This is a genomic window from Mesorhizobium sp. ESP7-2 (genome assembly GCF_020164715.1).
Taxonomy (GTDB): domain Bacteria; phylum Pseudomonadota; class Alphaproteobacteria; order Rhizobiales; family Rhizobiaceae; genus Mesorhizobium.
Genome location: NZ_JAIUGQ010000041.1, coordinates 1 through 55,305, shown reverse-complemented (window position 1 = coordinate 55,305; position 55,305 = coordinate 1). Strand labels below are relative to the sequence as shown.

Here is a 55,305-nt window from a genome sequence, read left to right as displayed (position 1 = left end):
CGAGCGCTTCTCAAGCTCGCTGAATCTGGACATGCAAAACCCCCGAAGGTTGCGTCCAACTTTCGGGGGTCAGTTCATCGGCTCCGGGCCTTTTACAATCACTCCAACGGATCTTGCTTCCTCGAAGATGCCGCGTGTCGGCATCGTGTCTTATCTTGGCCATGATAGCGGCCTGTGAGACAATTGGCGTGATGAGGGCCAACAATTCGTCTACGGCCTCGATATAGTGTCGCGGTCCAGGAATCGATGATATGAACCCTGTCGGGTAGCGCAGATCATAATCTTGATTGATATGGGCTATCTGGTTCGCCAGCGGTTTGATGAGTTGGTGGGCGACAACAAGCCCTTGCTTTTCACACTCGGCAAAGACCAATCCCACATCGTGCCGCAACTGACCTCTGCCTAAGGCAGGCTTCTGCGTCCCTTTCGCCACCAGATACGATTTCAAAATCACCTCGATGGCGTGAGCCAGTAGGAAGTAGGCCGGATAGCTGAGCCCAGGCTCGTTGCACTCGGCAACGATCTGGAACGCCCGATAATAAGATTGACCCCGCTGCAGCAAATCCCCGGCGAAGAAGCCCGAGCGGCTGGGGCATCTCCCAGAGACTTGCCGATACCTGGTTAAGACCGACTGCCGCCACGGTTCTCTTTCTAGTCCGCTATTCCCCATCCTATCGCGATTCCTACACCGATCACGATTCCCATCATCAAATTGCCAGCGAGGCGAAACGCCAAGGCGGTCGCAGCGGCGCGCAACTCCGGCCTCTGCTGCTGCAAGCCGATCAGCTCGTCAAAAACTCGTTCCATGTGCTTTCTCTCCTTCGGGCGATTCCCGTGTAGATCGGCGCCTAGCGAAGTCGAGTTGTGTAGATATGCTCTAGATCAGCCGATTTGCGGCCGTCTGTGAAGACCCTGAACACCCTGAAAATGTTTGGCTCCCCGGGATCGACGAAGCTGAGAAATTCGAATTCGCGATTCCCCTACGCCAGAATGCGCCCTCGGTGACGAAGATGCGCAAACGTGATCGTGACCGCGCAGAAGCCCTACGCCTTGCTGGCGGGCCAAAGCCGACGCTGAGAGACCGAGCTGCGGCCCTCGCTCGCGAGCGTGGCGAGGTGCGAACGGCTGAACTGACAGCAATCGGCATTCCCCGCTGCTACCTAGCCCGGATGTGCGATGAGGGCTTGCTCATCAAAGTCGGTTATGGAGTATATCGCGCCGCCAAACGTGATGCTGCTTGATGCGTATCCCGTCGCCGTCTTGTGCGGTGATCTCGCGACGGTCAAAGCCAGCGGCGAACCTCGGCCTTGTAGCGGCGGTAGTCGTCGCCGAACTTCGCTTCGAGATAGCGCTCCTCGCGGGCGATCACCTGCGTCTGGATCGCGATCAGCACCAACGGGAGCAAGGCGAAGGCGATCGGCCCGTCGAGGCCGATGGCAAGGCCGCTATAGATAAGCGCCATGCCGAGATACATGGGATTGCGGGTCCACCGATAGGGACCGGTCGTTGCTATGAGGGTCGTTGGCTGCGACGGGGGAACGTTGGTGCCCAGCCGCCGGAACAGCCCCGCCGCTGCAAGCATCATCGTCGCGCCGGCAGCGAACAGCAGAGCGCCCGTCGCCGCCAGCAACCGCCAGTCGATGCCGAAAGAGCGCAGGGTGACGAACCGCTCCACCGCCAGCCCTAACAGCAGCGCTCCCAGATAGACGAAGGGCGGAGGGAAGCGCACACCCGCGCTGTCCGGTTCGACGGCCATGCTCATCCTCCTTTCCGTCTTCTCAAACCAGCATCGACTGCTGGGCGGAGATACCCGCCGTCGCGCCCTGCGATATTGCCGTGGTGACCGAGGCCATGGCTGGATTTGCAAGATCGCCGGCGGCGTAGATGCCGGGCATGCTGGTTTCGCGTCGCTCGTCGACCTTGAGGGCGGTGCCGAGCGGCGTATTGACCGTGGCGAGGCCCAGTGATTCATGCAGGCTTGCGGAAGGCTTGTTGCGCGGATGAGCGAACAGGATGTCGACCGCGGCATTGAGGCCGCTATCGAGATTAACGGTGGTGATATGGCCCCGGTGATGGGCGATTTCGGCGATCTGGCCATCAACGACGGGTATGTTGCGGCGCGCCAGATCGGCCCGGATATCGGGTGAAATGTCGTGACTATCGGCGAAGACCGTCAACGTTTCGGTCCAGTCGTGGTAAAGCCTGACATAATTATGCGACGACGAACCGGACCAGACGAGGCCCCAATGCTGGTCGGCGACTTCAAAGCCATCGCAGTAGGGGCAGGGCACGATGGATGTGCCCCAGCTTTCGGTAAAGCCCGGAACATCAGGCATCTGGTCGGCAACGCCATAACTCAGGATCAGGCGGCGCGCCCCAAGGCTTTCGTCATCGCCAGTGAGGACGGAGAAATTGTCGATGGTGCCGGAGATGCTGTCGGCCCGGGCATCGACCAGCTTGACTGTGGGATAACGCGCCAGTTGCCGCCGCGCCTCGGCCAGGATGTCCAGCGGTGGCTTGTGATCGTGGCCGAGCACACCATGCGAGTGGCCGGCGAAGCGATTGCGCGGCAGGCCGGTATCGAGAACGGTGACCTTGCGGCGGGCACGGCCGAGCTGCAGGGCGCCGGCGAGACCGGCAAAGCTGCCGCCGATGATGATGACGTCATCCATGGTGATGGGCTCCGTGTTGTGGATGGAGGGGGGTTCGGCTGAGCCTTGCGCGATGGCGGCGCAGAGAAACTCGAGTTGAAGGACAGGGTAAAATCCAATCTTTGGCTTGCATATTTCCGATACTACGTGGTATCGTAATTCGATAATTAGGATACTGTCAAGGACTGGAATTGTCGTGACTGAAAATAGCCAGGGCCGGCGCGGCCGGCCCGCCAACGAGGCGCTTGGCCAAACCATAGTCGACGCCGCGGGCGAACTCTTTGCGGAACTGGGTTTTCAAGCGACGACATTGGACATGGTCGCTCAGCGGGCGAAGATATCCAAGCTCAGCATCTACAGGCACTTCGAGAACAAGGAGGCCCTGTTCAGCGAGGCCTTTGCGGCCCGCTGCCATCAGTTAATACCACAGGCCCTTTTTGAAGACGTCGACGGTTCGGCCGAAGATCAGCTCATGGCGGTGGGATCATCCCTGCTTCGCACGCTGTTGCGCCCGGGCGTCCGCAGCGTCGAAGCCATGGTCATGACCGACAGCACGAATCAACAAGCGTTGAGCAAGCTCCATTACGAAGCCGGACCCGCCCACATCATCGCTCAAGTCGAGGCCCTGTTGCGCCAGTTGCACGCGAAGGCGGTTCTGGACGTGCCCAATCCTCTTCGGTCCGCCCGCTTGTTTGCCGCGCTTTTCAAAGGATGCGATCTCCTGATTATCGCACGCTTCGACGAGGCGAGAGCAGAGAACGACAACGAAATCGAATCCTATTGCCGGTCGGCCGTCGCCATGTTCGTCGCCGCGCACGGTGGCAACGACCACGCGGGCGGACAGCCTAGACGAGGATCCTCGATGTTCTGACACTCTGGAAGCAGGACTATCGAGATCAAAGAGTATGGGAGAAATTGCACGCTGGCGCGCAGCATCGCGCCATGGCGTAGAAGAGGCCGTGGCTCCGGTATATCGTTCGCGGCGCAGCGCCGAAACCCACCGCCAAGCACCTGTCTTTCCACGCCAGGGCCGCCGTTTATGCGACGAAAGTTTCGGAGGGCTGGGCGGCCATAGTCGCTACTGCTATCCTATGCCCGTCGTCATCGATTTCGTGGCCCGACACTGACAACGCCAGCAGGAGAGAAGCGTGGCGTAGGGAGCTATCGTACGCTGGCGCGCGGTATCGCGCCCTAGCGTAGGAAAAGGCGTGGCTCCCCGGGCCGGATTCGAACCAGCGACCAACCGGTTAACAGAGGCTTTCCACCGCTATTTCGTGCAACGTGGCGCGACGCCTTGCGAGCCTGAAACCCTTACACAGCAAGGCATTTGTTGTGGCGTTATGTTCCGGCATGTCGCGTGGTGTATCGACAAAGCGCATGTTTGGGCGTACCTATTTCCGTACCTAAGGAAACCGGTTGCCCGAGGGACATCATGCCGACCGTCGAATTGACCGATCGCTTTTGCCAGTCCGCCAAGCCGATCGATGGACGCCAGACCGACTATTTCGACACCGTGGTCAAGGGGCTTTGCCTTCGCGTCTCGCCCGCCGGCACCAAGGCTTGGAACCTGGTCTACAGCAAGGCCGATGGGAAGCGCGCGCGATTGAAGATCGGCCGCTATTCGGAAATACCCCTTGGCGGCGACGAGGGCGCCCGGCAGCGAGCAAAGAACATGCGGGCGAGTATCGGCGACGGCGGCGACCCGATCGCCGAGAAAAAGGCGCTGGCGTCTTCACTGACCGTTGCTGACATGGTGGACAACTACATCGTCCGCCACGCCAAGACGAAGCGTAGCGGCGACGAGATTGCACGGCGGCTACGCAAGAACGTTTCCGACGTCATCGGCGATACTAAGCTGTCAGACCTTCACCGCCGCGACCTCACCCGCTGTATTGATGCAGTGAAGGACAGGGGCGCTCATGTAGAGGCTAACCGCATTTTCGAGGATATGCGGGCGATGGTGAGATGGGCGCGCGGGCGCGGCGACCTCGATGAAAATCTCGTAGAGGGAATGAAGCGACCAACCGAGACGGCAGAGCGCGACCGGGTGCTCGCGGCCGACCAGATCAAGACCATGTGGGCAGCGCTACCTGATGCCGATATGCGGGAGAGCACCCGCCGCATCCTGCGCCTTTGCCTGATCACCGGGCAGCGCGTCGGAGAGATTTCCGGGATGGTCCGCGACGAGATCGACCTCGATCGGCGCGTCTGGACGATCCCGCCGGCCCGGGCGAAGAACAAGCGCGAGCATGTCGTGCCCCTCTCGGGCATGGCCGTGGCCATCATCCGCGACCAGATTGAGGCGATCGAGGCGCTATCCGAGCGCAAGGACCGCGCCGTGCCTCACTGGGTTTTCCCCGGGCCCGGTGGTCGCGCCGCTGTCACAGGCGCGTCGATCCCGAAGGCAGTGAAGCGCGAGGAAGTGATTAAGCGCGGCGTCTCGACCGTCATGGGGATAGCGCCTTGGACGCCGCATGACCTTCGCAGATCGGCCGCAACCCACATGGAGGAAATCGGCATTTCGCCTTTCATCATCGGGCATGTGCTGAATCATGTGTCCGCGACGAAGGCGAGCATTACCAGTCGCGTCTACGCTCGATACGACTATGCCAAGGAAAAGCGCGAGGCGCTGGAACTATGGGCCGATCGGCTCACCGGGATCATTGCGGGCAAGGGCGATGTTGTTCCCCTTCGGAAGGCGGTGGCGTGAATGCTGACCCCTGAAGAGGAAGAACGGAAGGCGGCCCTTTTAGACGAATTGAAAAGGCTCGAAGATGGCGCGCGGGCGCGGTGGATCGAAGAGGCCCAGTCCAAAACCTATAGCTTCGCCAACATTCCCAACAGCGCCGATCTCGCCATAGCGAAAGAGTTTCAGAAGGTGTTCGGCCGGCACATCGAAGACGTCCGCTATAGTGAGCATATGGCTATCGTCCTGCACTCGAAAATGATGAGCGGGATTTTCGGCAATCCTACAGAGACAATCCGACGCTCGACATTCGACGCGGATTTGAAGCGCCTTCGTAAGGCCGTTCAGCTTTTTGCAGAACATCCGACCGCCTATTGGCAGCATGTAGCCTCCGCCAGTTTCGAGGCAGGGCAAGGCGACCGTATTGCAGAAGGAGCGCATGACGTGTTCGACTTTGTGCTCCGGGTGCAGGGGTACGCGGACGAGGGAATTCTGCCCGAAGTGCTGAACAAGTACGAAGCTTGGGCTCGCCAGGCAGTCGGACAGCTTCCGGATCGTCGGAATATCAATTGGGAAGCCGTCCACGCGGTGATGATGCTCCGAGCTTATTGGGAGTCCTGGGCGGAGATCCCAGCACCACGCCGTGCCCTCAACCCAGAGTCACCATTCGCGGATTACCTCCGCGATGCTTTTGCGTTCTTCCAAATCAACGGTGACCCGATATCGGCGTTCAAGCGGTGGGCGGCGCTCGCCGATGAGGATCAAAACCTAGTCGTGTAAAGTAGTACAGAAGTCGGGAAAATAGCCGGCTTCTATACGATTACCACGCCGCGCAACGTCGCGATGTTCCCTGCGTCAACATACGCAAGGAACAGACGCTATGCACCAGAATGCATTTCCCGACTTAGCCGACGAGGCTACCGCCTGCCAGATTATCGGCGGCGAAAATACGCCAATCCATCGCTCTACTTTGTGGCGCGGTATTAATGCCGGCCGCTATCCCAAGCCGCTCAAGATCGGTCCCAGCACTAATCGCTGGCGCGTCATCGAGTTGCTGGCCGTGCTCGATAGGGCGGCCGCCGAGCGGGGCGAGGTGGCGGCATGACCGACGCCATCTTGAAACTGCGCAGCATCCGCTCCGGCTTGGCCGGCATAGCCGAACTCCTTGTCGCCGTTCTCGATGACCTCGACGGCGATCCCAACCTCGAAGACGGCGCCGACGTCGAGGGCGTGAACGAAGACGGCGGTGACATTCTCGACGAGCCGCACGACGGCCGCGACGGCGACGACGAGCCATCGTTGGGGTGGACGGAAAAAGCCTCGCTCGGGGGAAACCTGGGCTGCTTCGGAAGCAATGTGGATTTGGAGCATGACCCAGCCGAGCTTGGCGAGCCGGAGGATGGCCTATGAGGACCTCCGCCGATTCCCCTGCCGTCCGCTGGTTGCTCGCCAATCCGCCCGAGAAAAGGGCCAGCGCCGCAATCCCGGCCCTCAAGGAAAACTTCGGGCTGGATCTGAAAGAAGCCGTCCGCGCCATCAAGACCGCAAACGACATCCGCGCGAAAAGGCGGGCACCTAAGCGGCTCGAAGCCCCGCAACCCACCCTGGCAAAAAAAATCGCCAAGGCCGTTCGAGCTAAGGCCGTTCGAAAGGCTCGGTCATGAGCGGCCCGCGTGATCTTCGCCGCGGCTCGAAGCCATTCGAGCGCGCCAATCCTACCGAGGCCATCGGAAGCAAAAGCCACTTCCTCATCGAGCGCTGGGGCGTCGGCTGGGCGATTAACGTGCATCGGCGTGGCCAGGCGGTCCAGACCATCATGTGCAAGACCGAGGGCGAGTTGAACCGGGAGCGGCGCCGGCTGTCCGACGAAGGGCTCATCGGCATTAACGGAGGCGCCCGATGACGCACCTGCCCTTCATCCAGCAATCTTGTGGAGACGTGCTGGCGGAAACGGCGCATCTCTCTACCGAGGAGTTTGGAGCCTATCAGCTTCTGGTCTTTGCCTTCTGGCAGCATGGTGCGCTGCCGGAGGATGACACCCGGCTGGCGCGGATCGTCCGCGCCACGCCAGAGCGATGGGCCGTGATGCGCGACACACTCTCGGAGTTATTCGGCGTCGATTGGATGCCGGAACGGTTGGCGGAACGTCGCGATGAAGTCGAGGCCACGCACCTCAAGAACAAGGCCAACGGCAGGAAGGGCGCACAGGCCAGATGGAACCGGAATGGCGAGGCCAATGGCGGGGCTAATGGCGAGGCTATTAGCCGGGCCAATGGCGAGGCCAATGGCGAGGCCAATGGCAACCATAACCATAATTATAATTCTCCCGGCCATGAAGGAAAAGCACTGCCCTATACGCACGCACGCGCGAGAGAAGATGTCGTTGCGAAAATGGCGCCGCCGACGACATATCCAAGACGGGCCGCGGCTGGAGATCCCGGCGACAAGGTTGACCAGCGGTTCGACACGAGGGAAGCCGCTGGCAAATGGCTTGCCGATGCGGGCGCGTTTCCAGGCGATACCGCCTTCGCTCAATGCGTCGACAAGCTGATGCAGGGCAATGCCACCTGGGGCGACGTGGAGGCGGCGGCATGACCGTGCTCGCCCTCATCCTCGCAGCCTTCGTCATCGGCTTCCTGTTCGGCGACCGGCGCGCGGTGAAGCAATTCAACAACCTGGTCACCGAGCATAACGACCGGCTAGAGCGCTTCGTGCTGGACCGCGAGTTGATGCTGTCAGAACCCGATGACGAACCAACGTCGCCGACGCGCCACTAGGACTGTATTCCCATAAGCCATTGCTTATCGGCTGACGTTCGGCTATAGGATTGTAATCCTACATCGGCGCGGCGGTGTGAATGGTTCCCCTTCAAAGCAAACTGGCGCAGCCGACCGCGCATCTGGTCCCAATGCCCGCGAAAGGCATGGGGGCCAAGACCGCTCCGGGCTGTTCCTCTCTCTCTCCCAAGATTTCCGGCGAAAAGACGGCGGCCGGCACCGCTGTCGCCTTCCTCGAAACCCTGAAAATCCCTGAAGGACCGAAAGCCGGGCAAAAGCTCAGGCTGGCGGAATTCCAGAAAAAGTTTGTCCGGGGCGCTCTCGATCCCGAAAACATGGTCGCGGTGCTCTCCATCGGGCGCGGCAATGCCAAGACGGCGCTTGCGGCCGGCCTGGCGCTCGGCGCCGTGATAGGCGAGTGGGACGACCAGCCGAAACGCGAGATCCTTCTGGCCGCGCGCAACCGCGACCAAGCCAAGACGGCTTTTGGTTTCATCGTCGGCTTTGTCGAGCGGCTTCCGAAGGCGAAGCGCGAGCAATTTATCATCCGGCGCGGCTCCAGGCTCGAGGTTGAGTTCACCGGCAAAGGCGGCGGGCTCGCCCGATGCATCGCAGCCGATGGCCGTTCGATCCTGGGAGGCGCTCCTACGCTCGCCATCCTCGATGAACGGGCGGCATGGGAACGCGAGAAAGGCGACGCGCTCGAAAACGCCATCCTATCCGGCCTGGGCAAGCGCAACGGCAAGGCGCTGATCATCTCGACGTCGGCGCCCGACGACGCGAACACCTTCTCCCGGTGGATGGATGAACCCCCTCCCGGAACCTATGTGCAGGAGCATCGCCCGTCCTTCGGTCTACCCGCCGACGACGCGGAGTCGCTGCTGATCGCCAATCCCGGCGCGGCCGAAGGCATCGGCGCTTCGCTCGAATGGCTCCAGGCGCAAGCCCGGCGCGCCATCGCCCGCGGCGGCTCGGCTCTCTCCAGCTTTCGCAATCTCAATCGCAATGAACGTGTCAGCACCGCAGACCGCTCCGTCCTGGTGACGGTCGACGAGTGGCTATCGGCCGAAGTCTCGCCCGACGCTCTCCCGGCGCGCGAAGGCGAGTGCATTCTCGGGATTGACCTGGGCGGCTCCCGTTCCATGTCGGCCGCCGCGTTCTACTGGCCCGCAACCGGCCGCCTGGAGGCAGTCGGCACATTCCCGGCCAAGCCCGGCCTTGCCGATCGGGGCGCCTCCGATGGCGTATCCGGCCGGTATCTGGAGATGAAAGAGCGGGGCGAGCTTTCCGTGCTGGGCGAGAACACGGTTCCGCCCGGCCCATGGCTTGCGAGTGTCGTCAAGCTGGTGGACGGCGCGACCATTTCATGTGTCGTGGGCGACCGCTTCCGCCATGCCGAATTCATGGAAGCCATGCAGGGCGCCGGGCTGAAAGTCCCGTTCATTTGGCGCGGTTTTGGCTGGAAAGACGGCTCGGAAGACATCGAACGCTTCCGCCGCGCGTTGTTCGACGGGCTTGTGAAAACCCGTCCCTCCCTGCTTCTGCGCTCCGCCTTTGCCGATGCGATCACGCTGATTGACCCGGCCGGCAATCACAAGCTGGCGAAATCGCGCTCGCTCGGCAGGATCGATGCCGCCGCCGCGGCCGTTCTGGCGATTTCGGAAGGCTCCCGGCGCAATGCCCGACCGGCCCGACAGGCGAGGGTCGCCGAATGGGTATGAACGGGCGGGCCGGCTATCACGTCTACCGCTCCGCGCGCTGGCAAGCCCTGCGGCTCCAGGCGAAGCGGCGTGACGACTTCAAATGCACCTCCTGCGGTTCCCGCGGGCGGCTGGAAGTGCATCACGCGAAGTCTGTACGCGACCGGCCGGACCTCGCCTACGACCTCGCCAACCTGACCTGCCTTTGCCCGACCTGCCACGTGCAGATCGAACGGGGCCTGACCAAACCGACCGCCGCGTCAATCGCGTGGCGAAATCTGCTCAACGAAAGGAACTACCAATGCTTGAATCCGTGAAAATCCAGCGGCGCCAGAGTGAAATCCGGCAGTCGCTCGCCGAACTGGTCGGCAAGGAAAAGCCGTCCGACGACGAAACCCGCAAGATGGGCGAATTCGATGTCGAATATCGCTCGAACGAAACCCGCTACCGGGCGGCCCTCATTTCCGAGGATACCGAACGTCGGGACGCCAAGGGCGAGCTCGAAACGCGCTCCGACAAGGACTATGCCGACCTGATCGGCAAGTTCGAAATGCGCCAGATTGCGCTTGCCCTGGACGAGGGCCGCCAGCTTGACGGTCCGACCGCTGAAATCGTGCAGGAACTGCGATCGCACGGCGGTTATCGCGGAATGCCTATCCCGTGGCAGGCGCTCGAAAAGCGCGCCGGCGAGACCATCGCGAGCGGCGTTCCCGACCCCAAGGTGACGGCGCCGATCATTGACCGCATTTTCGCCGACTCGGCTGCGGTGCGCATGGGCGCCAGCATGATCAACATTGATCACGGCTTGCTCGAATATCCGGTCACCACCTCTGCCGTTGCCGCCGCGTGGCAGACGTCGGAAACCGGCAGCGTCGGCGGGCCGACCGCATACGCCACGACCGACAAGCCGCTTGCGCCAAACAACACGCTCGGCATCACCATGAAGGTCACGCGCAAGGCGTTGAAGCAGACTGGCGATGCGCTCGAGCAGGCAGTGCGGCGAGACATGAACGGCGCCATGGCCGTCGCAATGGATAAGGCGGTCTTCCTGGGTGCAGGCGCTTCGGGCGAGCCGGCCGGCGTGTTTGTCGGCTCCTATGGCATCACGTCGACCGCCGTCAATGCGGCGGCATCCTGGGCCGCCTTCCGTGCCGCGGTGACCCGCTTCATCGTCGCCAATGCCGCCGCCGGTCCCGGCTCCGTCAATCTGCTGATCCGTCCCGAGATTTACGACTTCATGGACGATACGCTGATCGACATGACGGCCGTTTCGGAGTGGGACCGGCTCACCAAGAACATCCCGCTTTCCAACGTCGTCATGTCGTCCAACGCGCTCGCCGCGCCTACCGGCGGCCCGCCCACTGCAAGCAAGGCGCTGCTCACGACCACCGTTGGCGGCGTCCCGCCGATCTTCGTCGGCACCTGGGGAGCTATCGACCTGATCCGCGATCCCTACAGCGACGCGGCATCGGGCGGCCTGCGGCTCACCGCGCTCGCCACCATGGACGTGACCGTTTCCCGGCCGGCGCAGCTCGAAATTCTGACGGGCGTCGCCAACGCCGAAGCGGGTAGCTGATATGCTCTATGGCGTCCCGATAGCCTTCGAAGTCCGCGCCGAGGGCGGAGCGACCCGGCTTTCGGGGCGCTTTCCCTATATGGCGGAAACGACCCTTGGCGATGGCAGGCGAGAAACCTTCGCGGCCAAGGCCTTCCGCTCCCGCATCGATGCCGGCGAGAACATCTTTCTCCTCGCCGGCCACGATCAAGAAAAGCCGCTCGCCTCTACGGAGGCGGGCTCCCTCACGCTTCGCGACGATGCCGACGCGCTCCACATCGAGGCGCGCGTCGTGCCGTCGACCACGTGGGCAAACGATGCGCTCGCGGCCCTCGCTTCCGGGCTCACCAAGGGCCTTTCGCCGGGCTTTCGCGTCCCTTCGGGCGGCGACATGGTGACCCGCTCCGATGGCAGTCTGCTGCGCACCGTCAACCGGGCTGACCTGTTCGAAATCAGCATGGTGACGCGGGGGGCATACGGCCAAGCCCAGATCGCGGCGCGCAATTGGCAACCCGTCCCGATTCGCGAGCCTGCCGATGCGGGCCTTCGCCGCGCGCTTAGCCGCTGGAGGGCCTGACATGACGGCGACCACCATCAAACAGACCGAAAGCGTGCCCGAGGCGTATCCTGTGCGCCCGGACGGTCTTTCCGCCGCCGCCGCTGCGATTGATCCCGACGTCATCTGGCAGCGCATCGAGGCCTATGTCGCGTACCGCTGGAGTGAGCGGGACGTGGAATGGATCGTTGAGGGCTGCGGCGATTGGAGCCCGCCCCTGGCGCCGGCCACCATCGCAACGGTCGAGATATGGCAGGGCGACGCCTGGGAAACCGTCACGCTCTCGCCTTCAGCCGTGGGCGGTTACTGCCTCCGAGGCGGCACCTACCGCTTCGCCGGCACCGTGGGCGGCGATGTGCCCGCCGCCGTTCTGGAGGCATTCCGACGGCTCGCCGAATACATGGCCGCCGATACCGGCAATCCCGGCGCCACTTCCGAGCGGATCGAAATCCCAGGCGTCCAGACGACCGAAATCAGCCGCTCGGCACCATGGATGGCGCGAGCAATGCAGAATAGCGGCGCGGGCGACCTCCTGCGCGCATATCGGAGGGCGTGACCATGTGGCCGTTCAAAAAACAAACGGCAAATTTGCCGGTTGAAGCACGCTCCAGCGCCTCCGGCTTCACGTCCGAGATAATCGCCGCGCGCGAATCCTACATTTCCGGGCGGCGCGGGCTGGCCGAGCTTACCGCCACGTCGCAATCCTGCATCAGCTTGTGGGAGAACGGCTTCAGCCTGGCGGCCGTGAAGGGTACAGGCGTGCTCGACCGGCGCACCATGGCCATGCTTGGCCGCTCGCTGGCCCTGCGCGGCGAGGCGCTGTTCCTGATCCGCGACACTCTCGTCCCTTGCTCCGATTGGGATTTGGCGACGCGGGGCGGCGTTCCTCGGGCCTATCGCGTCAGCGTTTCGGAGGCGGGCGGCGGCACGACCCAGACCGTCCTGGCCGGCGAAGTCCTTCATCTGCGCATCGGCTCCGATCCGGCGGCGCCTTGGCTCGGCTCGGCTCCCTTGAAGCGGGCAAGCCTCACCGCTGCCATGCTCCAGGCCGTCGAAAGCGCCTTGGCCGAGGTGTTCGAAAATGCCCCGATCGGTTCCCAGATCGTTCCCTATCCCGAAAGCGCTGACACGAACATGACGACGCTCGGGCGATCGTTCCGAGGCCAGCGCGGACGTGTCCTCTTGCGCGAATCGGTCAACGTCTCGGCTGCCGGCGGTCCGGCGCCAGCGGTGGACTGGAAACCGGCCGACGTGACGCCGGACCTTGAACGCAGCATGTCGCTGGAAACCCTCTCTGCCGCCCGCGAGGCCATCGCAGGCGCGTTCGGCGTACTGCCGGCCCTCTTTGCCTCGAATGCGCAGGGACCGCTTGTCCGTGAAGCGCAGCGCCACCTTGCACAATGGACATTGCAGCCGATCGCCGAAGCCTTGGCCGAAGAGGCCACCGACAAGCTCGGCTCTACCGTGTCGATTGACGTGATGACGCCATTGCAGGCCTTCGATGCCGGCGGCTCGGCCCGCGCCTTCACCACACTCATTCAAGGGCTGGTGGCGGCCAAGGAAGCCGGGCTCGATCCGGGCGCGATAGCCGGGGCCCTCGCCAAACTCGATTGGGACGACAAAGCAGCTTGAACAGCGAGGGCCGGCAATGCTCGCGAAAACACCTTACACCGAGATTTACCTCCGCAAGATCCAGGCGCAAAGCGACGAGAAGATGCTCCGGCAGCGCATCTCCGCCGCGAAGCCAAAGCCGCGGCAGCTGAATCGCGATCGCCACCGCCATCTCGTAGGGACGGTGGCCGACATCTTGCGGGAAGGCCAGCCGACGAATTTTGCATTCGAAGGCCCGGTCACGCATGGGCTCCGCGTCTCCCTCATCTTGCAGGGCTGGCCCTGGCTCGATGCCGACCTCGCCGCCGCCGATGTCGTTGGCGCCGCTCTTCGCCAGATTGGCGCCGTGAGGCCGACCTGGCAGCAAGGGCAGATCGGTTACACCGAGGACGTGACCGCCGAGCACGAACGATGCGCCAATTCCGACTGTGGCAAGCCAGTAGTGATCGGGCTGAACGGCAAGCCGCGAAAATATTGCTCCGATCTGTGCCTTACACGCCACCATGCGAAAATGGCGTCTCGGCACGGCTTCCAGCGGACGCGCGCGGAGTATCTGGCTTTTCACGCCGCCAATCGCGCGAAGAAAGGCGAGGGCGAGCGTGATTGCGACCGTTGCGGGGCTCGCTTCAGGCAGGGCAAGAACGTCGCGCGAACCTATTGCGACGCTTGCAGAGGAGCGGTGCGAAGAGCTCGCCGCCTGAAAGAAAAGCCATGCGCGCACTGCGGCACGATGTTCCAGCCGCGATATGCCGATGCGAAGTTTTGCGCACGGGCGTGCCTCGCCCTAGCTTTTTCCCGTCCGGAAAAGCAGTGCGAATGCTGCCAGAAGGTGTTCCGGCCGAAATCCAATAGCTACCAGCGCTTTTGCGGCGATGCGTGCAAATTCCGATCGTACAAGCGCAAGCCGAGTGCGATGCGATGTGAGGCGGCCGAATAAAAAAGGCCCCGCTCGCGCGAGGCCTTTCATCAGCTACCCTCTGGCATTGGCACTATGACTTTCCCTTGGGTTAGCAAAAGCTCTTCCTCCGGAAGCCCAGCGCACGAGCGCGGACAAGGATCTAAAACCCTATTCCCCGGGCGGCTGACAGAATCATACGTGCCTCATCGGCGGCGCCCGAGCAAGCTCTTCCGGCAAGCAAACCGCGTTTGCGTACCTATACCGTACCTATCAGGTTTTTGTGCAGTTTTCGACTTCAGCTAAGTCGTTGGAATTGTTGGCTCCCCGGGCCGGATTCGAACCAGCGACCAACCGGTTAACAGCCGGTTGCTCTACCACTGAGCTACCGGGGAACGGAGGCTCTTTGAGCAAGTGGCGCAGCCTATAGCAAACCCGTTTCGGCTTTGCAAAGCAGCATTTCGCATTTTTCCGAGACTTTTTCGCGCGGCGGTTTCTCGCAATCGGCCTTGCCCACCCTCATATTAGCCGTCTTGGCGACGGGCGCGGAACCGAAAGGGCGGTCGCGGCTTTCGCAAAATGACATTATCGAGCCCTCGGACAGGCAGTTCTTCGCGATGACGGCAGCGGACGAAAACCCGATACCCGCACGAAAGCTCTCGGTTTTCGGGCGCGAATTCACCATGCCGCAGTCGCGCGGTCTCAGAATCACGATCGGCGCGCTTTTGACGATTGGCGGCATTCTCGGGTTCTTGCCGATCCTTGGCTTCTGGATGGTGCCGCTCGGGCTGCTGGTGCTCTCCTACGAATTCGCCATGGTGCGCCGCCACCGGCGCCGCCTGGTCGTCTGGTGGGAGCGGCGGCGCCGGCCGGATTGAGCGGCCGTCGGCCGATCCGTCTCGCATTGCGGTGCTTCGAAGAGAATCAATCCTGGCGCTGTCTCTCCGTGCCAGTGCCGGATTCCTCCGAATCCGGTTGCGCGCATGCCTTCAAATCCTCGCTGATCTCCTTCAGGACCGCGGAAGCCGATGCCAGACGCGCGCGGTCACGCGGTGAAAGCCTGCCGGTGCCTTCGATTCTCAGGCAGTCGATGGCGTAACGCACCAATTCCTCACACCCGAGCAGCGGCACGCTTTCGGTTTCTTGCGTTTCGTCCTTTGGTTTTGCCAGGGCCATGGCGCGGTCCTCCCTGTTTTTCAACGCAAGCCGGTGCGCGGCGTTTCGCCCGATCATCCGCCATGCTTAACGGATTGCTAATGTGAGTGAGCGACTGTGACGGCGATCTGACAGGGGCGGAGCCGGCGCCAAGGAAACCGTTCGGAATGCGTCGTGGCCGCTTGACGGCATTTTCGCCGCAACCTATTGGAACCGGGTGGAACGCCGGGAGCAATGAGGCCTCGTGGCGGAGTGGTTACGCAGAGGACTGCAAATCCTTGCACCCCGGTTCGATTCCGGGCGAGGCCTCCAATGCCCGGGCTCCCGCGCGTCAGCGCCGGAGCCTGAAGTTCCGGTCGACATGAACCGCGATTCTGACGCGGCAAGCAGATTGGTTGGAACATGAGCGCTGATTTTTCCGAACTTCGCGTCAAGATGGTCGATGGTCAGGTCCGCACCACCGACGTGACCAGCGCGCCGCTGCTCGACGCGATGCTTTCCGTGCCGCGCGAGGTTTTCGTCGGCGATCGCCAGCGCGATCTCGCCTATATCGACGGGGACATCCGCATCGCCGACAGTGCCGATGGCCCGCGCTACCTGATGGAAGCTTCGCCGCTGGCCAAGCTGATGCAACTGGCCGGGATCAGCGTTGCCGACTCGGCGCTCGATGTCGGCTGCGGCACCGGCTACGCCTCGGCGATCCTGTCGCGCCTGGCGAGATCCGTCGTGGCGCTCGAAAGCGATTCGGCATTGGCGCAAACCGCCGAATCGACCCTGTCCAGCCTGGGCTGCGGCAATGTGACCGTGGTTCAGGGCGCACTGGCGCAAGGCCATGCGGCAAAAGCCCCTTACGATGTCATCTTCATCGGCGGCAGTGTCGGCAAAGTGCCGGCGTCGCTGCTCGACCAGCTCGCCGAAGGCGGCCGCCTGGTTGCGGTCGAGGGCCAGGGCAATGCGGGCGTGGCGCGGCTTTTTTTCAAGGCTGGGGGGGTTGTAACCGGTAGAAGGGCATTTAATGCGGCAATTAAGCCACTACCCGGGTTCGAACGTGAGCATGCTTTCGAATTCTGAATGATTTGGCCTTGCAGCAAAGGCTTTGTCATGTTCGCTTGCATTTGAACGATCGTTGCTGATCCCAGACTGGGGGCACTTTGGGCCGAGCGACAGGGAACATGAAACACGCCACGCCGGCTGCTCCAGAAGGAGAAGTCGGCGCGGCGCGGTTCCCATGGAAAACGAATGAGGGATATAACGTGCCGTCAGTACGCAAATCACTTTTCACCGCCGTCCTCGTGTCGGCGACCGCGCTATCCCCACTGGCTGCATCGGCTGAAACCATCACCGGTGCCCTTGCAAAAGCCTACCAGTACAATTCCACACTGAATGCATCGCGTGCCGGTGTGCGCGTCACCGACGAGAGCGTGGCCATCGCCAAGTCGGGCTGGCGCCCGACGGTTACCGGGTCGGCCAACATTGACTATACGAACACGCGCCAGGCAAATGGCGGCGGCAATTCGAAGCTGACAAGCGGCAGCTACGGCATCCAGATCAACCAGTTGCTGTTCGACGGTTTCCAGACGAGGAACAATGTCGCGGCGGCCGAATCCCAGGTCAAGGCGTCGGTCGAAAGCCTGCGCAACACCGAAGAGAACACGCTGTTCAGCGCGGCCACCGCCTATATGGACGTGATTCGCGACCGGCAGATCGCGGTGCTGACCCAGCAGAACCTGCAGTTCCTGACAGAACAGGCGCGCGCCGCGCGGTCGCGCTTCGACGTCGGCGAAGGTACGCGCACCGATGTCGCGCAGGCCGATGCCCAGCGCGCCTCGGCTGTGGCCTCGCTCAGTGCTGCCCGTGCGCAGGCATTGGCCAGTGCCGCGACCTATCACCAGGTTGTCGGCGACGAGCCGGGCAAGCTCAAGCCAGCCGCGCCGTTGGGACGGTTGCTGCCGTCGAGCCTCGACGCCGCGATCGCCATCGGCTCGGCCGAACATCCGGCCATCCTTGCCACCCAGCATCTGGTCGACGCCGCGGCGTTCTCGGTGAAATCGGCCGAGGGCGCGCTGTTGCCGCAGTTGTCGGCGTCGGCCGGTATTTCGGAAAACTACCGCAAAGCCATCCCCGACGTGACGGGTTCCAACGGCAATTCGACCTCGGCCAATATCGGCGCGACGCTGACCATCCCGATCTATTCCGGCGGACGGACCTCGGCGGTCGTCCGGCAGGACAAGGAGTCGCTCGGGCAAGCGCGCATCCAGGTCGACGTCAGCCGCGACCAGGTGCGCCAGGCCGTCGCCACGGCATGGTCGCAATACACCGCCGCGCAGCAAAGCGTATCCGCCAACAGGCAAGTGATCGAAGCCGCACAGCTGGCGCTGAACGGCGTCATCGAGGAACGCAATGTCGGCCAGCGCACGACGCTCGACGTGCTCAATGCGCAGGCTACCCTCATCACCGCCAAGATCAACCAAGCCAATTCCGAACACGACGTGGTCGTGGCGAGCTATGCCATCCTCTCGGCGGTCGGCCGTCTGTCGGTCGACCGGCTTGCGCTGCAGGTGACGAAGTACAGGCCTGAAGAGCACTACAACGCCGTCAAGGACAAGTGGATCGGCCTGCGCACGCCGGATGGCCGCTAGGTCCTTCGTTCGAACGGCGTTTCCGGGCTGGGCGATTCGACCGGAAACGCGGGACTGTCGTTGTCCCTCGGTTGATTGCTGACGGGGAGCCGTCATACGGCTTTGGCGGAATCGCTCTAATCTGTTGAAATCCCACATGTCCCCAGATTGGGGATTCTCGTGCGGCGATCCGTCGGTTACGCTGTCGCCATGATTCGAATCCGGCTTTTGCCGGAGCGGAAACCTGCAACGGGTCACAAGGGCGGCGGATGTGACGATGGCAACGGCAAGCAGCGCACAGCGCGAACCCTCCATGGAAGAGATACTGGCTTCCATCAGGAGGATCATCGAAGACAGCGACAACGGCCGCAAGCAGCCCGGCGAGACCGACGAGTTGCAGCAGGACCTGGAGCCCGCGCCGAGTGCTGTTGCGGCTGCGGACATCGACGCGTTCCGCGCCGAACTGCATGCTGTCCCCGAGGTCAGGAAACCGGCCGCGACGGCGGAAGTCCGGACGCCAGCCGCACAGCCGGTGATCGCACGCACGGAAGCGCCGCCGCGTGCCGACCCGGCCGCGGACAGGACGCCGACGACACTGGCCGAGGTCAGCGCCCGGATTGCCGCCGAGCCGATGCCCAGCCGCGACGCGCCGGCGGCTCCCGCGGAGGTTGCGACAAGTGAGGCTATCGTCGCCGATTGGCGTCGGGAGATCGCGGCGGTTGGCGAGCAAGCCAAGGCGATGCCGGACCGGAGCATCCGCAAGCCAGCGGCACAGCCGGAGGTGTCGGCGAGCGAAACGGCGGCGGAATCTGCGACAGAGCAGTCTTCGTCGATCGATGCTCCAACGGGCACGGCTCAGGCGCGCGCGGCGGCAAACGAAGCGCATGCGGTGCGTCCCGCGATTCTTTCCGAACATGCCGGCCGGCAGGTTGCGGCCGCCTTCGGCGAACTGTCCGACGCCTTTGCAAGCCGCAGCAAGAAGACATTCGACGAGATGGCCGAAGAAATGCTGCGGCCGATGCTGCAGGACTGGCTGGACAACAATCTGCCGACGCTGGTCGAAAGACTGGTGCGCGAAGAGATCGAGCGCGTGGCACGCGGGGCGCAATAGCGTCCAGGCCTGCATTCCCGAAGAAACGCCGCCGTCGAGGCGGCGTTTCTCGTCGTGGCGAGGTCAGCCGCTGGTCGCCGAACTGGCGAAGGCGATCAAATTGCCGTCGGGGTCGCTGACAATGAACGTGCGGGAACCCCAGGGCTCGGTTCGCAGCGATGCCTCGGGCTCAAGATGCGGTCGCCGCGCGCCTTTCGTTGAAATGACCAAGGCCGCGCCTATCTGCTTGTAAAGGCCCAGGCGGCCCTCGCGGTTGACTTGGCCAAGACCTTCCGATTTACACCGAACCAGCAAAATTCCCGACAGCGCGGACCGTTTCCCCATGCTTGAAAAGACTTACGACGCCAAGACCGTCGAGCCCAAGATCGCCAAGGTGTGGGAGGAAGCCGACGCGTTTCGCGCCGGCGCCGGGGCGGAGGAGGGCGCCGAGGCCTTCACCATCGTCATTCCGCCGCCCAATGTCACCGGCTCGCTGCATATGGGCCATGCGCTCAACAACACGCTGCAGGACATCCTGGTTCGCTTCGAGCGCATGCGTGGCAAGAACGTCCTGTGGCAGCCCGGCATGGACCATGCCGGCATCGCCACGCAGATGGTGGTCGAGCGCCGGCTGATGGAAAAGCAGATCCATCGCCGCGATCTCACCCGCGAAGAATTCATCGAGAAGGTGTGGGAGTGGAAGGCCGAGTCGGGTGGGTTGATCTTCAACCAGTTGAAACGTCTCGGCGCTTCCGCCGACTGGTCGCGCGAACGCTTCACCATGGACGAGGGCCTGTCCAAGGCCGTGCTCGAAGTGTTCGTCACGCTCTACAAGGAAGGGCTGATCTACAAGGACAAGCGCCTTGTGAACTGGGACCCGAAACTGTTGACCGCGATCTCCGATCTCGAGGTCGAGCAGCAGGAGGTCAACGGCAATCTCTGGCACTTCCGCTATCCGATCGAAGGCGCGACTTTCGATACGGAAAACCCGAAGACCTTCATCACCGTGGCGACGACGCGCCCCGAGACGATGCTGGGCGACACGGCTGTCGCGGTGCATCCCGACGATGAGCGGTTCCGGCATCTCGTCGGCAAGAACGTCGTCCTGCCTATCGTCGGGCGCAAGATACCTGTCGTGGCCGACGAGTATTCCGATCCGGAAAAGGGGTCGGGAGCGGTCAAGATCACGCCGGCGCATGATTTCAACGACTTCGAGGTCGGCAAGCGCCACAAGCTGCCGGCGATCAACGTCCTGACCGTCGAGGCCGCCGTCACGCTCAGGGATAATGAGGACTTCCTCGCCGGCATCGATGTGACGCCGGAGCGTCAAGCCGTGTGGGACGGGCTCGACGGCCTCGACCGCTTCGTCGCGCGCAAGAAGATCGTCGAACTGATGGAGGCCGGCGGCTTCCTCGACAAGGTCGAGCCGCATCGCCATACCGTGCCGCATGGCGACCGCGGCGGGGTGCCGATCGAACCGTTCCTCACCGAACAGTGGTATGCCAACGCGGCCGAACTCGCCAAGCCGGCGATTGCCTCGGTGCGCGAGGGGCGCACCAATTTCGTCCCGAAGAATTGGGAAAAAACCTATTTCGACTGGATGGAGAACATCCAGCCCTGGTGCATTTCGCGCCAGCTCTGGTGGGGGCATCAGATCCCGGCCTGGTATGGGCCGGACGGGCACGTCTTCGTCGAGAAATCCGAGGAAGAGGCGCTGAGTGCCGCCATCGAATATTATCTGGCGCTCGAAGGGCCGTGGAAGGCCTGGGTCGAGGACAAGCTCGAGACCTTCAAGCCCGGCGAGATCCTGACCCGCGACGAGGATGTGCTCGATACCTGGTTCTCGTCGGCGCTGTGGCCGTTCTCGACGCTGGGCTGGCCGGACCAGACGCCGGAGCTGAAGACCTATTACCAAACCGACGTGCTGGTGACCGGCTTCGACATCATCTTCTTCTGGGTTGCCCGCATGATGATGATGGGCCTGCACTTCATGGACCAGGAGCCGTTCCACACCGTCTATGTGCACGCACTGGTGCGCGACAAGAACGGGCAGAAGATGTCGAAGTCGAAAGGCAACGTCATCGATCCGCTCGACCTGATCGACGAATATGGCGCCGACGCGCTGCGTTTCACGCTTGCCGTGATGGCGGCGCAGGGGCGCGACGTGAAGCTCGACCCGGCGCGCATCGCCGGCTATCGCAATTTCGGCACCAAGCTGTGGAACGCGACACGCTTTGCCGAGATGAACGAGGTCGCGCGCAACGACGATTTCTGGCTGAACGACGCCAAGCTGGCGGTCAACCGCTGGATCCTGACCGAGCTGACGCGCGCCGCGCGCGAGGTCACCGACGGCATCACCGCGTATCGCTTCAACGAGGCGGCTGGAGCCGCCTACCGCTTCGTCTGGAACCTGTTCTGCGACTGGTATCTGGAACTGCTGAAGCCGGTGTTCATGGGCACGGACGAGGCCGCCAAGGCCGAAAGCCGCGCCTGCGTAGCGTTCGTGCTCGACGAGATCTACAAGCTCCTGCATCCGATGATGCCGTTCATGACCGAAGAACTGTGGGCGCAGACCGCGGGCGAGGGCAAGGAACGCGCCTCGCTGCTGTGCCATGCCGCGTGGCCGTCGCCGGATTTCGAGGACGCTGAAGCGGCTGCCGACATCAACTGGCTGGTCGATCTCGTCTCCGGCATCCGCTCGGTGCGCTCGGAGATGAACGTGCCGCCGGCGGCCATTGCGCCGCTCGTGGTGGTCGGCGCCAATGACGTGACGCGCGAACGGCTGGTTCGCGAGGAGTCGGCGATCAAGCGGCTGGCGCGTGTCGGTGACATCTCACTCGCCGATACGGCACCCAAGGGCTCGGCACAGATGGTGCTCAACGAGGCGACGATCTGCCTGCCGCTTGGCAGCCTGATCGACCTCACCGCGGAGGCCGCGCGGCTGCAGAAGGAACTGGTCAAGGTGACCGAGGAAATCGCGCGCCTGCACAAGAAGCTGTCGAATGAGAAATTCGTCGCCAGCGCGCCGGCCGAGATCGTGGAAGCCGAGCGGGAAAAGCTCGCCGAATATCGCGACGCCCAGGACAAGCTTTCAGTGGCGTTGACCAGGGTTCGCGACGCCGGCTGAAGGGCAGATTCGCCTATGACGCCGGGGCGAATTCCCATGCGTCACCTGCCTCGAAAATAGGCATTCCGTTGCGTTAATATTGACGTAAACGGAAACTTTTAGCCCCATTGTTGCCATAATGTAACAATGGGGCTAACTCCCTTCAAAACTAGCAGTTTTTGAGCCTTTTAGGGCTATTTTTGTTCATTTTGTCGGCTGGCTGGACGTGCCGCGGGCCATTTTTGCTCCTGTGGCACGGTTCTGCATTTTCTCGAAAATGGGTTTGGCGAGCATGTACATGTACGCCTCGGCACTTCGTTGTTGCGCCGTTAACCTGAATTGGTTCTAGCTTGACCCACTAGTTATTCGGGGAGGACATCCATGAACAATTTGCGTCTGAAAGCACTACTGGGGGCAGGGTGCTTTTCGCTGGCCTTGATGGGCTCGGCGCACGCTGGCGGCTTCTCGCGCGGCACGGCCGATACGGATATTATTTTCGAGGATGGCAATTTCAATATGCGCACGAGCGTGACGTATGTCGCGCCCACCAGAAAATATTCTGTGAATCAGCTCAATCCCTATCTGGTCGGGGAGAATTACGCGGACGCCTATGCCATCCCTTCGGCCGCTGTGAAATTCAAACTGACAGACAACCTTTCTTGCGCAGGCACTCTGACAGAATCGTATGGCGGCAGCGCGACATGGCCTCTTTCCAGCGGCACCCTTGGGAAGCTGAACGAAGATTTCACCATGTATGAATATGGTGCTACCTGCGCTGTGAAGTTCGATCTTAGCAAGGGGCGCATCTGGCTGCTCGGTGGTGTCTACAACGAAGTCACCAACTATGCGCTCGTTGCGGGCGCTCCGCTTGGCACCAACATCTCCGTCTTGGGTATAAAACTCCACGACAGCAATTTTGGTTGGCGCGCCGGTATAGCCTATGACATTCCGGAAATCGCGTTTCGCACGCAGTTGATGTACCGGTCAGGTGTCGACATCGATGCCAGCGGTACGGGAAGTCGTTTGGGGGTGAATCTCCCTAGCGGAGCGACGGGGCAAGCTAATTTTCCTCAGTCGGTGGAGTTCAAAGCGCAGTCGGGTATAGCTCCGGGCTGGCTGGCTTACGGCAGTGTAAAGTGGACGAACTGGTCGGTTACAAAACAGCTCGTTCTAAACGTGCCTGATCTCGCATTGGTGAGCGGCAATCAGTATTACTGGCGTGATGGCTGGACCGTCACAGGTGGTATTGGCCACAAGTTCAATGATCAGTTCTCCGGAACTGTCTTCGCGTCCTATGACCGTGGCGTAAGCACAGGTTGGGACCTGACTGGCGACAGCTACACCATTGGCACCGGCCTTTCGATGAACGATAAATTGGGCGGCGAACTTCGACTGGGCGTCGCTGCGGTCTATTTGGCATCGGTGTCGGAGACCCAGTACACGCCTTCTTTCCTCAATCGTACTGTCCAGGGCGATTGGGGCTACGCACTGTCGGGTGGCTACAGCATCAAGTGGTAAGTTTTTAACGATGTCGACCGACAAGGCCGGGCAATGCCCGGCGTTGTTGTTTGGCCCGTCTTAGGGCGTTCCGAAAGCCTTTCTGCCGGCGCATATTAGCTTCGATGCGGATGTTGTCGTTGACGTAAACGGAAGTTTTTGCCGCGATGTTGCCGTAATGTAACAGCGTGCAAATCGATCGCCAGCATGCGTTTTCGCATCGGCACGGATTTGATTTTAAGAAGTTTTTTTCAGTTTTGCACCGAAATCGGGGCTTTTTCCATTGGCGATGTCCTCCGGCACCAGTCGGACGAGCGCGTCCAGAAAATATGCACACGTACGCCTCTTGAAATCGTTGTTGCGTCTCCCACGCGAATTGGTTCTTGCTTGGGTTGTGTTCGAATTCGGGGGAGGAGACTCATGGACAGGCTGAAGGCGCTGGTGGGGGCAGGGTGCTTTTCACTCGTATTGATCGGCTCGTCGGTGAATGCGGCGCATGCCGGCGGCATCGAACGTGGCGGTTATGACATCGACCTTTTGTTTGATCCGGCCCCGTTCACAGTGAACGCCGATGCGACCTACGTGTCACCACAGCGCAAACTGAAGAACGCGGTGGATACGTCCGGAAATCCCGCCCCGTTGAGCGGCAAGAACTCGACGCGCAACACCGACGACTATTGGGTACCTTACTTCGGCGTCAAGGCGTCGCTCGGTCATGGCGTGGATTGCTTGCTGGATTACTCCCAGCCATGGGGGGCGAGTTCGAGCCCGGGCATCTGGAACGGCTCATATTCCAACATCGAAACCAACATCAAGAGCAACAATTACGCCGGTACCTGCTCCTACAAGATGGATGTCGGCAAGGGACAGCTTCGCTTCATCGGCGGCGCTTTCTATCAAGAAGTCTATGGCTACAAGACGAGCTATATCGACGGCGTTCCAGACCTTTCGGGCATCTTCCCCGTTCCTGCCAATTTCGTCGGCCGTGTCGATCTGAAGGGCGACGGCTGGGGTTGGCGAGCCGGTGTCGCGTACGAAATTCCCGAGATCGCTTTGCGCGCCAGTCTCGTCTACAATTCACAAGTCAAGCTCGACAATATTTCGGGCACGCTCGATACGACATCCCTGGCTCCGATTGCGGCTTTCCTACCTGCCGGCTCTTCCGCGCTGACCGATATTTACGGTACGGCGAAGATGCCGGATTCCGTGGAATTGAAGCTTCAATCCGGCATCGCCCCAGGTTGGCTTGCTTTCGGTTCGATCAAGTGGGTCAATTGGAGTGTGCTGCAAAGTGTTCCGATTTGCTCGGAGGCAAGCAAGGGTCTCGCACCCTGCACGTCGGTTTCCCCTAGTCCTGTCAGGCTAACCTCGCTCGACCTGATGTATCGCGATGGCTGGACGGTCACCGGCGGCATTGGCCATCAGTTCAATGAACAATGGAGCGGTGCCGCGCAAATCTCTTGGGATCGTGGCACATCGCACGGATATGGCGACCAGACCGATACCTGGACGTTGGGCGGGGGCGTCGCCTATACACCGCGACCCAACATCGAACTCCGTCTGGCGGGCGCAATCGGGGTGCTGACCAGCGGCCATTCTGGAGTGGTGGTCGATGCCATTGGCTATCCAGCCGGGACCGAGGTCAGCTACGACTTCGGCAATGATCTGGTGACGGCGGTTTCCGGCGGTCTCAAGATCAAGTTCTAACATTATGAATATTATGAAAAAAGGCTGGGCATCGCTCGGCCTTTTTTGTTTGAGCCGGCCTTGCCGACAAGTCTGTTATCCAAGCTAAGTTGCATATAAGCCGCACCTCGGCCGCATCGTACAAATGTGACGTTTTGGCAACACTTTTTGAACAACCCCTCCGCTAACGGTCAGGCCGAGAAAATTGCCCATTTCCCGCCATAAACCCGGCGCACCTCGAACTCGTCTCGGGACACGCGCCAAAAGGCCCGGCGATGGGACAGGCCGCACCGCCCGCGGCAAGGAAGAGAATGGACGCCAAGGTCATCTCAAAGGCTAAGCTCCCTAGCCGCTATGTGACTGTCGGTCCGGCGCGTGCGCCGCACCGCTCCTATCTCTATGCCATGGGCCTGTCGGCGGCCGAGATCGCGCAGCCGCTGGTCGGCGTCGCGTCCTGCTGGAACGAAGCAGCACCCTGCAACATCTCGCTGATGCGCCAGGCACAGGTGGTCAAGAAGGGCGTGGCCGCCGCCAACGGCACGCCGCGCGAGTTCTGCACCATCACCGTCACCGACGGCATTGCCATGGGTCACCAGGGGATGAAGTCGTCGCTGGTGTCGCGCGAGGTCATCGCCGATTCGGTCGAACTCACCATGCGCGGCCATTGCTACGACGCGCTGGTCGGTCTCGCCGGCTGCGACAAGTCGCTGCCCGGCATGATGATGGCCATGGTGCGGCTCAATGTGCCGTCGATCTTCATCTATGGCGGCTCGATCCTGCCGGGCAGCTATCGCGGCCGCCAGATCACCGTGCAGGATGTGTTCGAGGCGGTCGGCCAGCATTCGGTCGGCACGATCGACGATGTCGAACTGCTCGAAATCGAGCAGGCCGCCTGTCCCTCGGCCGGTTCCTGCGGCGCCCAGTTCACCGCCAACACCATGGCCACCGTCGCGGAGGCAATCGGTCTCGCGCTGCCCTATTCCTGCGGCGCACCGGCGCCCTACGAAATGCGCGACCGCTTCAATTTCGCCTCGGGCGAAAAGGTCATGGAGTTGATCGCCAAGAACATCCGGCCGCGCGACATCGTCACGCTGAAGGCGCTGGAAAACGCGGCGACCGTGGTTTCAGCCACCGGCGGCTCGACCAATGCGGCGCTGCACCTGCCGGCGATCGCGCATGAGGCGGGGATCAAATTCGACCTGTTCGACGTGGCGAAAATCTTCGAGAAGACGCCTTACATCGCCGATCTCAAGCCAGGCGGCAAATATGTCGCCAAGGATATGTTCGAGGCAGGCGGCATTCCGCTGCTGATGAAGACGCTGCTCGATCACGGCTATCTGCATGGCGATTGCCTGACGGTCACTGGCCGTACTTTGGCCGAAAATATGGAGCACGTTGCCTGGAATGAACACCAGGATGTGGTTCGCCCTGCCAACAGACCAATTACCCAATCCGGCGGTGTCGTGGGGTTGAAGGGAAACCTTGCTCCCGAAGGCGCGATCGTGAAGGTCGCGGGCATGGCGGAGTTGAAATTCTCCGGCCCGGCGCGCTGCTTCGATTCGGAAGAGCAATGTTTTGAGGCGGTGACGAACCGCGCCTATCGGGAAGGCGAGGTCCTGGTCATCCGCTATGAGGGACCGCGCGGCGGCCCGGGCATGCGCGAGATGCTGTCGACGACCGCGGCACTCTATGGCCAAGGCATGGGCGGCAAGGTGGCGCTGATCACCGATGGCCGCTTCTCGGGCGCGACACGCGGCTTCTGCATCGGCCATGTCGGCCCGGAAGCGGCGGTTGGCGGTCCGATCGGTCTCATCAGGGATGGCGACGTGATCTCGATCGACGCGGTGAACGGCACGATCGAGGTAGCACTGTCCGATAGCGAGTTGGCGGCGCGGGCGAAGACATGGAAGGCGCGCACGACCGACTATCAGTCGGGCGCGATATGGAAATACGCACAGACGGTAGGGTCCGCCAGGGATGGCGCGGTCACCCATCCGGGCGGTGCGAAAGAAACACACTGCTATGCGGATATCTGAGTTGTTGAAGTCAACACCAGAGTTGTTGAGGTCATCTGTCCTTTCGGCACTGGTCGCGGTTGCGATCTTTGGCGCCGTGGGCCAGGCCATGGCCTTCGACGACAAGGTGTTCGACGACAAGACCGGCGTGAAGCCGCAGTCGAGCCCCTGGGCGGTGTTCCAGTTCGGTTTCTCCGCCTACAAGAGCGGCCACAAGGAGCAGGCAGCCGAGGCCTATAAATACGCCGCCGAAAACGGCCAGATCGGCGCCACCTGGAAGCTTGCCCGCATGTACGCCGAAGGCGACGGCGTGGCCCGCGACGATTATGAGGCGTTCAAGTTCTTCTCCGAGATCGTCGACCAGGACGTCGAGCCCGGCTCTCCGGAAGAAAGCTACGTCTCCGACGCGCTGGTGGCGCTGGGCGACTATCTGCGCAAGGGCATTCCCGGCAGCCCGGTCACCGAGAACGAAGTGGCGGCGCAGGAATACTACATGCGCGCCGCCGCCAACTACCGCAATCCGAACGCCCAGTTCGAGATGGGCCAGATGTTCCTGAAGGGCGAGGGCGGCGTGAAGGCCAGCGTCAGGCAGGCCGGGCGCTGGTTCCAGCTCGCCGCCGAGAAGGGCCATGCCGGTGCGCAAGCGACGCTTGGCCACCTGTTGTTCCAGAGCGGCAAGATCGTGCGCGGCCTGGCGATGATGACCGCGGCCCTCGAGCGTGCGTCGCCCGCCGATCAGCCCTGGATCCGCGGCATGCAGGAAGAGGCGTTCGCCGCGGCCGGCGAGGCCGACCGCCGCACCGCGATCTCGCTGGCGGACGACATCCTGACCAAGGGCAACAACGCCGATCAGGAGTAGGGTCGACACCTTATTTCTTCACGGCCGTCGCGGAAATTCTTCAATCTGGAAATGAAATCTGGCCGAGCGGTCGCTTGCAAAGCAACGCTGCCGGCACTCAAACCATTCATTTCTCGGTCGGCTCCGTCGGCACCATGCTTGGCGTGGGTGTCGAGATCGGGGTGACGTGCAGGTGCGGCGCCGTTGTGTTTGCGGGGCAGCTATCGCCAACCTTGGTCCAGGATGTGTTGTTCAGCACCATATCGCAGCGCGCCAAATGACTCTGGTCGGCAACCGTCAGGCAGGCCACCTGGCCAACGGGATAGGATTTTCCATTGGCAAGACATTCCTGCGCGGCGAAGGCCGGCACGACCGCGGCCGTGGCGAATGCCAAGCCGATAGGACAAAGAGCAAATCGAATGGTCATGGGAACCCCGGCCGCCATGATGATCTCCCATCATGCGTCGGAATGTGGCGATATGAGGTCCGGGACGATTCGGCGGCAGGAGGGCCTGCGTCAGGCGGGCTGCAGCGCGAGGTCGATCGCCACCGGGACGTGATCGGACGGTTTTTCCCAGGCGCGCACATGCTTTTCGATCGACGCCGACGAGAACCGGTTCGCGGCTTCCGGCGACAACAGTAGATGGTCGATGCGGATGCCGTTGTTCTTCTGCCAGGCGCCGGCCTGATAGTCCCAGAAGGTGTAGGTATCCGGGGCATCGGTGACCGCGCGCACCGCTTCGGTGAAGCCGAGGTTCAGCAGCCGCCGGAAGGCCTGCCGCGTCTGCGGCTGGAACAGCGCATCGCCCAGCCAGTTCTCCGGAAACCGCGCGTCGATCGGCTCGGGAATGACGTTGTAGTCGCCGGCCAGCACCAGCGCCTCTTCCAGCCTCAGGCGCTCCTGCGCCCACCGCTCCAGCCGTGCCATCCACGACAGCTTGAAGGGGAACTTCTTCTCGTCATCGATCGGGTTGCCGTTCGGCAGATAGAGCGAGGCGACGCGAAGCGCCCCCTTGTCGGTCGAGAACACGCCTTCAATGAAGCGTGCCTGTTCGTCGGCATCGTCGCCCGGCAGGCCTTTGATAACCTCGTCGAAGCGCAATTTCGACAGCAGCGCGACACCATTGAAGCCTTTCTGGCCATGGGTTTCGACATTGTAGCCAAGCGCCTCGATCTCGGCGCGCGGGAACTGGTCGTCGACCGTCTTGATCTCCTGCAGGCAGACGATGTCGGGCGCGCTTTCGGTCAGCCAATGGGTAAGGTTGCCGATGCGCGCACGCACGCCGTTGATGTTCCAGGTGACGATTTTCATGACGGTCTCATTGTTCCTGCGGCGGAAGGCGTTCGACGAGTCCGACCGTATTGCCTGCGGGGTCCTTTATAAAGGCCATCCATTCGCTTTCCCCCGACGGACCGAACTGGCCTTCGGTGTCGCGATGGACCAATGTTGGCGGCGCGGTGAAGGGAATGCCGGCTGCCTTTGCCTCGGCGTGGAAGGCTTCGAGGCCAGCGATGTCGAGATAGATGGTGCCGGCCGGGATGCCGTCGGTGAACAACAGCCTGACATCGCCGGCCATGATGAAGGCGATGCCGGGCGGATCGAACCGCGCATGCACCTTCATGCCGAGAACATCACGCCAAAAGGCCAGCGTCGCGTCGAGGTCGCGACCGGCGGAGAGCGCAACCTGACGAACCGCCCCAGTTGCGGGCATCTCGGTCCTAGATGGAGAAGCTGGTGCCGCAGCCGCAGGAGGCGACCGCATTCGGGTTTCTGATCTGGAACGACTGGCCCATCAAATCGTCGACAAAGTCGATGACCGAGCCGCCCATATAGACCAGGGACAGATCGTCGATCAGCACCGTTGCGCCATCCTTCTCGATGGCGACGTCGTCGTCGTTGCGAGCATCGACCAGATCGAATTTGTAGGAAAAGCCCGAGCAGCCGCCGCCTTCGACAGAGACGCGCAGCGCTGTCTTGCCGGCTTCGGCCGAAACAATCCTGGCGATCCGCTTGGCGGCGGCCTCGGTCATCTCGACTTTCATGGCGGTCTTGGCATCCGCGCCCATTGGCGTCACCTTGCATTCGGTTTCACATGATAGGTATGAAGCGCGACGGGGCAAGTCAACTGCGGCGGCATCAGCCATGACAAATGAGCTTGGCGACATCGGATTCGGCTATCGGCCGCGCGCGGCCTATGCGACGGATCCCGCGCGCTCGCGCGGCAGGCTTTTCGACGAAGCCGAGAGCCCGACCCGAACGCCGTTCCAGCGCGACCGCGACCGGATCATCCATTCGACGGCCTTCCGCCGGCTCAAACACAAGACGCAAGTCTTCATCGCCCATGAAGGCGACCATTACCGCACGCGGCTGACCCATTCGATCGAAGTGGCGCAGATCGCGCGTGCGCTGGCGCGGGCGCTGCGCGGCGACGAGGATCTCGCCGAGGCGGTGGCGCTGGTGCATGATTTCGGCCACACGCCCTTTGGCCACACAGGCGAGGACGCGCTGAACGAAAAGATGGCGGCGTGGGGCGGCTTCGACCACAACGCACAATCCCTGCGCATCGTCACGAGGCTGGAGGCGCGCTACGCCGAATTCGATGGGCTCAATCTGAGCTGGGAAACGCTGGAAGGCCTTGTCAAGCATAATGGTCCGCTCACCGACAGCAGCGGCAAGGGCCTGAAAGGGCCGGTACCGCAGGCGATCCGCGATTACTCGCAATTGCAGGATCTCGAACTCGACCGGTTCGCCGGCATCGAGGCGCAGTGCGCGGCGATTGCCGACGATATCGCGTACAACACGCATGACATCGACGATGGGCTGCGGTCAGGGCTGCTGACGCTGGACATGCTGAAGGCCGTTTCGCTGCCCGGAACGATCCTGAAGAGCGTGCGCGAGCGCTATCCCAGGCTTGATGACGTGCGCACCGGCCACGAATTGATGCGGCGGCAGATCACGGCCATGGTCGAGGATGTGATCAAGTCGACGACCGCCAATCTGGAGCGGATCGCGCCGGCGAGCGCCGACGCGGTGAGAGCGGCGGGCGAGACGATGGTGACCTTTTCGGCCGAGATGGCGGAAGCCGAAAAGGAACTGAAGGCTTTCCTTTACAAGCACCTCTACCGGCACGAGGAGGTCATGCGGGTGCGCGCGGACGCCGAGCAGATCGTCAGGGACCTGTTCGATATCTATTTCGCCGACCCACGCGCCATGCCGGACGGCTGGCGTGAAGGGCTCGACCGCGCCGAGGATCGCATCAAGGCGCGCAGCGTCGCCGATTTCCTGGCCGGCATGACCGACACCTACGCCCTCAAGGAACACAGGCGTTTGTTTGACCGCACCCCGGATTTGAGCTAGGGCGGGCTCGATTTGCCGGCCAAAGGGCCGGATTCGTCATAAAGCCACCAGAGCATACACCATGAACATCTTCGCCGATTTCACAGCGCGAGTCGTAAAGGCTGTCGAAACGCTTGACCTGAAAGACAAGGACGGCGTTTCGCCTGATCTGTCGCGCATCGCCGTCGAGCCGCCGCGCGACGCCAGTCATGGCGATCTCGCGACCAATGCGGCAATGGTGCTGGCCAAGCCAGCCGGTCAGAACCCGCGTGCGCTGGCCGAGAAACTGGCGGAAGCGCTGCGGGCCGACAGCGATATCGCCGCCGCTGACGTCGCCGGTCCCGGCTTCGTCAATCTGCGGCTCAAGGACGGTTTCTGGCAGGCGCATCTGTCGGCGCTTCTGGGCGAGGGGCGCAACTACGGCCGCTCGACGATCGGCGCCGGCCACAAAACCAATGTCGAATATGTCTCGGCCAACCCGACCGGGCCGATGCATGTCGGCCATTGCCGGGGTGCCGTCGTCGGTGACGCGCTCGCCAATCTGATGGCGTTCGCCGGTTACGACGTGACCAAGGAATATGTCATCAACGACGCCGGCTCCCAGATCGACGTGCTTGGGCGCTCGGCGATGCTGCGCTACCGCGAAGCGCTTGGAGAAGATATCGGCGAGATTCCGGCGGGGCTTTATCCCGGCGACTATCTTGTCTCCGTCGGCGAGGCTCTGGTCAGGGAGTTCGGCCGTTCGTTGCTGCAGATGCCGGATGACGAGGCGCTGGCCATCGTCAAGGACCGGACCATCGATGCGATGATGGCGATGATCCGCGAGGATCTTGCGCTGCTCAACGTGCATCACGACGTGTTCTTTTCCGAACGCACGCTGCATGCCGACAATGCCAGGAAGATCCGCTCGGCGATCAACGACCTGACGCTGAAGGGCCATATCTACAAGGGCAAGCTGCCGCCGCCCAAGGGCGAGAAGCCGGACGACTGGGAGGACCGCGAACAGACGCTGTTCCGCTCGACGGCCGTCGGCGACGATATGGACAGGGCGCTGGTCAAGTCCGATGGCTCGTTCACCTATTTCGCCGCCGATGTGGCATATCTGAAGGACAAGGTCGATCGCGGCTTCGTCGACCTGATCTATGTTCTCGGCGCCGACCATGGCGGCTACGTCAAGCGCCTGGAAGCCTTGGCGCGCGCGATTGCCGGCGACGACGTCAAGCTCACCGTCCTCTTGTGCAATCTGGTCAAGCTGTTTCGCGATGGCGAGCCGGTGCGCATGTCGAAGCGGTCCGGCGACTTCGTGACGCTGCGCGAGGTGGTGGAAGAAGTCGGACGCGATCCGATCCGCTTCATGATGCTCTATCGCAAGAACGATGCACCGCTCGATTTCGACTTCGCCAAGGTGACCGAGCAGTCCAAGGACAATCCGGTGTTCTACGTGCAGTACGCCTCGGCGCGCTGCCATTCGGTGTTCCGGCAGGCGAGCGAACAGTTGGGGGAGGCGAATTTCGATCGCAACAGCCTGGCGGCCGCGGCAACGTTACTGACCGACGAAGGCGAAATCGGCCTGATCCGGAAGCTCGCCGAATATCCGCGCCTGATCGAATCCGCTGCTCTTGCGCTCGAGCCACATCGGCTGGCATTTTATCTCTATGATCTGGCTTCCAGCTTCCATGGACACTGGAACCGTGGCACGGATAATCCGGACTTACGTTTTGTTAAGGTTAACGACCGACAATTGACGCATGCCAGACTAGGGCTGGTGCAGGCTGTTTCGGATGTTCTGACGTCCGGCCTGACGTTGATCGGGGCCGCCGCGCCCACCGAAATGCGTTAGGTTTGACTAAAAAACCTGTCACCTTTTGCCCACATTGCGCTGGTAAGGGCCAACCCTGCGCGACGTCCAAGGCGTCCGAATGAGTGCGAGTTCGGGAACAATAATGGCAGACAGAACCCAGCTGAGAGCAGCCGACAACAACGACATCGCCAACGATGATCCGTTCGCGGAACTGACCAGGATCATGGGATTCGACCCGCGCCAGCCGGTCAAGCCGCAGGCGCCGGCAGAGCCGAAAGCCGCTGTCACCGACGAGACTGCGGGAGAGGGCGATTTCGACATCGACCTCGAGAAGGAACTGATGGGCGAGTTCGACGCCGCCGAAAGCGTTGCTGCTCCAGTTGTCGAGGCTCATGAGCCGGCATTCGAGCCGATGGCCGTCGATGTGGCGGACGACGATCTTGCGCTGTCGCTCGATGACGATTTCCGCCTGGACATGTCGGATGCCGATGACCAGGCGGTCGTCGCCAGCCATGCGGAACCTGGCGCCTCGGAAGCTGTGCCGTCCGTCGAGCCTGCCTTCGACGCCGATTTCGACAATGCCGTCGCCAGTTCTCTCGAAGACGTTTCGCCCTTCGACGACGATCTGCCGATGGAGGACGAGCTTGCCGCCTCCCTCGACCAGGATTTCCATATCGAGGACGAGGCCGCCGAGACCCGGTCTGCCGTTGAATCGCCGGTTGCCGGAGCGCCGGTTGCCGAAGTGCCGGTGGCCGTCGAGCCGGCCTCCGATGATGAATTCGACGATGCGGTCGCGATCTCGCTCGAAGACGAGCTGATGCTCGACGACCATCCGGCGGATCAGCGCCAAGAGGCTGCTGTCGAATATCCGGACCCTGTACTGGCCGCAGCGAATGAAACCCAGGCGATCTCCGACGAGGATTTCGTGGGCCACTTCGACGATGCCATGGCCGATGTCGACGTGGATTTTGACGTTCAGGCGGATGAGCCAGGGGCTTTTGACGAGACGCAAGCGCACGAGTTGCTTGCCGATGCCGTCGACACGAAGGACCAGAATCCAGACGCCGTTTCGGATGACGCTTCCGACCTGAATTTGGAGGAGGCGTTTGCCCAGCCTGCCGAAGAGCCCGTCGCTGAAATCGCCACGGCTCCGGCGCAGCCGGCAGCGCCCGTGGCAACCATTGCGCCGCCGGTGCAAGCACCCATCGAGGACGAACGAAGCCTCGAAGATGAGTTGAACGCGCTTCTTGGCGCCATGACCGCGCGCGCGGTGCCGCCGGCCAAGGAGTTGGCCATGGCTCAGCCAGTCGTCACTCAGCGAACCGCGACGCCCGTTCAGCCGCCTCTAGCCGCGACCGCGAAGGCCGCGGAGGAACCCGCCGATCTTGTTGGTGACCTCGACTGGGACCTCGATGAACCAGGATCCGAGGATGTGCATCACTCCGGCTCTGCCCAGGCCGCCGACGCCAACCTCGACGACCAACTGCTCGATGAACTTCAGGATCAGGATTTCGGCTCGGATGAACAGGGCGATGTCGATATCGACAACGATGCCCTCGACGCCGCCCTGGCCAAAAGCATCGATCCGCGTGACGAAACAGTGTCCCGGCGGGATCAGGCCGATTCACTCGATTGGCTGGCGGATCGCTCCGCACAGTCGGAGCCGGCCCGTTCTTGGAGCCGCGTGACACCGATTCCTCAACAGCCGGCATTTGCCGCGCAGCCTGCCGCCTCTATGGGGGGCAGGACGGCAGCACCCGAAGTGGCCACAGTGCCCTCCTACCATTCGGCCGAGCCGGTTGCAGCTGCTCCCTATTTGGCTCCGGTCTCGGCACCGCAGTCCTCGCCTTATGAAGAGATGCCCGATGTCGAGACGGTCGATGTGCCGGAGCGCGTCGTGGCGCTGGCCGACGATCTCGACATTCCAGAGTTGCATTTCGAGGAAGATGAGCCGGCAGCATCCGGTTATGACGATCTCGACGCCGAATTCGCCAGCCTTCTGACTGAAATGAATTCCGTGGAGGTCGCGCCTGCTGCCGCCAGCGCTGCCGCTTATGCCGACGAATCCTACAATGCCGGGTTCAACCAGGGATATGGCGCCGCCAATCCAGGATATGACGCTGCCAATCCGGGATATGATAGGATCAATCCGGGATATGGCGGGGCCAATGAAGAGCCCAGGCAGGCCTATCAACCGGAAGCGCGGACTTATGCGGCACGGCCGGCGGAAATGCCTGCTCGGGCTTCGGCCTATGCCGATGCTGCCGAAGGCTTCGACCTCGACAAACTGCCTGGTAGCCAGCCGGTCTCGCAGGCGGACGATTTTACCGTCGATGAACTCGACTACGATCCCGAACTGGACGAAGCGATGTCGGTTCCGGGCTTCGGCGAGCGGGAAGCCGCACGGCCGTCGGGCCGGCGCGGCCTGTTCATTGCCGCGATTGTCGGCGCCGTGGCGGTCGCTGGCGGTCTTGGCGCCTTCGCGCTGTCTTTGGGCGGCAAGGGCGGCAGCGAAGCTCCGGTGATCGTCAAGGCCGACAATTCGCCGATCAAGGTCAAACCGGAAAATCCGGGCGGCACCGTGGTGCCGAACCAGGACAACAAGGTCTATGACGCGGTGGTCAAGGGCGCGAAGCCCGCCGAGCCGGTCCAGCAGAAGCTTGTCACCAACGTCGAGGAACCGGTGGACGTGCAGGCGAAGGACCCGGCCCGCGCCGTCGATCTTTCTCCCGATCAGAACGCTGCAGCCGGCATGGATGGCGGTGGCGAGGTTTCGACCGCTGGCGCGGCCCCGGCCGACAATGCGGCGCCCGCGCCGAAGTCGGAGGATCGCATCGCGCAGGTCCTGCAGGAGGCCGACAAGGGCACCAACAACGATGTCGTTGCCGTTGCGCCGCGCAAGGTCAGGACCATGGTGGTCAAGTCCGACGGCTCACTGGTGGCGCGCGAGGACCCGGCACCGGCGGCACCGCAAGTGGCCGCGGCGGAGCCGACCGATCCGGCGCCGCAGCATGTGGCGCCTGCCGGCCAGGCTAACGCCAACCAGGCTGGCGCCGACCAGACTGGCACCGACCAGACTGGCACCGTGGCGTCCGCCGCCGCGCAGGCCGACGATGAGCCGGCTCTGAAGCCCGCCGCCAAACCTGCCAAGGCTGAAGCCAAGGCGCAGTCGGCCAACACGCCAGCCAAGGTTGCGATCGCGCCACAGCGGCCGTCCGACCAGCCAGTCGATGTGGTCGGCGAGGTCAAGCCCGATCAGGTCGCTTCCATCGATCCGGCCTCGACCGCGACCGGCAGCGGTTCGTGGTCGATACAGATCGCTTCGCAGCCGACGGTGGACAGCGCCCAGTCGACCTACCAGGATCTGCAGCGCCGCTATGGCAGCGTGCTTTCCGGCCGTACGGCCAACATCGTCAAGGCCGAGATTGCCGGCAAGGGCACGTTCTACCGCGTCCGCGTTCCGGCCCAGTCGCGCAACGATGCCATCAATTTGTGCACCAGCTACAAGGCTGCGGGCGGCAACTGCTTCGTATCGCGTTAGACCTCGATCCAATCCTTCAAAGCCGGCGCGGCCCAAGGCCGCGCCGGCTTTTTCATGTGGCGATATTCATATGCCTGACTTTTTCATGTGGAAGCGTGTCTTGTAGCCCGCCGCATGCGGTCAGGGACGATTCCCTTTGATCGCGCGAAGCCCTAGACTCCTGAAATGACCGAATCAAAAGCCATGATCCTCGGCTGTGCCGGGAAATCGCTCACCCGCGAAGAAGTCAATTTCTATCGCAACGAATGCCCGTGGGCCTTCATCCTGTTTGCCCGCAATATCAGCGAGGCCGAGCAGATCCGCGATCTGGTCGCCGAGATGCGCGATTGTATCGGGCGCCCGGACGCGCTGGTGTTCGTCGACCAGGAGGGCGGCAGGGTACAGCGCCTTCGGCCGCCGCTGGCGCCGAACTATCCGGCTGGCGGCGCGCTTGGGGCGCTGTGGCGCGATGACCACGACGCCGGTGTCCGCGCCGCCTGGCTGATGGCGCGGCTGCATGCCTTCGACCTGCTGCGCTATGGCATATCGGCGGATTGCCTGCCGGTGCTCGACGTGCCGATCGAAGGGGCCAGCGATGTCATCGGCGCGCGCGCCTATGGCAAGGATCCGCGTCCGGTCATCGAACTCGGCCGCGCCGCCGCCGAGGGCCTGATGTCGGGTGGCGTGCTGCCCGTGATGAAGCATATTCCGGGGCATGGCCGCGCCTTTGCCGACACGCATTTCGAACTGCCCGTCGTCGACGCCTCGTTCGGCGATCTGCAGCGGCACGACTTTGCTCCGTTCCGTGAGCTCAACCATCTGCCGATGGCAATGACCGCGCATGTCGTCTACAGCGCGATCGATCCCAAGAACCCGGCGACGACTTCCGGCAAGGTCATCGACGAGATCATCCGCCGCGAGATCGGCTTCGATGGACTGCTGATGAGCGACGACACCTCGATGAAGGCACTTTCTGGGGATTTCCCGACAAAGGCGGCCTCGATCCTTGCGGCGGGCTGCGATCTGGTCCTTCACTGCAATGGTGTTTTCGAGGAGATGGCGGGCATCGCATCGCGCACCACGGGGCTTGAGGGCAAGTCGCTGGAGCGCGCCAAGCGGGCGATGACCTATATAAGCAAACGCGACGCGGCCGAAGAAACCGAAATCCGTGCCGAATTCGCCACCTATTTCGATGCGGTGGCCTAGCAAGAGGAAGTGACAGGCAGTGGCGGAAGCATTGGAAAGCAAGGCCGCGAAGGCTGCACCGATGGACCGTCTGTGGGCCGAGAACGATGAGTCACGGCTGACGGGCGACCCGTCGCTGGTCGTCGATGTGGCCGGCTTCGAAGGCCCGCTCGATCTTCTCTTGCATCTTGCCCGCACCCAGAAGGTCGATCTGGCGCGCATTTCCATCCTGGCGCTGGTCGAGCAATATTTGACCTTTGTCGAGACGGCGCGGGCGCTGCGGCTCGAACTTGCCGCCGACTATCTGGTGATGGCGGCGTGGCTGGCCTTCCTCAAATCGAAGCTCCTGATCCCCAAGCAGCCGGGCGAAGAGGGCGAAAGCGGCGAGGAACTGGCGGCGGTGCTGCAATTCCGGCTGAAGCGGCTCGAAGCCATGCGCGATGCGTCGGCGCGCCTTGTCAACCGCAACCGGCTCGGCCGCGACGTGTTCGCGCGCGGCATGCCGGAAATGGTCATCATCGAGAAGCGCAACACCTATTCGGCTTCGCTTTACGATCTCTTGACCGCCTATGCCCAGCAGCGGCAGAAGCAGGCGATCACAAATGTGACGATTGCCAGGCGCGGCGTCTGGTCACTCAAGGACGCTCGCGACATCCTGACCCGGCTGATCGGCTCGCTGCGCGACTGGACGACGCTCGACAGCTTTCTCATTCAATATCTGACCAGCCCGCAAGAGCGGCGCACCGCGATCGCCAGTTCGTTCGCGGCCACACTGGAACTGGTGCGCGAGCGCAGGGTGGATATGCGGCAGGACGAGGTGTTCGCGCCGATCTATCTGCGCGACCACCGCGCTCAGACGATCAAGGCAGTCGAGGTGGCATCATGAGCGAACGCGCCAACGCTTCGGTTATTCCTTTCAAGATGGACGATGAGCCGGAAGAGGGTGAGATCGACCAGATTTCGGTACAGAATCCGGCCGAGCGGCTGCATATGGCGGAAGCCGTGCGCATGGCCGAGGCGATCGTGTTCGCCAGCGCCGAGCCCGTCAGCGAAAAGCAGCTCGCCGCACGGCTTCCCGATGGCATCAACGTTGCCCTCGCCATGACAGAGCTGCGGCAGATCTACGCCCGGCGCGGTGTCAATCTGGTGCGAGTGGGCGACGCTTGGGCGTTCCGTACCGCCGGCGACCTGGCCTTCCTGATGAGCCGCGATACGGTGCAGCAGCGCAAGCTGTCGCGGGCGGCGCTCGAGGTGCTGGCGATCATTGCCTATCACCAGCCGGTGACTCGCGCCGAGATCGAGGACATCAGAGGCGTCGAGACTTCGAAGGGGACGCTGGATACGCTGCTCGAGACGGAATGGGTGCGCATGCGAGGCCGCCGCAAAACGCCCGGCCGTCCCGTCACCTATGGCACCACCGAAACCTTCCTCGATCATTTCGCGCTCGAGGAGATCCGCGATCTTCCGGGTATGGAGGAACTGAAGGGCGCCGGTCTGCTTTCAGGCCGCATGCCGTCGAACTTCTCCATCCCGCAGCCGCCGGCCGATCCCGACGTGCTGACCGAGGACGAGGATCCGTTGACCGACATCGATCTCGAGGAGCTCGGTCTGCTGACGCCGCGCGTCACGGAAGATTGACCACGAGCGCCTATCAAAAGCCGTCTTGCGGCTTTACATGCGCCGTTTGGTAGCGGGCGGCATCGCCGAAAATGCGTGACATCCGACACCCTTTCATAAACTCTGTCGCGGTTGTGTTTGAATCCCAACGCGAAAACGCATAGATCATCGCCAGGGAAACCATTCGAGAGAGATTTGCTATGGGTTCATTTTCGATTTGGCACTGGATGATCGTACTGGTCATCGTGCTTCTGGTGTTCGGCCGCGGCAAGATCCCGGAGCTGATGGGCGACATGGCCAAGGGCATCAAGAGCTTTAAGAAGGGCATGGCCGACGACGACGTCGCCGACGACAAGCGCACCGTCGAACACCGTGCCGATGAGACCGTTTCGGCCGCGAAGGAAAAGGCCAGCAAGAGCTGAGCCAAAGAGTTCTAGTCGGAACAGATTGTCATGTTTGAAGTCGGCTGGACCGAAATGCTGGTGATCGCGATCGTCATGATCGTGGTCGTCGGGCCAAAGGATTTGCCCAACATGCTGCGCACCTTCGGCCGCACGACGGCGAAGCTACGCGCCATGGCGGGCGATTTCCAGAAGCAGTTCAACGAGGCATTGAAGGAAGCCGAGCTCGACGACGTCAAAAAGTCAGTCGACGAACTCAGGGGCCTGAGCCCGGTCGCCGAGATCAAGAAGCAGCTCAATCCGTTCGAGCAGGCCGCGGCCGATGTACGCGCCGGCGTCGACGCCGCGATGAAGCCGAAACCAGCCGCCGATCCGTCGGCGCCCGTCGCTTCGACGCCACAGGTGGCCGAGCCGTTGAAGAACGGTGCAACGACCATGCCTGGCGTCAACGGCCCTGAAGCCACGACACCAGCCCCGATTTTCCCGGCGATGACCGATGAATCGGTGGTGACGGCATCCACGGAATCCGCCGTTGCGCCGAAGGCATCCGCAGCCAAGAAAGCTGCCAAGACGGCACCGGCTGCAAAAGCCCCGTCGAAGGCCTCGATGTCCACAAAGGCAGTTACGACAAAAGCCGCACCTGCACTGACGGCAAAAGCCGCACCCAAGGCATCGACAAAGGCCATGACAGCGGCAGCGTCTGCCACCGCGGCTGTGACGAAGCCGGCTGCCGTCAAGTCGACTGCCGCCAAGGCTGGGGCGAAAGCCGAACCGAAGCCTGCTCCGGCGAAGAAGCCGGCAGCCAAAAAGACGGCTGGAGCCGCCAAGTGAGCGTTTCGGACAAGGAAAAGGACGAGATCGAAAAATCGTCGGCGCCGCTGATGGAGCACCTGATCGAGCTGCGCAAGCGGCTGATCTGGTCGCTCGGTGGCTTCTTCGTAGCCTTCCTGGTTTGCTTCTTCTTCGCCAAAAGGCTGTTCAACCTTTTGGTCGTCCCGTTCAAATGGGCGACGAAATGGGCGGGGCTCGACCCGCACAAGGTCGAGCTGATCTACACCGCGCCGCAAGAGTTCTTCTTCACGCAGGTCAAGCTCGCCATGTTCGGCGGCATGGTCATCGCCTTTCCGCTGATCGCCACGCAGATCTACAAATTCATCGCGCCTGGCCTCTACAAGAACGAGCGCAATGCCTTCCTGCCGTTCCTGATCGCGTCGCCCGTCCTGTTCCTGATGGGCGCTTCGCTGGTCTATTTCTTCTTCACGCCGATGGTGATGTGGTTCTTCCTCGCCATGCAGCAGACCGGCACGGACGACCAGGTACAGATTTCGCTGCTGCCGAAAGTGTCGGAATATCTCAGCCTGATCATGACGCTGATCTTCTCCTTCGGCCTGGTGTTCCAGCTGCCGGTGGTGACCAGCCTGATGACGCGCGTCGGCATGCTGTCGTCCAAGGCGCTGGCCGAGAAACGCAAATGGGCGATCGTCATCGCCTTCATCGTTGCAGCGGTGCTGACACCTCCGGATCCGATGAGCCAGATCGGCCTGGCCCTTCCGACCATCCTTCTCTACGAGGTCTCCATCTGGGCCGCGCGGTGGATCGAGCGGGATCAGGAAAAACAGCGGCTTGCACGCGAGAAGCAGGAAGCGGGCGAGACCGTGGCGGATAAGGCGCCGGACGAGCCTCCCGCGCCTGCTGCCTCGTAAGGCATCAGCGGCGGCGGAAAACGACAACCGCCGCCCCGCCTCATCTTGCATCGATCAAGGATGCGGTTTACGCCCCTCAAGCCTAGCTTGAGGACGGATAGACCATGCTTGACATCAAATGGATTCGCGACAACCCGAAGGCCCTTGTAGAGGCGCTGGTCAAGCGCTCGTGGTCGTCCGAGGAGGCGCAGTCCACGGTCGATGATCTGATCACCCGGGATGAGGCGCGGCGCGAGCACGTCACCGAATTGCAGACCAAGCAGGAGCGCCGCAACGCCGCCTCGAAGGAGATCGGCAACGCCATGCGTTCGGGCGATGCCGCCCTTGCCGCAAAACTGAAAGCCGAAGTCGGCGAGATCAAGACCTTCATCCAGAATGGTGAGGCGCGCGAACGCGAGCTCGACAAGGCCCTGAACGACGCGCTGGCGGTGCTGCCCAATGTGCCGCTCGACGACGTGCCGGTCGGTAAGGACGAGCACGACAATGTCGTCAGGCATATCGTCGGCAAGGCGCCGACGCGGCCGAACTGGGTGAAGGAGCATTTCGAGATCGGCGAAGCGCTCGGCATGATGGATTTCGAGCGCGCGGCGAAACTGTCGGGTTCGCGCTTCACCGTGCTCAAGAGCGGTCTGGCGCGGATGGAACGCGCGCTCGGCCAGTTCATGCTCGACCTGCACACGACCGAGCACGGATATGAGGAGGTCATCCCGCCTCTGATGGTGAAGGACGACGTTCTGTTCGGCACCAACCAGTTGCCGAAGTTCGAGGAGGATCTGTTCTTCACGCCGCACGGGGAGGGCAGGCTTGGCCTGATCCCTACCGCCGAAGTGCCGCTCACGAATCTCGTGCGCGAAGAGATCACCGCGCATGAAAAGCTGCCGCTGCGCTACACCGCGCTGACGCCCTGCTTCCGCTCGGAGGCAGGCTCGGCGGGACGTGACACGCGCGGCATGCTGCGCCAGCATCAGTTCTACAAGGTCGAACTGGTGTCGATCACCGACCAGGAATCCTCGCTCGCCGAGCATGAACGGATGACGCAATGCGCCGAGGAAGTCTTGAAGCGGCTCGGCCTGCCGTTCCGCACCATGGTGCTGTGCACCGGCGACATGGGCTTTGGCGCGCGCAAGACCTACGACATCGAAGTCTGGCTGCCTGGCCAGAACGCCTATCGCGAAATCTCGTCCTGCTCTGTCTGCGGCGATTTCCAGGCGCGCCGCATGGACGCCCGCTACAAGGACAAGGACGGCAAGGGCAACCGTTTCGTCCATACGCTCAACGGTTCGGGCACCGCTGTCGGCCGCGCGCTTATTGCTGTCATCGAAAACTACCAGAATGAGGATGGCAGCGTAACCATTCCTGAAGTGCTGCGGCCTTACATGGGCGGTCTGGAAAAGATCGAATCGAAATAATGCGCATTCTTCTGACCAATGACGACGGCATTCATGCCGAGGGCCTGGCGTCACTCGAGCGCGTCGCCCGCACACTGTCCGACGATGTCTGGGTGGTGGCGCCGGAGCAGGACCAGTCGGGCTATGCGCATTCGCTGTCGATCTCGGAGCCGCTGCGGTTGCGAAAAATCGGCGAGAAACATTTTGCCGTGCGCGGCACGCCGACCGACTGCGTCATCATGGGCGTCAGGAAGATACTGCCCGGCGCACCCGACCTGATCCTGTCCGGCATCAACTCGGGCGCCAACATCGCCGACGACGTGACCTATTCGGGCACCGTCGCCGGCGCCATGGAAGGCGCACTGCTCGGCATCCGCTCGATCGCGCTCAGCCAGGGTTACAGCTATGTCGGCGAAGACCGTGTCGTCCCCTATGAGACCACCGAGGCTTTGGCGCCGGCGCTGCTGAAGAAGCTCGTCGCGGCGCCGCTGCCGGACGGCGTGCTGCTCAACGTCAATTTTCCGAACTGCCTTCCCGAGGAAGTGGCCGGCACGGTGGTCACCACGCAGGGCAAGCTGGTGCACAGCCTGTGGGTCGACGAGCGCCGCGACGGGCGCGGCCTGCCTTATTACTGGCTGCGCTTCGGCCGCGAGCCGGTCGAAGGCAAGCAGGGAACCGATCTCTTTGCCCTGCGCAACCGGCTGGTGTCGGTGACGCCGTTGCAGCTCGACCTCACCGCGCATGAGATCCGTGACCAATTGAGCAAGGCGCTTGCATGAATCAAGGCTTTCCAATCGATGATCGCGAAGGATTTGCAGCTTTCCTGCTGCGCCTGCGCGGCAGGGGAATGGTCCCGAAGGCGCTGATCGCGGCTTTCGAAGCAACGCCGCGACGCGGCTTCCTGGCGGCGCAGTTCCACCCGATCGCCTGGTCGGATCGCATGCTGCCGATCGAATGCGGTGAGGCGATCGAAGGGGCTGACATGCAGGCGGCGGTGATCGCCGCACTCGCCATCGAAACGGGAAACCGCGTGCTCGAAATCGGCACCGGCTCAGGTTACACGGCGGCCGTGATGTCGCGGCTGGCGGCGCGCGTCGTGACCGTCGATCGCTACAAGACGCTGGTCGAGCAAGCCCGCCAGCGTTTCGAGGCGCTCGGCATGGGCAATGCCATCGTGCGCCAGGCCGATGGTTCCAACGGATTGCCCAATGAAGGGCCGTTCGACCGCATCGTGGCCTGGGCGGCATTCGACAGCCTGCCGCGCTTCCTGCTCGACCAATTGTCGAGCGGCGGCATCGTCATCGCGCCGATCGGGCCGGAGGAGGGCGAGCAGGTACTGGCCAAGCTCACCAAGGTCGGCAGCCGTTTCGAACGCGAGGATATCGGCATGGTGCGGCTGCAACCGATCCTGCGCAGTTTGGCAGCGGTTATCTAGTTTCAGGCCGGCTGCCGGATCTCTTTCGGGCCCAGCTATCGGTATCGCCGACCATCCTCAAAATGTTTTAAGAAAATTTTCGTCGGATTCTAATGGGTTAACCGCCCAGTAACATTAACGCGCTTTAATCCTGTCCAGTTGGTGCAGCGTTTGTGCGGGTTAGTGCGATGCAACTCAGTGTTTTGAAGGCAAATAGTCGCAATCTGGCGCGGGGCTGCGCTGTTCTGATGATTGCGGGCGCGGCGGCAGGGTGCAGTTCCCAGGCTTCGCGGTTCAACAGTGTCGACGATGTCTTCACTTCCTCGACAAACAATCAGCGCGCCATCATCAACAAGCAGGATGCGGTGCAGCCCTATCCGGGCGATGTCTCGGCCGCTCCGCTCGACGGCAGCCACACGCAGTCGGTGAGCCGCTCCAGTCTCGAACCGGTTTCCAGCCGGCCATTGCCGCCACCGGCTTCCGCGCAGGCGCAGCCGGCTCCAGCGCTCGCGCCCGCCACCAATCCGGTGCGTGTCGCATCGGCGCCAGCCCTGGTTCGCCCGGCGCCGCATCTCGACAGGGCGACGACCGGCACTGTCGCGCCGGCCGCGAAGCCTTTCAAGAATGCCCAGCCGGACGAGCCGAAGATGGCCCAGGCCGGCACGCCGCACGCGACAGAAATCGTCGTCAGGGACGGCGAGACCCTTTCCGGCCTGGCAGCACATTACAAGGTGCCGGCCGATGTCATCATGAAGGTGAATGGCCTGAGCCCGACCAAGGGGCTGAAGACCGGTCAGAAGATCGTCATCCCGGCCTATGCCTATTCGAGCAAGGGCGAGCCGAAGGTCGCCGACGCAAAGCCGGTGAAGGACGGCAAGCACGATCTGCCGGCCACCGCGCCGGACAAGGTCGCCGTGCTGCCGCAGCAGCCGAAGCTCAAGGAGGGCAAGTCCGCGGCCCAGGTCGACGCGTCGGCCGCCGCGAGCCAGCCCAAGGAGCCAAAGCCGGCGCAGGTGGCCAAGGCAACCGGCGCTGCGGGCACTTATACGGTCCAGTCGGGAGACACGATGTCCTCGATTGCCAGGAAGACCGGCGTCGGCGTCGTGGCGCTGAAGCAGGCCAATGGCATGAAGGATGGCTTGCTCAAGATTGGCCAGACCCTGAAGGTGCCGGCCGGCGGAATAGCGACGGTAGCCAGTGCCAAGCCGGCCAAGGTCGATCCGGTGACCACCGCAACCACGCAAGCTCCGGCAAAGACCACGCCGTCGGAAACGCTGGCATCCTACACGCCGCCGAAGAAGGACGCGAAAGTCATCCAGCAGGCCGAGGACGACGAGGCGGTGGCACCGGGTGCCACTGGGATCGGCAAGATGCGCTGGCCGGTTCGCGGCCGGGTGATTTCCAGTTTCGGATCCGGCAAGGACGGCGTCGACATCGCCGTGCCAACGGGCACGCCGGTCAAGGCGGCCGAGAACGGCGTCGTCATCTATGCCGGCGACGGGCTGAAGGAATTCGGCAACACGGTGCTGGTGCGCCACGAGAATGGTCTGGTCACCGTCTATGGCCATGCCAGTTCGATCGAGGTGCAGCGCGGCCAGAAGGTCAAGCGCGGCCAGGAGATCGCACTCTCGGGCATGAGCGGCACGACGGACTCGCCGAAGCTGCACTTCGAAGTGCGCAAGAACTCGGCGCCGGTCGACCCGTCAGGTTATCTCGAATAGAATAAAAAAATGCGATTTGCGGGCCGCCTGACCTCCAGTCCGGCCCGCCGGCTCAGGCCCGCCCCGCAAGGAGCGGGCTTTTTCAGTTTTGTCGGATGGCTGTTTCTCAAGGCTCAAAGATGATCGCGCAGCGTGTCGGCGATCATCACCTCGAGGCTGCTGGCCTTGATACCGAGAAGCATCTCGGCGTCGGAGGAATCCACCAGCAAGGGGGTCTCGAAAAGATAGCTCATCTCGATGAGCTCATGCATGCCCAATGCTTCCATCTCGGCAGTGGAATAGGAACGGATTTCCAAGGCCTCTTGCCGAAGCATCGCAGCGGTTTTCAGGATGAGTTGGCGGGGTGAGGCGTATTGCGAGGGAACGTGAAACGCTCGCCCCCATTCGCCCGTGTAACGGGAAGCCGCGACAAGCGTCCTGGCGACGTCCTTGGTGAAGGCCCAGGCATGGGTTGCGTCGAGGTTCCCAATGAAAGCGGTGGGCTTCCCCTCGATGATGGAGGGGGCGGTTCCTTTCTTCGAAGTCGGATCCAGGGAAAGGTCGGAGCGAAGCGGGCTGTCGGCACTTTCCCCATAGCCATACAGGTTTCCAAGGACGATGAGCTTCGCGCCGACCGCCTCCGCCGCGCGCACGGTACCGTCGATGATGGGGAAAAAATCGGTTGGCCACCTGTGATAGGTGGCCATGGCGCACATGAAAATGGCGTCGGCGCCTTGGCAGACACGCGCGAGTTCCGAGGCATCGGTGGCGTCGGCCTGTACGGCCCGCACGTTCCGCAACGTGTTCGAACCGACGCTCCGGCTGGTGAGAACGACATCATGTCCTTCCTCGCCAAGAAGGCGAGCGGTTTCGCGACCGACCGGCCCCGCTCCGACAACAACATAGAAACTCATGGCATAACCTCTCGTCCAAGTTTGATGGAGAGGCGTGAGTACAGGTCCACGGCATTGAAAATCGCGCGGGAATTGCCAAATTTTGAACAGGTTTTGCCACGAATCGAGAGAGCATGCGTTCGCAATACGCTCCGGCCCAAGCCGCGTCCGACGTCACAATGGCCTCCCGGCATATCGAAGCCGGCGTCCACCGCCTGTCCCCGGCGTCACACCATCGCATCAGGGTGCATGCCAGTGCGGCGACGCGCTCCTACTGCAATCAGGTCGGACGATATTTCGTCAGGCGCGCCGGCGATATCGACCTGGTGCCGGCCGGCCAGGAGGGCGGCTTCGAGGCCGAAACCTCGTTCGACACGCTGGAGATCGCGTTGCAGCCAGCCTTGATGGAAAGGGTGGCGGAGGAGCTTGGCGGCAAGGCGCAAGCATTGCGGCTCGACACGCGGCACCTGCTTCGTGACCAGCGCATCGAACATCTCGCTCGAGCGCTCGAGAGCGAACTGAATGCAAACTCGCCGAGTGACCCTTTGTTTGCCGACAGCATTGGCGCTGCACTGGCGGTGAGGCTGCTTGGCCTCGGTGAACCTGATATCGGTCGAACGAACCGTTTGTCGGATACCCAGCTGACACGCGTGCTGGAGTACATCGAGGCGGCTCTCCACGAGCCGCTTTCGATCCATCGACTAAGCCGAGTTGCCGGCGCGAGCAGCTCGCATTTGCGGACATGGTTCAAGGTGGCGACGGGCGTCACCTTGCACCGCTATGTGTTGCGACGTCGCGTCGAACGCGCACGCGTTCTGCTGCAGCGAGGCGATCTCAGCACAAGCGAAGTCGCTGAAATGACGGGCTTTGCGCACCAGTCACACTTGGCGCATTGGATGCGCCGAGAGATCGGCCAAACGCCGCGCGACCTGCGACGGCCGCAGCCACCCAAATGACCGCATCAATCCTGTAGCGGCTTGCCGAGCCTACCAGCCAGATCCTGGGTAAACTGCCAGGCGACCCGGCCCGAGCGGCTGCCGCGCGTCGTCGCCCATTCCAGCGCCTCTGCCCGCAGCTGCTCGGGGTCGATGTCGAGACCATGATGGCTGGCATAGCCGTTGATCATGTCGAGATATTCGTCCTGCGAGCATTTGTGAAAGCCGAGCCACAAGCCGAAACGATCGGATAGCGAGACCTTTTCCTCGACCGCTTCGGACGGGTTGATGGCGGTCGAGCGCTCATTGTCGATCATGTCGCGCGGCAACAGGTGGCGGCGGTTCGAGGTGGCATAGAAGATGACATTGGCCGGGCGGCCCTCGACGCCGCCTTCAAGCGCCGCCTTCAGCGACTTGTAGGACGTGTCGTCATGATCGAAGGAGAGGTCGTCGCAGAACAGGATGACGCGGAAAGGGGCCGCCTTCAGCAAGCCCATCAGCTTCGGCAGCGTGTCGATGTCCTCGCGGTGGATTTCGATCAGCTTCAGCGGCAGGCCGGATTTGGCCTTGGCATTGATTTGTGCATGCACGGCCTTGACCAGCGACGATTTGCCCATACCGCGCGCGCCCCACAACAGGACGTTGTTGGCGGCGAAGCCGGCGGCGAAGCGCTCGGTGTTGTCGACGAGGATGTCGCGGACGCGGTCGACGCCGCGGATCAGGCCGATGTCGACGCGGTTGACCTTGCGCACCGGCTCCAGATAGCCGGGTTCGGCCTGCCAGACGAAGCAATCGGCCACGTTGAGGTCGGTTTCAGGCACCGGCGGCGGCGCGAGCCGGCTGACCGCTTCGATCAGGCGGTCGAGTTTCTGGTTCAGGGCGTCAATGCTGGTATCGGTCATATCAGGTCTTTTGCTTTGGTTTTTGCCGTGGCAGGCGGCCCCGGTTCGATTCCGGCGGTTTCGAAACCGGTTGCAACCATTTGTTCGAACGTGATCTTTTCCGAAAACTGGCTCGCGCTTTTCGTGATCCTGCTCTAACACGGCTAAACAGGCCGGAAAAGCAGCGGATTTGCCCGGCCGCGCAGTTGCATTGACAACTTTACCGACTATATTCCGGCCAAATTTCTAGGGGCCGCCAAATTCCACAAGACGGTTTGGCGGCTGTTTTCAAAATTCAGGAGTACCTCGATGTTCGTGACACCGGCATACGCCCAAGGCATCGGCGGCGCCTCTCCCGATATGTTCATCAGCATTTTGCCGTTTGTCCTGATTTTCGTGATCATGTATTTTCTCATCATCCGCCCGCAGCGCACACAGCTGAAGAAGCGCGGCGAGATGCTGGCGGCGGTTCGTCGCGGCGACACTGTCGTCACCGGCGGCGGTTTCGTCGGCAAGGTGACGAAGGTGATCGACGACAACGAGCTGGAGATCGATCTTGGCGGCGGCACCAAGGTGACGGCGCTGCGCTCGACGATCGCCGACGTGCGCGTCAAGGGCGAACCGGTCGCCAACCAGAACGCCAAGAAATAACCAGATTCAAGGCGGAGCGATCCGCGGACACGCTCTGACGGACGACGCCATATGCTTTATTTCTCGCGCTTCAAGATGATCCTGATCTGGCTGGCCGTGGCCGCCACAGTGATCCTCGCCGCGCCCAATCTGTTCCCCGCCAGCACGCTGGCCCAGCTCCCCAGTTGGGTGCCGAAGCGGCAGATGACGCTCGGCCTCGACCTGCAGGGCGGTTCGCACATCCTGCTGGAGATGAATCAGAACGACCTAATCAAGGATCGGCTGGAGACGGCGCGCGATGAAATCCGCACACTGCTGCGCGATGCCAAGATCGGTTATACCGGCCTAGCCGGCACGGGCCGGACCCTGCAGGTCCGCATCACCGATCCGGCCCAACTCGATGCCGCAAAGAAGGCGTTGAAGAGCTTGACGGATCCCGTCGCCGCCGGCCTCTTCACCGGCGGTTCCATCCAGGAAATGTCACTGGACGATTCGGAGCCCGGCCTGCTCAAGTTCACCGTCACCGACGCCGGCATCAAATACCGCACATCGACCGCACTGGAACAGTCGATCGAAGTGGTCCAGCGCCGCGTCAACGAACTCGGCACGACCGAGCCTATCGTGCAGCGGCAAGGTGACGACCGCATCCTCGTCCAGGTGCCTGGCCTGCAGGACCCGCAGCGGCTGAAGGAAATCCTCGGCCAGACCGCGAAGCTGACCTTCCAGATGGTCGACCAGTCGATGCCGGTGCAGGACGCCCTCAAGGGACGCCCGCCGGCAGGCGATTCGGTGCTCTATTCGCAGGACGATCCGCCCGTTCCCTACCTGATCGAAAACCGCGTCATCGTATCGGGTGAAAACCTCGTCGACGCACAGGCGACGTACAATTCGCAGAACAACGAGCCGGTGGTTTCGTTCCGCTTCGATTCGAAGGGCGCTGCCCGCTTCGGCCAGGCCACCGCGCAGAATGTCGGCAAGCTGTTTGCCATCATCCTCGACAACCAGGTGATCTCGGCTCCGCAAATCCGCGAGCCGATCCTCGGCGGCACAGGCCAGATCTCCGGCAATTTCACTGCCCAGAGCGCCAACGACCTGGCCGTGCTGCTGCGCGCAGGCGCGCTGCCGGCGACGCTGACCGTCATTGAGGAACGCACCGTGGGTCCAGGCCTGGGCCAGGATTCGATCCATGCGGGCAAGGTCGCCGGCATCATCGGTTCGATCCTCGTCGTGGCGTTCATGTTCGTGTCCTACGGTTTCCTCGGCTTCCTCGCCAATATCGCGCTGGCGGTGCACGTGGCGATGATCGTCGGGCTGCTGTCGCTGCTTGGCGCCACACTGACCTTGCCGGGTATTGCCGGTATCGTGCTGACCATCGGCATGGCGGTCGATTCCAACGTGCTGATCTACGAGCGTATCCGCGAGGAGCGACGCGCCGGCCGCTCGGTGATCCAGGCGATCGACACCGGTTTCTCGAAGGCGCTGGCGACCATCGTCGATTCCAACGTCACGTCGCTCATTGCGACGGTGGTGCTTTTCTATCTCGGTACCGGGCCGGTGAAGGGCTTTGCCATCACCTATGCCATCGGCATCCTGACGACGGTCTTCACCGCATTCACCTTCACCCGCCTGCTGGTCTCGATCTGGCTGCGACGTGCCCGTCCGAAGGAATTGCCGAAAGCGCCGGTGACCTTCGTTCCACCGGGCACGAAAATTCCGTTCATGGGTATCCGCCGGTGGACGTTCGCGCTGTCGAGCACATTGTCGATACTGTCCGTCGTGCTGTTCATGAGCGTCGGTATCAATTACGGCATCGATTTCAAGGGCGGCTCGCTGATCGAGGTCCAATCCAAGAGCGGCGATGCCAATCTCGGCGATATCCGCAGCCGACTGACGGAACTGAACATCGGCGAAGTGCAGGTGCAGCAGTTCGGTGCGCCCAACGACGTGTTGATCCGCGTCGGCACACAGGACGGGGGTGAAAATGCCGAGCAGACCGTGATCGACAAGGTGCGCGGCGAGCTGCAGGACCAGTATAATTTCCGCCGCGTCGAAGTGGTGGGCCCGACGGTTTCCGGCGAATTGGCCAAGCAAGGCACGATAGCCATGATCGTCGCGCTGGTCGGCATCCTTGTCTATGTCTGGTTCCGTTTCGAATGGCAGTTCGCGGTCGGCGCTATCGTCGCGACGGTGCACGACGTGGTCATGACGCTCGGTTTCTTCGTCATCAGCGGGCTCGAATTCAACCAGTCGTCACTGGCGGCGATCCTGACCATCATCGGTTATTCGCTGAACGACACGATCGTGGTCTATGACCGCGTCCGCGAGGACCTGCGAAAATACAAGCGAATGCCGTTGCCGCAACTGTTGAACAACGCCATCAATGAGACGTTGTCGCGAACGACGCTGACGTCCGTGACGACCAGCTTGGCGCTGCTGGCGCTGGTGCTGTTTGGCGGCGAAGTGATCCGCTCCTTCACCTTGGCGATGCTGTTCGGCGTCGTGTTCGGCACGTATTCTTCGATCTTCATCGCGGCGCCGTTGCTGATCCTGTTCAAGCTGCGGCCGCAAGCTTCGGCCGATGAGGAAAAGCCGGTCAACGGTGGCAAGGCGGTCGCGACCTGACGCGCGGCCCCGAAGGTGACAGAGTGGTGACCGGCAAAGGCATCGTCATCCGCGAGGCGCATTTCCCCGGCCGCGCGCCGATCGAGGCTTATGGCAATGGCGGCTTCCGCTTTGCCGACATGTCGCATCGCGGCTCGCTCCTGTGTCTGCCGTCCGGCATCCATGGCTGGGAGCCGGCAAATCCCCTGGCGCTGACGACGGCGGATTTCGACCGGCTTCTGGCCGAGGCCGACAGGGTCGAGATCCTGTTGGTGGGCATGGGCAGGGATCTGCGGCCGTTGCCGGCGGCGCTGCGGGGGGCATTGAAGGATGCAGGCATAGCCTCCGACCCGATGTCGACCGGTGCAGCAGTGCGGACCTACAACGTCCTTCTGGCGGAAAACCGCGCCGTGGCTGCCGCGCTCATCGCCGTCGACTGATATGTCGCAGAATGCCAAAATCGTCATGGACGGGGTGCGCGCCGCCGATCATGATCGCTATCTCACCGCGCTCTATGCAGCTGCCGATAAGCGCGACGCGCTGTTTTCGCTCTACGCTTTCAATGCCGAGATCGCGGGCATCCGTGACCGCATCCATGAGCCGTTGCCCGGTGAGGTGCGGCTGCAATGGTGGCGCGATGTCATTGCCGCCGGCGGCGAGGCGGGCGCGGGCCATCCCGTTGCCGAAGCCTTGAACGCCACCATTGCGACATTCAAGCTGCCGAAACTCGCCTTCGAGAACATGCTCGAAGCACGTATCTTCGATCTCTACGACGACCCGATGCCATCGCGCACCGATCTGGAGGGCTATTGCGGCGAGACTGCAGCCGCGCTCATCCAGCTCGCCGCAATGGTGCTCGATCCTGTCGAGGCGCCGGGGTTTGCCGAACTGGCGGGCAGGGCGGGCTGCGCCCAGGCGATGACAGGCCTTTTGCTTCTGTTGCCGCTGCACCGCAAGCGCGGGCAATGCTTCGTGCCGGCCGATATTCTGGCGGCAGCGGGCTCGTCGCCGGACGCATTTGTTGCTGGCGATGGCGGGCCTAGCGCCCAGCGCGCCGTGGCGGCGATGATCGCGCTGGCGCGCGAACATTTTTCCGCCTTCGAGCGGGGTGCCGCCGCGCTGCCGGGGTCGCTGCGTCCGGCATTCCTGCCGCTGGCGCTGTCACGCGCCTACCTCGACAAGATGGAAGGCTCGCGCCACTCACCGCTCGGCGGCGCGGCGCGGCTGTCGGCGTTGCGCCGGCATTGGTTGCTGCTGCGCCGTGCAGACAAGGGCTGGCCGACACTTTGACGTAAACGTCAATTGTGTTAAGGAGTCCGCCTGCCGAGAACTGTCGCAGAAGACGACAGGCTGGCCCGGAGGAAATCCATGAGCCTGCCCGTGCTGGTCGCGATCGTCGTGCTAGGCATTGCGCTGTCGGTCGCCGCCGTGCATTTCACCGGCGGCAGCAAGATGGCCACTCTGACCGGCGCTGATCAAGCGATAGGCCGATTCGCAGAGGACTTTCCCGACGAGATTGCGATCGCGGTTCGACTAACGGCGGACAGCCGGTCCGCTTTTCTCGATCTTGGCCATGGCCGCACGGGCATCGTCCACGGTATCGGCGACTGCTTTCTGACCCGCATCGTGACGCCTGGGGACGTCATTGTGTCCAATGCTGACGAGACGAACACGATCCAGGTGCGGCTGACGGACTTCACCTGGAAGGGCGGCCGCTTCCGCCTTGCCAGTGACGTCGACGCACGGGCCTTGCTGAACGCTCTTGAGCCGCGAGACACGAGTTCCGCCAGGGAGGCCGCGTGATGGACAGCTACGATTTTCCGCAGGTCACCCAACTGGCCATTCCGTTTTTCGTCGCCGCGATCCTGATCGAGCTATGGCTGGTGCGCACAGGTCGCGCCAAGGGCTCGTTCGAGACGCGCGACACCTTGACCAGCCTGATGATGGGCACTGGCAATGTCGTCGCCGGGCTGCTGCTTAGTATCGTCTCCTACTGGGCGCTGCTGTGGCTCTGGCAGTTCCGTGTCTTCAATCTCGGCCTGTCGGTCTGGGTGTTCTTGGCCGCCTTCCTGCTCGATGATCTGCGCTATTATGTCTACCATCGCATCGCGCATCGCGTGCGCTGGGTCTGGGCCGAGCATGTCAATCACCATTCCAGCCAGCACTACAACCTCTCGACGGCGCTCAGGCAGAGCTGGACCGGGCTGTTCACCTTCATGTTCGTGCTGCAGGCGCCGCTGGTGCTGCTCGGTTTCCACCCGGCGGTGATTGCCTTCACCTTCGGCTTCAACCTCGTCTGGCAGTTCTGGATCCACACCGAGACGATCGGCAAGATGTGGGGCTGGTTCGAGTTCATCTTCAACACGCCGTCACACCACCGCGTCCACCACGCCACCAACCCGCGCTATCTCGACGCCAACTACGCCGGCACGCTGATCATCTGGGACCGCATGTTCGGCACCTTCGTCGAGGAATTGGAAGAGGACCGGCCGCGCTACGGCATCGTCAGGAATCTGGGCACCTTCAACCCGCTGAAGGTGGCATTCCACGAATGGATCGGCATGTTCAGAGATGCCTTCGCACCCGATCTGACGCTGCGCGAGCGTCTGAACTACCTGATCAAGCCGCCAGGCTGGAGCCATGACGGCTCGCGCGAAACCTCGGAAACGCTGAAGGCGGCATATGTTCGGAGAAATCCGGGCGAGGCGGGCAAGCCGGGATTGCCGATGGCAGGGGCTGAGCCGGCGGAGTAGTGTAAGGCCTAGTCGACGACCTTGATCCGCACCCTAGAGCGTAGTGACGATTTAACTACCTGAGCCAGATGGCGATAGCTGCAAGTTTGACAAAGCCCATGAAGTTGGCG

At 62.5% G+C, this 55,305-nt stretch carries 57 protein-coding genes and 2 tRNA genes; 47 read left to right on the top strand and 12 right to left on the bottom strand.

What is annotated here, in order from left to right; translation table 11 throughout:
* Positions 1-10: 10 nt before the first annotated feature.
* Together LB543_RS28055 and LB543_RS28050 are read right to left on the bottom strand one after the other, a co-directional pair.
* A complete protein-coding gene (locus LB543_RS28055; protein WP_224616473.1) occupies positions 11-562 on the bottom strand; it encodes a hypothetical protein in 552 nt (183 codons plus the stop codon).
* An 89-nt stretch (positions 563-651) separates the two neighbouring features.
* The gene (locus LB543_RS28050; RefSeq protein ID WP_224616472.1) at positions 652-807 is read right to left on the bottom strand and encodes a hypothetical protein; all 156 of its coding nucleotides are present in this window, start codon (positions 805-807) and stop codon (positions 652-654) included.
* A 203-nt stretch (positions 808-1,010) separates the two neighbouring features.
* Here LB543_RS28050 and LB543_RS28045 point away from each other — a divergent pair, with 203 nt between their 5' ends.
* Positions 1,011-1,241, top strand: a complete 231-nt coding sequence (locus LB543_RS28045) for a type IV toxin-antitoxin system AbiEi family antitoxin domain-containing protein (protein WP_140761456.1) — start codon at positions 1,011-1,013, stop codon at positions 1,239-1,241.
* A 41-nt stretch (positions 1,242-1,282) separates the two neighbouring features.
* Here LB543_RS28045 and LB543_RS28040 read toward each other — a convergent pair whose 3' ends face one another.
* Both LB543_RS28040 and LB543_RS28035 read right to left on the bottom strand, forming a co-directional pair.
* Entirely contained in the window at positions 1,283-1,756 is a 474-nt protein-coding gene (locus tag LB543_RS28040; RefSeq protein ID WP_224616471.1) for a methyltransferase family protein, read from the bottom strand.
* Positions 1,757-1,778: 22 nt separating this feature from the next.
* Positions 1,779-2,672 carry an NAD(P)/FAD-dependent oxidoreductase gene (locus tag LB543_RS28035; RefSeq protein ID WP_224616470.1) on the bottom strand — a complete coding sequence of 298 codons (894 nt, stop codon included), beginning with the start codon at positions 2,670-2,672 and terminating at the stop codon, positions 1,779-1,781.
* Between the two features lie 175 nt (positions 2,673-2,847).
* Here LB543_RS28035 and LB543_RS28030 point away from each other — a divergent pair, with 175 nt between their 5' ends.
* From LB543_RS28030 to LB543_RS27955, 16 genes are all read left to right on the top strand, one after another.
* Positions 2,848-3,522, top strand: a complete 675-nt coding sequence (locus LB543_RS28030) for a TetR/AcrR family transcriptional regulator (protein ID WP_224616469.1) — start codon at positions 2,848-2,850, stop codon at positions 3,520-3,522.
* 459 nt (positions 3,523-3,981) lie between these two features.
* Positions 3,982-5,361 (top strand): tyrosine-type recombinase/integrase, encoded by a 1,380-nt coding sequence (locus LB543_RS28025; protein ID WP_224616468.1) that lies wholly within the window; start codon positions 3,982-3,984, stop codon positions 5,359-5,361.
* Positions 5,362-6,117: a hypothetical protein gene (locus LB543_RS28020; RefSeq protein ID WP_224616467.1), complete on the top strand. Its 756-nt coding sequence runs from the start codon at positions 5,362-5,364 to the stop codon at positions 6,115-6,117.
* A 100-nt stretch (positions 6,118-6,217) separates the two neighbouring features.
* Entirely contained in the window at positions 6,218-6,442 is a 225-nt protein-coding gene (locus tag LB543_RS28015) for a helix-turn-helix transcriptional regulator (RefSeq protein WP_224616466.1), read from the top strand.
* Positions 6,439-6,747 (top strand): hypothetical protein, encoded by a 309-nt coding sequence (locus LB543_RS28010; protein WP_224616465.1) that lies wholly within the window; start codon positions 6,439-6,441, stop codon positions 6,745-6,747. Before LB543_RS28015 ends, LB543_RS28010 begins: the two co-directional genes overlap by 4 nt.
* A complete protein-coding gene (locus LB543_RS28005; protein WP_224616464.1) occupies positions 6,744-7,001 on the top strand; it encodes a hypothetical protein in 258 nt (85 codons plus the stop codon). Before LB543_RS28010 ends, LB543_RS28005 begins: the two co-directional genes overlap by 4 nt.
* Complete coding sequence (locus LB543_RS28000; protein ID WP_224616463.1) at positions 6,998-7,240, top strand: hypothetical protein; 243 nt, start codon at positions 6,998-7,000, stop codon at positions 7,238-7,240. The genes LB543_RS28005 and LB543_RS28000 overlap by 4 nt, the downstream gene beginning before the upstream one ends.
* Positions 7,237-7,932, top strand: a complete 696-nt coding sequence (locus LB543_RS27995) for a DUF1376 domain-containing protein (protein ID WP_224616462.1) — start codon at positions 7,237-7,239, stop codon at positions 7,930-7,932. Before LB543_RS28000 ends, LB543_RS27995 begins: the two co-directional genes overlap by 4 nt.
* Positions 7,929-8,114: a hypothetical protein gene (locus tag LB543_RS27990; RefSeq protein WP_224616461.1), complete on the top strand. Its 186-nt coding sequence runs from the start codon at positions 7,929-7,931 to the stop codon at positions 8,112-8,114. The genes LB543_RS27995 and LB543_RS27990 overlap by 4 nt, the downstream gene beginning before the upstream one ends.
* Before the next feature lie 80 nt (positions 8,115-8,194).
* Positions 8,195-9,835, top strand: a complete 1,641-nt coding sequence (locus LB543_RS27985; RefSeq protein ID WP_224616460.1) for a terminase large subunit domain-containing protein — start codon at positions 8,195-8,197, stop codon at positions 9,833-9,835.
* Positions 9,826-10,131 carry an HNH endonuclease gene (locus LB543_RS27980; protein WP_224616459.1) on the top strand — a complete coding sequence of 102 codons (306 nt, stop codon included), beginning with the start codon at positions 9,826-9,828 and terminating at the stop codon, positions 10,129-10,131. Before LB543_RS27985 ends, LB543_RS27980 begins: the two co-directional genes overlap by 10 nt.
* A complete protein-coding gene (locus tag LB543_RS27975; RefSeq protein ID WP_224616458.1) occupies positions 10,116-11,390 on the top strand; it encodes a phage major capsid protein in 1,275 nt (424 codons plus the stop codon). The genes LB543_RS27980 and LB543_RS27975 overlap by 16 nt, the downstream gene beginning before the upstream one ends.
* 1 nt (position 11,391) lies before the next feature.
* Positions 11,392-11,946, top strand: coding sequence for an HK97 family phage prohead protease (locus LB543_RS27970; RefSeq protein ID WP_224616457.1), 555 nt, complete (start codon positions 11,392-11,394; stop codon positions 11,944-11,946).
* Between the two features lies 1 nt (position 11,947).
* Entirely contained in the window at positions 11,948-12,481 is a 534-nt protein-coding gene (locus tag LB543_RS27965; protein WP_224616456.1) for a hypothetical protein, read from the top strand.
* 2 nt (positions 12,482-12,483) lie between these two features.
* Complete coding sequence (locus tag LB543_RS27960; protein ID WP_224616455.1) at positions 12,484-13,557, top strand: phage portal protein; 1,074 nt, start codon at positions 12,484-12,486, stop codon at positions 13,555-13,557.
* Between the two features lie 16 nt (positions 13,558-13,573).
* Positions 13,574-14,473: a hypothetical protein gene (locus tag LB543_RS27955; RefSeq protein WP_224616454.1), complete on the top strand. Its 900-nt coding sequence runs from the start codon at positions 13,574-13,576 to the stop codon at positions 14,471-14,473.
* Positions 14,474-14,751: 278 nt separating this feature from the next.
* Here the strand turns inward: LB543_RS27955 and LB543_RS27950 are convergent.
* Positions 14,752-14,826, bottom strand: a tRNA-Asn gene (locus LB543_RS27950).
* A 222-nt stretch (positions 14,827-15,048) separates the two neighbouring features.
* Between LB543_RS27950 and LB543_RS27945 the strand changes: the two genes are divergently transcribed.
* Positions 15,049-15,309, top strand: coding sequence for a PGPGW domain-containing protein (locus tag LB543_RS27945; RefSeq protein WP_224616453.1), 261 nt, complete (start codon positions 15,049-15,051; stop codon positions 15,307-15,309).
* A 46-nt stretch (positions 15,310-15,355) separates the two neighbouring features.
* On the opposite strand, the gene LB543_RS27940 is transcribed toward LB543_RS27945, so the two are convergent.
* Positions 15,356-15,607: a hypothetical protein gene (locus tag LB543_RS27940; protein WP_140761439.1), complete on the bottom strand. Its 252-nt coding sequence runs from the start codon at positions 15,605-15,607 to the stop codon at positions 15,356-15,358.
* 217 nt (positions 15,608-15,824) lie between these two features.
* Here LB543_RS27940 and LB543_RS27935 point away from each other — a divergent pair.
* The 9 genes from LB543_RS27935 (at position 15,825) to LB543_RS27895 (ending at position 28,457) form a co-directional block, all read left to right on the top strand.
* Positions 15,825-15,898: transfer RNA gene (locus tag LB543_RS27935), tRNA-Cys, on the top strand.
* Positions 15,899-15,988: 90 nt separating this feature from the next.
* A complete protein-coding gene (locus tag LB543_RS27930) occupies positions 15,989-16,657 on the top strand; it encodes a protein-L-isoaspartate O-methyltransferase family protein (RefSeq protein WP_224616452.1) in 669 nt (222 codons plus the stop codon).
* A gap of 182 nt (positions 16,658-16,839) precedes the next feature.
* Positions 16,840-18,225, top strand: coding sequence for a TolC family outer membrane protein (locus tag LB543_RS27925; RefSeq protein ID WP_140761433.1), 1,386 nt, complete (start codon positions 16,840-16,842; stop codon positions 18,223-18,225).
* Positions 18,226-18,481: 256 nt separating this feature from the next.
* Complete coding sequence (locus LB543_RS27920; protein WP_224590090.1) at positions 18,482-19,315, top strand: PopZ family protein; 834 nt, start codon at positions 18,482-18,484, stop codon at positions 19,313-19,315.
* 322 nt (positions 19,316-19,637) lie between these two features.
* The gene (locus LB543_RS27915) at positions 19,638-22,421 is read left to right on the top strand and encodes a valine--tRNA ligase (protein WP_224616451.1); all 2,784 of its coding nucleotides are present in this window, start codon (positions 19,638-19,640) and stop codon (positions 22,419-22,421) included.
* Between the two features lie 360 nt (positions 22,422-22,781).
* The gene (locus tag LB543_RS27910; protein WP_224616450.1) at positions 22,782-23,918 is read left to right on the top strand and encodes an outer membrane protein transport protein; all 1,137 of its coding nucleotides are present in this window, start codon (positions 22,782-22,784) and stop codon (positions 23,916-23,918) included.
* Between the two features lie 399 nt (positions 23,919-24,317).
* A complete protein-coding gene (locus tag LB543_RS27905) occupies positions 24,318-25,604 on the top strand; it encodes an OmpP1/FadL family transporter (RefSeq protein WP_224616474.1) in 1,287 nt (428 codons plus the stop codon).
* A 290-nt stretch (positions 25,605-25,894) separates the two neighbouring features.
* Positions 25,895-27,619 carry a dihydroxy-acid dehydratase gene (gene ilvD, locus LB543_RS27900; protein WP_224616449.1) on the top strand — a complete coding sequence of 575 codons (1,725 nt, stop codon included), beginning with the start codon at positions 25,895-25,897 and terminating at the stop codon, positions 27,617-27,619.
* A complete protein-coding gene (locus LB543_RS27895; protein WP_140761419.1) occupies positions 27,606-28,457 on the top strand; it encodes a tetratricopeptide repeat protein in 852 nt (283 codons plus the stop codon). Before ilvD ends, LB543_RS27895 begins: the two co-directional genes overlap by 14 nt.
* A gap of 106 nt (positions 28,458-28,563) precedes the next feature.
* On the opposite strand, the gene LB543_RS27890 is transcribed toward LB543_RS27895, so the two are convergent.
* The 4 genes from LB543_RS27890 to erpA all read right to left on the bottom strand — a co-directional run bounded on the left by LB543_RS27890 (position 28,564) and on the right by erpA (position 30,503).
* On the bottom strand, positions 28,564-28,881 hold the full coding sequence (locus LB543_RS27890; protein ID WP_224616448.1) for a hypothetical protein: 318 nt from the start codon (positions 28,879-28,881) through the stop codon (positions 28,564-28,566).
* A gap of 72 nt (positions 28,882-28,953) precedes the next feature.
* Positions 28,954-29,748, bottom strand: a complete 795-nt coding sequence (gene xth / locus LB543_RS27885; protein WP_140761417.1) for an exodeoxyribonuclease III — start codon at positions 29,746-29,748, stop codon at positions 28,954-28,956.
* 7 nt (positions 29,749-29,755) lie between these two features.
* Complete coding sequence (locus tag LB543_RS27880) at positions 29,756-30,148, bottom strand: VOC family protein (RefSeq protein WP_140761415.1); 393 nt, start codon at positions 30,146-30,148, stop codon at positions 29,756-29,758.
* A gap of 7 nt (positions 30,149-30,155) precedes the next feature.
* Positions 30,156-30,503 (bottom strand): iron-sulfur cluster insertion protein ErpA, encoded by a 348-nt coding sequence (gene erpA / locus LB543_RS27875; RefSeq protein WP_140701617.1) that lies wholly within the window; start codon positions 30,501-30,503, stop codon positions 30,156-30,158.
* Between the two features lie 76 nt (positions 30,504-30,579).
* Here erpA and LB543_RS27870 point away from each other — a divergent pair, with 76 nt between their 5' ends.
* The 13 genes from LB543_RS27870 to LB543_RS27810 all read left to right on the top strand — a co-directional run bounded on the left by LB543_RS27870 (position 30,580) and on the right by LB543_RS27810 (position 46,523).
* Positions 30,580-31,794, top strand: a complete 1,215-nt coding sequence (locus tag LB543_RS27870) for a deoxyguanosinetriphosphate triphosphohydrolase (RefSeq protein WP_224616447.1) — start codon at positions 30,580-30,582, stop codon at positions 31,792-31,794.
* Between the two features lie 61 nt (positions 31,795-31,855).
* Positions 31,856-33,613, top strand: a complete 1,758-nt coding sequence (gene argS, locus LB543_RS27865) for an arginine--tRNA ligase (RefSeq protein ID WP_224616446.1) — start codon at positions 31,856-31,858, stop codon at positions 33,611-33,613.
* Positions 33,614-33,716: 103 nt separating this feature from the next.
* Positions 33,717-37,115, top strand: coding sequence for an SPOR domain-containing protein (locus tag LB543_RS27860; protein ID WP_224616445.1), 3,399 nt, complete (start codon positions 33,717-33,719; stop codon positions 37,113-37,115).
* 165 nt (positions 37,116-37,280) lie between these two features.
* The gene (gene nagZ / locus LB543_RS27855; protein ID WP_224616444.1) at positions 37,281-38,300 is read left to right on the top strand and encodes a beta-N-acetylhexosaminidase; all 1,020 of its coding nucleotides are present in this window, start codon (positions 37,281-37,283) and stop codon (positions 38,298-38,300) included.
* Between the two features lie 61 nt (positions 38,301-38,361).
* Positions 38,362-39,165 carry a segregation and condensation protein A gene (locus LB543_RS27850; RefSeq protein ID WP_140808899.1) on the top strand — a complete coding sequence of 268 codons (804 nt, stop codon included), beginning with the start codon at positions 38,362-38,364 and terminating at the stop codon, positions 39,163-39,165.
* On the top strand, positions 39,162-39,917 hold the full coding sequence (gene scpB / locus LB543_RS27845) for an SMC-Scp complex subunit ScpB (RefSeq protein ID WP_140808798.1): 756 nt from the start codon (positions 39,162-39,164) through the stop codon (positions 39,915-39,917). Before LB543_RS27850 ends, scpB begins: the two co-directional genes overlap by 4 nt.
* A 179-nt stretch (positions 39,918-40,096) precedes the next feature.
* A complete protein-coding gene (locus LB543_RS27840) occupies positions 40,097-40,318 on the top strand; it encodes a twin-arginine translocase TatA/TatE family subunit (RefSeq protein WP_015317533.1) in 222 nt (73 codons plus the stop codon).
* Positions 40,319-40,348: 30 nt separating this feature from the next.
* Positions 40,349-41,128, top strand: a complete 780-nt coding sequence (gene tatB / locus LB543_RS27835; protein ID WP_224616443.1) for a Sec-independent protein translocase protein TatB — start codon at positions 40,349-40,351, stop codon at positions 41,126-41,128.
* The gene (gene tatC / locus LB543_RS27830) at positions 41,125-42,000 is read left to right on the top strand and encodes a twin-arginine translocase subunit TatC (RefSeq protein ID WP_140761396.1); all 876 of its coding nucleotides are present in this window, start codon (positions 41,125-41,127) and stop codon (positions 41,998-42,000) included. The genes tatB and tatC overlap by 4 nt, the downstream gene beginning before the upstream one ends.
* Before the next feature lie 104 nt (positions 42,001-42,104).
* Entirely contained in the window at positions 42,105-43,409 is a 1,305-nt protein-coding gene (serS, locus tag LB543_RS27825) for a serine--tRNA ligase (protein WP_224616442.1), read from the top strand.
* Complete coding sequence (gene surE / locus LB543_RS27820) at positions 43,409-44,167, top strand: 5'/3'-nucleotidase SurE (RefSeq protein ID WP_140761390.1); 759 nt, start codon at positions 43,409-43,411, stop codon at positions 44,165-44,167. Before serS ends, surE begins: the two co-directional genes overlap by 1 nt.
* A complete protein-coding gene (locus tag LB543_RS27815; RefSeq protein WP_140761388.1) occupies positions 44,164-44,823 on the top strand; it encodes a protein-L-isoaspartate(D-aspartate) O-methyltransferase in 660 nt (219 codons plus the stop codon). Before surE ends, LB543_RS27815 begins: the two co-directional genes overlap by 4 nt.
* Positions 44,824-44,990: 167 nt before the next feature.
* Positions 44,991-46,523, top strand: coding sequence for a peptidoglycan DD-metalloendopeptidase family protein (locus LB543_RS27810; RefSeq protein ID WP_224616441.1), 1,533 nt, complete (start codon positions 44,991-44,993; stop codon positions 46,521-46,523).
* Between the two features lie 113 nt (positions 46,524-46,636).
* On the opposite strand, the gene LB543_RS27805 is transcribed toward LB543_RS27810, so the two are convergent.
* A complete protein-coding gene (locus LB543_RS27805; RefSeq protein WP_224616440.1) occupies positions 46,637-47,416 on the bottom strand; it encodes an NAD-dependent epimerase/dehydratase family protein in 780 nt (259 codons plus the stop codon).
* A 113-nt stretch (positions 47,417-47,529) separates the two neighbouring features.
* On the opposite strand from LB543_RS27805, the gene LB543_RS27800 reads away from it, so the two are divergent.
* A complete protein-coding gene (locus tag LB543_RS27800; RefSeq protein WP_224616439.1) occupies positions 47,530-48,351 on the top strand; it encodes an AraC family transcriptional regulator in 822 nt (273 codons plus the stop codon).
* A gap of 5 nt (positions 48,352-48,356) precedes the next feature.
* On the opposite strand, the gene LB543_RS27795 is transcribed toward LB543_RS27800, so the two are convergent.
* The gene (locus tag LB543_RS27795; RefSeq protein WP_224616438.1) at positions 48,357-49,232 is read right to left on the bottom strand and encodes an ATP-binding protein; all 876 of its coding nucleotides are present in this window, start codon (positions 49,230-49,232) and stop codon (positions 48,357-48,359) included.
* Positions 49,233-49,520: 288 nt separating this feature from the next.
* Here LB543_RS27795 and yajC point away from each other — a divergent pair, with 288 nt between their 5' ends.
* From yajC to LB543_RS27765, 6 genes are all read left to right on the top strand, one after another.
* On the top strand, positions 49,521-49,862 hold the full coding sequence (gene yajC / locus LB543_RS27790) for a preprotein translocase subunit YajC (protein WP_010909882.1): 342 nt from the start codon (positions 49,521-49,523) through the stop codon (positions 49,860-49,862).
* Positions 49,863-49,913: 51 nt separating this feature from the next.
* Positions 49,914-52,463, top strand: a complete 2,550-nt coding sequence (gene secDF / locus LB543_RS27785) for a protein translocase subunit SecDF (RefSeq protein WP_140808781.1) — start codon at positions 49,914-49,916, stop codon at positions 52,461-52,463.
* A gap of 26 nt (positions 52,464-52,489) precedes the next feature.
* Positions 52,490-52,882 carry an Mth938-like domain-containing protein gene (locus LB543_RS27780; protein WP_224590107.1) on the top strand — a complete coding sequence of 131 codons (393 nt, stop codon included), beginning with the start codon at positions 52,490-52,492 and terminating at the stop codon, positions 52,880-52,882.
* A 1-nt stretch (position 52,883) separates the two neighbouring features.
* Positions 52,884-53,732 (top strand): phytoene/squalene synthase family protein, encoded by an 849-nt coding sequence (locus LB543_RS27775; protein ID WP_224616437.1) that lies wholly within the window; start codon positions 52,884-52,886, stop codon positions 53,730-53,732.
* Positions 53,733-53,810: 78 nt separating this feature from the next.
* Entirely contained in the window at positions 53,811-54,245 is a 435-nt protein-coding gene (locus tag LB543_RS27770) for a hypothetical protein (RefSeq protein WP_224616436.1), read from the top strand.
* The gene (locus tag LB543_RS27765; protein WP_224616435.1) at positions 54,245-55,195 is read left to right on the top strand and encodes a sterol desaturase family protein; all 951 of its coding nucleotides are present in this window, start codon (positions 54,245-54,247) and stop codon (positions 55,193-55,195) included. Before LB543_RS27770 ends, LB543_RS27765 begins: the two co-directional genes overlap by 1 nt.
* Positions 55,196-55,305 lie beyond the last annotated feature (110 nt).

What these genes read in the sequence shown, in the direction of transcription:
- LB543_RS28050 (WP_224616472.1), bottom strand. Translation starts at nt 807, where the DNA reads ATGGAACGAGTTTTTGACGAGCTGATCGGCTTGCAGCAGCAGAGGCCG.
- LB543_RS28045 (WP_140761456.1), top strand. Translation starts at nt 1,011, where the DNA reads ATGCGCAAACGTGATCGTGACCGCGCAGAAGCCCTACGCCTTGCTGGC.
- LB543_RS28040 (WP_224616471.1), bottom strand. Translation starts at nt 1,756, where the DNA reads ATGGCCGTCGAACCGGACAGCGCGGGTGTGCGCTTCCCTCCGCCCTTC.
- LB543_RS28035 (WP_224616470.1), bottom strand. Translation starts at nt 2,672, where the DNA reads ATGGATGACGTCATCATCATCGGCGGCAGCTTTGCCGGTCTCGCCGGC.
- LB543_RS28020 (WP_224616467.1), top strand. Translation starts at nt 5,362, where the DNA reads ATGCTGACCCCTGAAGAGGAAGAACGGAAGGCGGCCCTTTTAGACGAA.
- LB543_RS28015 (WP_224616466.1), top strand. Translation starts at nt 6,218, where the DNA reads ATGCACCAGAATGCATTTCCCGACTTAGCCGACGAGGCTACCGCCTGC.
- LB543_RS28010 (WP_224616465.1), top strand. Translation starts at nt 6,439, where the DNA reads ATGACCGACGCCATCTTGAAACTGCGCAGCATCCGCTCCGGCTTGGCC.
- LB543_RS28005 (WP_224616464.1), top strand. Translation starts at nt 6,744, where the DNA reads ATGAGGACCTCCGCCGATTCCCCTGCCGTCCGCTGGTTGCTCGCCAAT.
- LB543_RS28000 (WP_224616463.1), top strand. Translation starts at nt 6,998, where the DNA reads ATGAGCGGCCCGCGTGATCTTCGCCGCGGCTCGAAGCCATTCGAGCGC.
- LB543_RS27995 (WP_224616462.1), top strand. Translation starts at nt 7,237, where the DNA reads ATGACGCACCTGCCCTTCATCCAGCAATCTTGTGGAGACGTGCTGGCG.
- LB543_RS27990 (WP_224616461.1), top strand. Translation starts at nt 7,929, where the DNA reads ATGACCGTGCTCGCCCTCATCCTCGCAGCCTTCGTCATCGGCTTCCTG.
- LB543_RS27985 (WP_224616460.1), top strand. Translation starts at nt 8,195, where the DNA reads ATGGTTCCCCTTCAAAGCAAACTGGCGCAGCCGACCGCGCATCTGGTC.
- LB543_RS27980 (WP_224616459.1), top strand. Translation starts at nt 9,826, where the DNA reads ATGGGTATGAACGGGCGGGCCGGCTATCACGTCTACCGCTCCGCGCGC.
- LB543_RS27975 (WP_224616458.1), top strand. Translation starts at nt 10,116, where the DNA reads ATGCTTGAATCCGTGAAAATCCAGCGGCGCCAGAGTGAAATCCGGCAG.
- LB543_RS27970 (WP_224616457.1), top strand. Translation starts at nt 11,392, where the DNA reads ATGCTCTATGGCGTCCCGATAGCCTTCGAAGTCCGCGCCGAGGGCGGA.
- LB543_RS27965 (WP_224616456.1), top strand. Translation starts at nt 11,948, where the DNA reads ATGACGGCGACCACCATCAAACAGACCGAAAGCGTGCCCGAGGCGTAT.
- LB543_RS27960 (WP_224616455.1), top strand. Translation starts at nt 12,484, where the DNA reads ATGTGGCCGTTCAAAAAACAAACGGCAAATTTGCCGGTTGAAGCACGC.
- LB543_RS27955 (WP_224616454.1), top strand. Translation starts at nt 13,574, where the DNA reads ATGCTCGCGAAAACACCTTACACCGAGATTTACCTCCGCAAGATCCAG.
- LB543_RS27945 (WP_224616453.1), top strand. Translation starts at nt 15,049, where the DNA reads ATGACGGCAGCGGACGAAAACCCGATACCCGCACGAAAGCTCTCGGTT.
- LB543_RS27940 (WP_140761439.1), bottom strand. Translation starts at nt 15,607, where the DNA reads ATGGCCCTGGCAAAACCAAAGGACGAAACGCAAGAAACCGAAAGCGTG.
- LB543_RS27930 (WP_224616452.1), top strand. Translation starts at nt 15,989, where the DNA reads ATGAGCGCTGATTTTTCCGAACTTCGCGTCAAGATGGTCGATGGTCAG.
- LB543_RS27920 (WP_224590090.1), top strand. Translation starts at nt 18,482, where the DNA reads ATGGCAACGGCAAGCAGCGCACAGCGCGAACCCTCCATGGAAGAGATA.
- LB543_RS27915 (WP_224616451.1), top strand. Translation starts at nt 19,638, where the DNA reads ATGCTTGAAAAGACTTACGACGCCAAGACCGTCGAGCCCAAGATCGCC.
- LB543_RS27910 (WP_224616450.1), top strand. Translation starts at nt 22,782, where the DNA reads ATGAACAATTTGCGTCTGAAAGCACTACTGGGGGCAGGGTGCTTTTCG.
- LB543_RS27905 (WP_224616474.1), top strand. Translation starts at nt 24,318, where the DNA reads ATGGACAGGCTGAAGGCGCTGGTGGGGGCAGGGTGCTTTTCACTCGTA.
- ilvD (WP_224616449.1), top strand. Translation starts at nt 25,895, where the DNA reads ATGGACGCCAAGGTCATCTCAAAGGCTAAGCTCCCTAGCCGCTATGTG.
- LB543_RS27895 (WP_140761419.1), top strand. Translation starts at nt 27,606, where the DNA reads ATGCGGATATCTGAGTTGTTGAAGTCAACACCAGAGTTGTTGAGGTCA.
- LB543_RS27890 (WP_224616448.1), bottom strand. Translation starts at nt 28,881, where the DNA reads ATGGCGGCCGGGGTTCCCATGACCATTCGATTTGCTCTTTGTCCTATC.
- xth (WP_140761417.1), bottom strand. Translation starts at nt 29,748, where the DNA reads ATGAAAATCGTCACCTGGAACATCAACGGCGTGCGTGCGCGCATCGGC.
- LB543_RS27880 (WP_140761415.1), bottom strand. Translation starts at nt 30,148, where the DNA reads ATGCCCGCAACTGGGGCGGTTCGTCAGGTTGCGCTCTCCGCCGGTCGC.
- erpA (WP_140701617.1), bottom strand. Translation starts at nt 30,503, where the DNA reads ATGGGCGCGGATGCCAAGACCGCCATGAAAGTCGAGATGACCGAGGCC.
- LB543_RS27870 (WP_224616447.1), top strand. Translation starts at nt 30,580, where the DNA reads ATGACAAATGAGCTTGGCGACATCGGATTCGGCTATCGGCCGCGCGCG.
- argS (WP_224616446.1), top strand. Translation starts at nt 31,856, where the DNA reads ATGAACATCTTCGCCGATTTCACAGCGCGAGTCGTAAAGGCTGTCGAA.
- LB543_RS27860 (WP_224616445.1), top strand. Translation starts at nt 33,717, where the DNA reads ATGGCAGACAGAACCCAGCTGAGAGCAGCCGACAACAACGACATCGCC.
- nagZ (WP_224616444.1), top strand. Translation starts at nt 37,281, where the DNA reads ATGACCGAATCAAAAGCCATGATCCTCGGCTGTGCCGGGAAATCGCTC.
- LB543_RS27850 (WP_140808899.1), top strand. Translation starts at nt 38,362, where the DNA reads ATGGACCGTCTGTGGGCCGAGAACGATGAGTCACGGCTGACGGGCGAC.
- scpB (WP_140808798.1), top strand. Translation starts at nt 39,162, where the DNA reads ATGAGCGAACGCGCCAACGCTTCGGTTATTCCTTTCAAGATGGACGAT.
- LB543_RS27840 (WP_015317533.1), top strand. Translation starts at nt 40,097, where the DNA reads ATGGGTTCATTTTCGATTTGGCACTGGATGATCGTACTGGTCATCGTG.
- tatB (WP_224616443.1), top strand. Translation starts at nt 40,349, where the DNA reads ATGTTTGAAGTCGGCTGGACCGAAATGCTGGTGATCGCGATCGTCATG.
- serS (WP_224616442.1), top strand. Translation starts at nt 42,105, where the DNA reads ATGCTTGACATCAAATGGATTCGCGACAACCCGAAGGCCCTTGTAGAG.
- surE (WP_140761390.1), top strand. Translation starts at nt 43,409, where the DNA reads ATGCGCATTCTTCTGACCAATGACGACGGCATTCATGCCGAGGGCCTG.
- LB543_RS27815 (WP_140761388.1), top strand. Translation starts at nt 44,164, where the DNA reads ATGAATCAAGGCTTTCCAATCGATGATCGCGAAGGATTTGCAGCTTTC.
- LB543_RS27810 (WP_224616441.1), top strand. Translation starts at nt 44,991, where the DNA reads ATGCAACTCAGTGTTTTGAAGGCAAATAGTCGCAATCTGGCGCGGGGC.
- LB543_RS27805 (WP_224616440.1), bottom strand. Translation starts at nt 47,416, where the DNA reads ATGAGTTTCTATGTTGTTGTCGGAGCGGGGCCGGTCGGTCGCGAAACC.
- LB543_RS27800 (WP_224616439.1), top strand. Translation starts at nt 47,530, where the DNA reads ATGCGTTCGCAATACGCTCCGGCCCAAGCCGCGTCCGACGTCACAATG.
- LB543_RS27795 (WP_224616438.1), bottom strand. Translation starts at nt 49,232, where the DNA reads ATGACCGATACCAGCATTGACGCCCTGAACCAGAAACTCGACCGCCTG.
- yajC (WP_010909882.1), top strand. Translation starts at nt 49,521, where the DNA reads ATGTTCGTGACACCGGCATACGCCCAAGGCATCGGCGGCGCCTCTCCC.
- secDF (WP_140808781.1), top strand. Translation starts at nt 49,914, where the DNA reads ATGCTTTATTTCTCGCGCTTCAAGATGATCCTGATCTGGCTGGCCGTG.
- LB543_RS27775 (WP_224616437.1), top strand. Translation starts at nt 52,884, where the DNA reads ATGTCGCAGAATGCCAAAATCGTCATGGACGGGGTGCGCGCCGCCGAT.
- LB543_RS27770 (WP_224616436.1), top strand. Translation starts at nt 53,811, where the DNA reads ATGAGCCTGCCCGTGCTGGTCGCGATCGTCGTGCTAGGCATTGCGCTG.
- LB543_RS27765 (WP_224616435.1), top strand. Translation starts at nt 54,245, where the DNA reads ATGGACAGCTACGATTTTCCGCAGGTCACCCAACTGGCCATTCCGTTT.